This window comes from Streptomyces sp. CBMA291, assembly GCF_014596525.1.
Lineage (GTDB): Bacteria > Actinomycetota > Actinomycetes > Streptomycetales > Streptomycetaceae > Streptomyces.
In genome coordinates, this window is sequence record NZ_MSJP01000015.1 from 57,672 (window position 1) to 113,991 (window position 56,320).

50 protein-coding genes and 1 pseudogene (1 of these 51 running past the window's edge) are annotated in these 56,320 nt (G+C 73.3%); 20 read left to right on the forward strand and 31 right to left on the reverse strand.

Annotated features, from left to right (window positions below):
* The 4 genes from BU197_RS04550 to miaA form a co-directional block, all read right to left on the reverse strand.
* On the reverse strand, positions 1-1,850 hold the 5' portion of the coding sequence (locus BU197_RS04550) for an HD domain-containing protein (RefSeq protein WP_188266881.1). The gene continues 673 nt to the left of window position 1, outside the view; only the first 1,850 of its 2,523 coding nucleotides appear in the window; it begins with the start codon at positions 1,848-1,850; its stop codon lies beyond the left edge, outside the window.
* 215 nt (positions 1,851-2,065) lie between these two features.
* Positions 2,066-2,935, reverse strand: coding sequence for a diaminopimelate epimerase (gene dapF, locus BU197_RS04555; protein ID WP_188266882.1), 870 nt, complete (start codon positions 2,933-2,935; stop codon positions 2,066-2,068).
* A gap of 245 nt (positions 2,936-3,180) precedes the next feature.
* Entirely contained in the window at positions 3,181-3,699 is a 519-nt protein-coding gene (locus tag BU197_RS04560; RefSeq protein WP_188266936.1) for a hypothetical protein, read from the reverse strand.
* Positions 3,700-3,807: 108 nt separating this feature from the next.
* Positions 3,808-4,746, reverse strand: coding sequence for a tRNA (adenosine(37)-N6)-dimethylallyltransferase MiaA (miaA, locus tag BU197_RS04565; RefSeq protein WP_188266883.1), 939 nt, complete (start codon positions 4,744-4,746; stop codon positions 3,808-3,810).
* Between the two features lie 139 nt (positions 4,747-4,885).
* Between miaA and BU197_RS04570 the strand changes: the two genes are divergently transcribed.
* Both BU197_RS04570 and BU197_RS04575 read left to right on the forward strand, forming a co-directional pair.
* Entirely contained in the window at positions 4,886-5,137 is a 252-nt protein-coding gene (locus BU197_RS04570; protein WP_188266884.1) for a hypothetical protein, read from the forward strand.
* Between the two features lie 52 nt (positions 5,138-5,189).
* The gene (locus BU197_RS04575; RefSeq protein WP_188266885.1) at positions 5,190-5,444 is read left to right on the forward strand and encodes an antitoxin; all 255 of its coding nucleotides are present in this window, start codon (positions 5,190-5,192) and stop codon (positions 5,442-5,444) included.
* Positions 5,445-5,772: 328 nt separating this feature from the next.
* Here BU197_RS04575 and BU197_RS04580 read toward each other — a convergent pair whose 3' ends face one another.
* The 3 genes from BU197_RS04580 to BU197_RS04590 form a co-directional block, all read right to left on the reverse strand.
* A complete protein-coding gene (locus tag BU197_RS04580; RefSeq protein WP_188266886.1) occupies positions 5,773-6,486 on the reverse strand; it encodes a class III extradiol dioxygenase subunit B-like domain-containing protein in 714 nt (237 codons plus the stop codon).
* Positions 6,487-6,869: 383 nt separating this feature from the next.
* Positions 6,870-8,390 carry a tRNA (N6-isopentenyl adenosine(37)-C2)-methylthiotransferase MiaB gene (gene miaB / locus BU197_RS04585; protein WP_223183113.1) on the reverse strand — a complete coding sequence of 507 codons (1,521 nt, stop codon included), beginning with the start codon at positions 8,388-8,390 and terminating at the stop codon, positions 6,870-6,872.
* 85 nt (positions 8,391-8,475) lie between these two features.
* A complete protein-coding gene (locus BU197_RS04590; protein ID WP_188266887.1) occupies positions 8,476-9,597 on the reverse strand; it encodes a CaiB/BaiF CoA transferase family protein in 1,122 nt (373 codons plus the stop codon).
* A gap of 181 nt (positions 9,598-9,778) precedes the next feature.
* Here BU197_RS04590 and BU197_RS04595 point away from each other — a divergent pair, with 181 nt between their 5' ends.
* Complete coding sequence (locus BU197_RS04595) at positions 9,779-10,195, forward strand: organic hydroperoxide resistance protein (RefSeq protein ID WP_188266888.1); 417 nt, start codon at positions 9,779-9,781, stop codon at positions 10,193-10,195.
* Between the two features lie 121 nt (positions 10,196-10,316).
* Here the strand turns inward: BU197_RS04595 and hemL are convergent, their stop codons facing one another.
* The 13 genes from hemL to BU197_RS04660 form a co-directional block, all read right to left on the reverse strand.
* On the reverse strand, positions 10,317-11,621 hold the full coding sequence (gene hemL / locus BU197_RS04600; protein ID WP_188266889.1) for a glutamate-1-semialdehyde 2,1-aminomutase: 1,305 nt from the start codon (positions 11,619-11,621) through the stop codon (positions 10,317-10,319).
* On the reverse strand, positions 11,618-13,789 hold the full coding sequence (locus BU197_RS04605; RefSeq protein WP_223183112.1) for an acetate--CoA ligase family protein: 2,172 nt from the start codon (positions 13,787-13,789) through the stop codon (positions 11,618-11,620). The genes hemL and BU197_RS04605 overlap by 4 nt, the downstream gene beginning before the upstream one ends.
* Positions 13,786-15,297, reverse strand: a complete 1,512-nt coding sequence (hemA, locus tag BU197_RS04610; protein WP_188266890.1) for a glutamyl-tRNA reductase — start codon at positions 15,295-15,297, stop codon at positions 13,786-13,788. Before hemA ends, BU197_RS04605 begins: the two co-directional genes overlap by 4 nt.
* A gap of 4 nt (positions 15,298-15,301) precedes the next feature.
* A complete protein-coding gene (hemB, locus tag BU197_RS04615; RefSeq protein ID WP_188266891.1) occupies positions 15,302-16,321 on the reverse strand; it encodes a porphobilinogen synthase in 1,020 nt (339 codons plus the stop codon).
* Positions 16,322-16,427: 106 nt separating this feature from the next.
* A complete protein-coding gene (locus tag BU197_RS04620) occupies positions 16,428-17,228 on the reverse strand; it encodes an aspartate/glutamate racemase family protein (protein WP_188266892.1) in 801 nt (266 codons plus the stop codon).
* Positions 17,197-18,447, reverse strand: a complete 1,251-nt coding sequence (locus BU197_RS04625; RefSeq protein ID WP_188266893.1) for an FAD-dependent oxidoreductase — start codon at positions 18,445-18,447, stop codon at positions 17,197-17,199. Before BU197_RS04625 ends, BU197_RS04620 begins: the two co-directional genes overlap by 32 nt.
* Positions 18,444-19,211 (reverse strand): arylmalonate decarboxylase, encoded by a 768-nt coding sequence (locus BU197_RS04630; RefSeq protein ID WP_188266894.1) that lies wholly within the window; start codon positions 19,209-19,211, stop codon positions 18,444-18,446. Before BU197_RS04630 ends, BU197_RS04625 begins: the two co-directional genes overlap by 4 nt.
* 251 nt (positions 19,212-19,462) lie before the next feature.
* Positions 19,463-19,906 (reverse strand): hypothetical protein, encoded by a 444-nt coding sequence (locus BU197_RS04635; RefSeq protein WP_188266895.1) that lies wholly within the window; start codon positions 19,904-19,906, stop codon positions 19,463-19,465.
* A gap of 194 nt (positions 19,907-20,100) precedes the next feature.
* On the reverse strand, positions 20,101-20,697 hold the full coding sequence (locus tag BU197_RS04640; RefSeq protein ID WP_223183111.1) for a LuxR C-terminal-related transcriptional regulator: 597 nt from the start codon (positions 20,695-20,697) through the stop codon (positions 20,101-20,103).
* 176 nt (positions 20,698-20,873) lie between these two features.
* Positions 20,874-21,800, reverse strand: coding sequence for a DMT family transporter (locus BU197_RS04645; protein ID WP_188266897.1), 927 nt, complete (start codon positions 21,798-21,800; stop codon positions 20,874-20,876).
* A gap of 190 nt (positions 21,801-21,990) precedes the next feature.
* A complete protein-coding gene (locus tag BU197_RS04650; protein WP_188266898.1) occupies positions 21,991-22,923 on the reverse strand; it encodes a LysR family transcriptional regulator in 933 nt (310 codons plus the stop codon).
* Between the two features lie 25 nt (positions 22,924-22,948).
* Entirely contained in the window at positions 22,949-23,866 is a 918-nt protein-coding gene (locus BU197_RS04655; RefSeq protein WP_188266899.1) for a TIGR03619 family F420-dependent LLM class oxidoreductase, read from the reverse strand.
* Positions 23,863-25,101 carry an MFS transporter gene (locus BU197_RS04660; RefSeq protein WP_188266900.1) on the reverse strand — a complete coding sequence of 413 codons (1,239 nt, stop codon included), beginning with the start codon at positions 25,099-25,101 and terminating at the stop codon, positions 23,863-23,865. Before BU197_RS04660 ends, BU197_RS04655 begins: the two co-directional genes overlap by 4 nt.
* Positions 25,102-25,324: 223 nt before the next feature.
* Between BU197_RS04660 and BU197_RS04665 the strand changes: the two genes are divergently transcribed.
* On the forward strand, positions 25,325-26,974 hold the full coding sequence (locus BU197_RS04665) for a glutamate--tRNA ligase (RefSeq protein ID WP_188266901.1): 1,650 nt from the start codon (positions 25,325-25,327) through the stop codon (positions 26,972-26,974).
* Positions 26,975-27,305: 331 nt separating this feature from the next.
* Complete coding sequence (locus tag BU197_RS04670) at positions 27,306-28,304, forward strand: TAXI family TRAP transporter solute-binding subunit (protein WP_188266902.1); 999 nt, start codon at positions 27,306-27,308, stop codon at positions 28,302-28,304.
* Positions 28,305-28,343: 39 nt separating this feature from the next.
* Here BU197_RS04670 and BU197_RS04675 read toward each other — a convergent pair whose 3' ends face one another.
* Together BU197_RS04675 and BU197_RS04680 are read right to left on the reverse strand one after the other, a co-directional pair.
* Positions 28,344-29,750, reverse strand: a complete 1,407-nt coding sequence (locus BU197_RS04675) for an ATP-binding protein (protein WP_188266903.1) — start codon at positions 29,748-29,750, stop codon at positions 28,344-28,346.
* Positions 29,751-29,761: 11 nt separating this feature from the next.
* Positions 29,762-30,469, reverse strand: coding sequence for a response regulator transcription factor (locus BU197_RS04680; protein WP_188266904.1), 708 nt, complete (start codon positions 30,467-30,469; stop codon positions 29,762-29,764).
* Between the two features lie 273 nt (positions 30,470-30,742).
* Here BU197_RS04680 and BU197_RS04685 point away from each other — a divergent pair, with 273 nt between their 5' ends.
* The 8 genes and pseudogenes from BU197_RS04685 to BU197_RS04715 all read left to right on the forward strand — a co-directional run.
* On the forward strand, positions 30,743-31,528 hold the full coding sequence (locus BU197_RS04685) for an amino acid ABC transporter ATP-binding protein (protein WP_188266905.1): 786 nt from the start codon (positions 30,743-30,745) through the stop codon (positions 31,526-31,528).
* A 53-nt stretch (positions 31,529-31,581) separates the two neighbouring features.
* Positions 31,582-32,403, forward strand: a complete 822-nt coding sequence (locus BU197_RS04690) for a glutamate ABC transporter substrate-binding protein (protein ID WP_188266906.1) — start codon at positions 31,582-31,584, stop codon at positions 32,401-32,403.
* A gap of 240 nt (positions 32,404-32,643) precedes the next feature.
* A complete protein-coding gene (locus BU197_RS04695; protein ID WP_188266907.1) occupies positions 32,644-33,318 on the forward strand; it encodes an amino acid ABC transporter permease in 675 nt (224 codons plus the stop codon).
* Entirely contained in the window at positions 33,315-34,205 is an 891-nt protein-coding gene (locus BU197_RS04700; protein ID WP_188266908.1) for an amino acid ABC transporter permease, read from the forward strand. The genes BU197_RS04695 and BU197_RS04700 overlap by 4 nt, the downstream gene beginning before the upstream one ends.
* A 227-nt stretch (positions 34,206-34,432) precedes the next feature.
* Complete coding sequence (locus BU197_RS04705; RefSeq protein WP_188266909.1) at positions 34,433-36,127, forward strand: FAD-dependent monooxygenase; 1,695 nt, start codon at positions 34,433-34,435, stop codon at positions 36,125-36,127.
* A 32-nt stretch (positions 36,128-36,159) separates the two neighbouring features.
* Entirely contained in the window at positions 36,160-36,246 is an 87-nt protein-coding gene (locus BU197_RS31225) for a putative leader peptide (protein WP_317452156.1), read from the forward strand.
* A 100-nt stretch (positions 36,247-36,346) separates the two neighbouring features.
* Complete coding sequence (locus BU197_RS04710; RefSeq protein ID WP_223183110.1) at positions 36,347-37,039, forward strand: cysteine dioxygenase family protein; 693 nt, start codon at positions 36,347-36,349, stop codon at positions 37,037-37,039.
* Positions 37,036-37,422 (forward strand): annotated as a pseudogene (locus BU197_RS04715) (rhodanese-like domain-containing protein); the annotation flags it as partial. The gene BU197_RS04710 and the pseudogene BU197_RS04715, both read left to right, overlap by 4 nt.
* A 519-nt stretch (positions 37,423-37,941) precedes the next feature.
* Here the strand turns inward: BU197_RS04715 and recX are convergent.
* Positions 37,942-38,508 carry a recombination regulator RecX gene (gene recX, locus BU197_RS04720; RefSeq protein WP_188266910.1) on the reverse strand — a complete coding sequence of 189 codons (567 nt, stop codon included), beginning with the start codon at positions 38,506-38,508 and terminating at the stop codon, positions 37,942-37,944.
* Positions 38,509-38,512: 4 nt separating this feature from the next.
* Positions 38,513-39,640 carry a recombinase RecA gene (gene recA / locus BU197_RS04725; protein WP_188266911.1) on the reverse strand — a complete coding sequence of 376 codons (1,128 nt, stop codon included), beginning with the start codon at positions 39,638-39,640 and terminating at the stop codon, positions 38,513-38,515.
* 271 nt (positions 39,641-39,911) lie between these two features.
* On the opposite strand from recA, the gene BU197_RS04730 reads away from it, so the two are divergent.
* Together BU197_RS04730 and BU197_RS04735 are read left to right on the forward strand one after the other, a co-directional pair.
* Positions 39,912-40,574, forward strand: a complete 663-nt coding sequence (locus tag BU197_RS04730; protein WP_188266912.1) for a helix-turn-helix transcriptional regulator — start codon at positions 39,912-39,914, stop codon at positions 40,572-40,574.
* 32 nt (positions 40,575-40,606) lie between these two features.
* A complete protein-coding gene (locus BU197_RS04735; RefSeq protein ID WP_188266913.1) occupies positions 40,607-41,116 on the forward strand; it encodes a DUF3291 domain-containing protein in 510 nt (169 codons plus the stop codon).
* Between the two features lie 92 nt (positions 41,117-41,208).
* On the opposite strand, the gene BU197_RS04740 is transcribed toward BU197_RS04735, so the two are convergent.
* Positions 41,209-42,903, reverse strand: coding sequence for an IucA/IucC family siderophore biosynthesis protein (locus BU197_RS04740; protein WP_188266914.1), 1,695 nt, complete (start codon positions 42,901-42,903; stop codon positions 41,209-41,211).
* Between the two features lie 47 nt (positions 42,904-42,950).
* Here BU197_RS04740 and BU197_RS04745 point away from each other — a divergent pair, with 47 nt between their 5' ends.
* A complete protein-coding gene (locus tag BU197_RS04745; RefSeq protein ID WP_188266915.1) occupies positions 42,951-44,516 on the forward strand; it encodes an IucA/IucC family protein in 1,566 nt (521 codons plus the stop codon).
* A gap of 144 nt (positions 44,517-44,660) precedes the next feature.
* On the opposite strand, the gene BU197_RS04750 is transcribed toward BU197_RS04745, so the two are convergent.
* On the reverse strand, positions 44,661-45,788 hold the full coding sequence (locus BU197_RS04750) for an AI-2E family transporter (protein ID WP_188266939.1): 1,128 nt from the start codon (positions 45,786-45,788) through the stop codon (positions 44,661-44,663).
* 445 nt (positions 45,789-46,233) lie between these two features.
* The gene (locus tag BU197_RS04755; RefSeq protein WP_188266916.1) at positions 46,234-46,428 is read right to left on the reverse strand and encodes a DUF3046 domain-containing protein; all 195 of its coding nucleotides are present in this window, start codon (positions 46,426-46,428) and stop codon (positions 46,234-46,236) included.
* Positions 46,429-46,507: 79 nt separating this feature from the next.
* Here BU197_RS04755 and BU197_RS04760 point away from each other — a divergent pair, with 79 nt between their 5' ends.
* Positions 46,508-47,437, forward strand: coding sequence for a hypothetical protein (locus tag BU197_RS04760; protein WP_188266917.1), 930 nt, complete (start codon positions 46,508-46,510; stop codon positions 47,435-47,437).
* A 108-nt stretch (positions 47,438-47,545) separates the two neighbouring features.
* Here BU197_RS04760 and BU197_RS04765 read toward each other — a convergent pair whose 3' ends face one another.
* The 3 genes from BU197_RS04765 to BU197_RS04775 form a co-directional block, all read right to left on the reverse strand.
* Positions 47,546-47,854, reverse strand: coding sequence for an AzlD domain-containing protein (locus tag BU197_RS04765; protein WP_188266918.1), 309 nt, complete (start codon positions 47,852-47,854; stop codon positions 47,546-47,548).
* The gene (locus BU197_RS04770) at positions 47,851-48,591 is read right to left on the reverse strand and encodes an AzlC family ABC transporter permease (RefSeq protein ID WP_188266919.1); all 741 of its coding nucleotides are present in this window, start codon (positions 48,589-48,591) and stop codon (positions 47,851-47,853) included. The genes BU197_RS04765 and BU197_RS04770 overlap by 4 nt, the downstream gene beginning before the upstream one ends.
* 183 nt (positions 48,592-48,774) lie before the next feature.
* Positions 48,775-49,173: a hypothetical protein gene (locus BU197_RS04775; RefSeq protein WP_188266920.1), complete on the reverse strand. Its 399-nt coding sequence runs from the start codon at positions 49,171-49,173 to the stop codon at positions 48,775-48,777.
* Positions 49,174-49,401: 228 nt separating this feature from the next.
* Here BU197_RS04775 and BU197_RS04780 point away from each other — a divergent pair, with 228 nt between their 5' ends.
* The 3 genes from BU197_RS04780 to BU197_RS31230 all read left to right on the forward strand — a co-directional run bounded on the left by BU197_RS04780 (position 49,402) and on the right by BU197_RS31230 (position 55,674).
* Positions 49,402-54,051 carry a DEAD/DEAH box helicase gene (locus tag BU197_RS04780; RefSeq protein WP_188266921.1) on the forward strand — a complete coding sequence of 1,550 codons (4,650 nt, stop codon included), beginning with the start codon at positions 49,402-49,404 and terminating at the stop codon, positions 54,049-54,051.
* Between the two features lie 153 nt (positions 54,052-54,204).
* Positions 54,205-55,020, forward strand: coding sequence for an Fpg/Nei family DNA glycosylase (locus BU197_RS04785; protein ID WP_188266922.1), 816 nt, complete (start codon positions 54,205-54,207; stop codon positions 55,018-55,020).
* 528 nt (positions 55,021-55,548) lie between these two features.
* Positions 55,549-55,674, forward strand: a complete 126-nt coding sequence (locus BU197_RS31230) for a hypothetical protein (RefSeq protein ID WP_317452158.1) — start codon at positions 55,549-55,551, stop codon at positions 55,672-55,674.
* A gap of 201 nt (positions 55,675-55,875) precedes the next feature.
* Here BU197_RS31230 and BU197_RS04790 read toward each other — a convergent pair whose 3' ends face one another.
* On the reverse strand, positions 55,876-56,256 hold the full coding sequence (locus BU197_RS04790; protein WP_188266923.1) for a helix-turn-helix domain-containing protein: 381 nt from the start codon (positions 56,254-56,256) through the stop codon (positions 55,876-55,878).
* Positions 56,257-56,320: the final 64 nt, after the last annotated feature.

Below are 56,320 nucleotides of genomic sequence, written 5' to 3' on the forward strand. Positions count from 1 at the left end.
CCGAGGACGGTGCACAGGGGGGCGAGGCGGCCGTTGACCCGGGCGCCGAGGCAGGCGTGGGCCGTCTCGCCGTGCTGGGCGTAGGCGGCGTCGATGCAGCTGGCCCCGGCGGGCAGGCTGAGGGTGCCGGGGGCGCCGCCGTCGGCGCGGAAGACGGTGATCTCGTCGTCCTCGGCGAGGTCGGCGCGGAGCGAGGTCCAGAAGGTGTCCGGGTCGGGGGCCGACTGCTGCCAGGCGAGGAGGCGGGAGAGCCAGCCGGGGAGGGTGGGGTCGACGCGCTCGCCGTCCTCGGCGAGCCGGGCGGTCCGGTCCCGGGCGGTACGGTCCCGGCCGGGCCGGTCCTGGGCAGTACGGTCCCGGCCGGGCCGGGCGTCCTGGTCCTGGGGAGCGCGGGCGGCCGGGTCCCGGGGCGAGCGGGAGCCCTTGCCGCGACCGTCGCGACCGTCACGGGCGGCGGGGCGGCGACCGTCGGAGGCGGCCGGGCGTGGGCCGTCAGGGGCGGCCGAGCCATCGCCGGGGCGGGCATCGGGGTCCCGCCCGTCGTGTACGTCCGGCTCCCGCCCCTCACGGGCGGCAGGGCCGTGGCCGGGTCCGGCGGCCGGGTCCGGCGCGGTCCTGGCGGCCTGGTTCCGGGGCGGCGCGGGGGTCTCGGGGCCCGCTTGTCCCCCGGCGTCCCGGCCCGGGTAGGGGTTGCCGAGGGCGATCACGCCCGCCTCGGCGACGCGGTGCATCCGGTGGGTGCGGATGAGGACTTCCGCCACCGCGCCGTCGGGAGCGGCGATCGCGGTGTGCAGGGACTGGTACAGGTTGAACTTGGGGACCGCGATGAAGTCCTTGAACTCCGAGATCACCGGGGTGAAGCAGGTGTGCAGTTCGCCGAGCACCCCGTAGCAGTCGGCGTCCTCCGCCACCAGGACGAGGAGCCGTCCGAAGTCGCAGCCGCGCAGTTCGCCGCGCTTGAGGCGGACCCGGTGCACGGAGACGAAGTGCCGGGGCCGGACGTGGACTTCGGCGCCGATCCCGGAATCGCGGAGCACCGCCGTCACCTGTTCGGCGACGGCGCCGAGCGCCTCGTCCGCGCCGGGGGCGCCCGCGACGAGCGCGCGGGTGGTCTCGTACTCCTCGGGGTGGAGGATGGCGAAGACCAGGTCCTCCAGCTCCGTCTTGAGGGCCTGGACGCCGAGCCGTTCGGCCAGCGGGATGAGGACGTCCCGGGTGACCTTGGCGATCCTGACCTGTTTCTCGGGCCGCATCACGCCGAGGGTGCGCATGTTGTGGAGCCGGTCGGCGAGTTTGATCGACATGACCCGGACGTCGTCGCCGGTGGCGAGGAGCATCTTGCGGAAGGTCTCGGGTTCGGCCGCGGCGCCGTAGTCGATCTTCTCCACCTTGGTGACGCCGTCGACGAGGCGGGCGACCTCCTCGCCGAACTCCCGGCGCACTTGATCGAGCGTCACCTCGGTGTCCTCGACGGTGTCGTGGAGGAGGGAGGCCGTCAGGGTGGTGGTCTCCGCGCCCAGCTCGGCGAGGATCAGGGTGACGGCGAGCGGATGGGTGATGTACGGCTCGCCGCTCTTGCGGAACTGGCCCCGGTGCGAGGACTCGGCGAGCACGTACGCCCGGCGCAGCACCGACAGATCGGCCTCGGGGTGGTGGGCGCGGTGGGCTTCGGCGACATGGCCGATGGCGTCCGGCAGCCGGTCGCGGGGGGCGGGGCCCGCGGTGGCGCCGAGCAGGGCGGCGCGGCCCAGCCTGCGCAGATCGATCCGGGGGCGCCCTCGTCTGCGGGCGGGCACCTCGGGGACGGCGGGCTCCGCCGTGCTCGCGGGGTGGGCGGCCTCTGCGCTCATGGGGCACCTCCGGCAGCGTCGACCGGCGGGGGGCGGGCCAGGCGTGCCCGGGGGGCCGGTGCTTGATGTTACCGACCCCACCACGTGGCGCAGTCACGCTCTCGCTCAGCGTGAACCGGATCACCCATTCGAGCGACAAATCAGTCGTTGACGGTTTCGATTCCGTCGTCTCTCCGTTACGGACGGTCCGCGCCGTCCCGTGGGGACGGCGCCGCTCAGCCCAGCCACTCCGGGTCGACGGTGCCCTCGGCGACGATCACGGCGGGGCCGGTCATGTCGATCCGGCCGTCGGGGTGCTCGGTGATGACCAGGGTCCCGCCGAGCACGTCCACGGTGTACGTCACGGGGTTCCCGGTCTCGGCGGGGTCGGCGCCGTCCCTGCGGGCGGTGGCGACGGCGACGGCGCAGGCGCCGGTGCCGCAGGAGCGGGTCTCGGCGGCGCCGCGCTCGTGGACCCGCATGGCGACGTGGCGGGGGCCCCGGTCGACGACGAACTCGATGTTCACGCCCTCGGGGTAGACCCCGGCCGGCTCGTAGTGGGGCTCGGTGTGGAGGGTGCCCGCGTGGGCGAGGTCCTCGACGAAGGCGACCGCGTGCGGGTTGCCCATGTTGACGTTCCGGGCGGGCCAGCCCCGGCCGTCGACGCTGACGGTGACCCCGGCGTCGGGGAGGACCGCGCGGCCCATGGCGACGGTGACGGAGCCGTCCTCGGCGAGCCGGACGCGCTTGACCCCGCCCCGGGTGGCGACGGCGACCTCTCCGGTCGTGACGTGACCGGCGTGCTCCAGGTAGCGGGCGAAGACCCGGACGCCGTTCCCGCACATCTCGGCGACGGACCCGTCGGCGTTGCGGTAGTCCATGAACCACTCGGCCTCGTCGGCGAGGTGCCGCGCCTCGGGGTGGGCGGCGCTGCGCACGACGTGCAGGAGTCCGTCGCCGCCGATTCCGGCCCGGCGGTCGCAGAGCCGGGCGACGACGGCGGGCGGCAGGTCGACGGCGTTCTCCGCGTCGGGGACGATCACGAAGTCGTTCTCGGTGCCGTGGCCCTTGAGGAACGGGAGCGGCGGGATCTGCGCGTTGGTCACGCGATCAACTGTACGGGGTGCTCCCGGCCGGGCGCCGGGCCGTCCACGGTCCGGGCGGGACCGTTCCCCGGGGACTTCGCGGGACCGTTCCCCGGGGACTTCCGGGGCTTTCCTGAGGCTTCCGGGACCCTCGGGGGGCTTCCCGTACCTTCCCGCCCGTCCAGGACTTTCGCGCGGCGGACGGCGGTACTTCCGTGCGGCGGACGGCGGTGTGTCCAGGCGCGGGCGGCGGGCGGCGGTACGCGTCAGCGCAGTCGGGCCACGCGCCACACCGCGAGGGCCACCAGGACGGTGATCGTCACCGCGTACAGGAAGAGCACCCGCCAGTTCGGGCGCTCGCCGGAGCCGCGTCTCGGGAGGCCCGGCCAGGTGTAGCCGACCTTGCGGGCGGCCATCACACCCCAGCCCGCCGCACAGGAACTGATGAGCAGTCCGAGCATGGCGACGACCGCGCCGCCGTCCCCCGAGCCGAAGGCGAGCGGGAAGGCGAACATCAGCGAACCGAGGGCGGCGAGGCCCACGATGGGGGCGAGCTGCCAGATCCGCAGCCTGCGCTGGGGCCGCAGTTCGACCTCGACCTCGTCGGCGTCCACCTCGACGGCGGTGCCGAGCACGTCGTCGGGGCCGTCCGGGCTCAGGCCCGGGGCGTCGGCCGCGAGGCCGGACGTCGGCCCCTGGGCGTCGGTCCGGGCGCCGGGGACGCCCTCCGTCGGGTCGCCCACGGCCGCTCCGTGCTGTTCTCTGTCGCGAGGGCCGGCCTCCATCGCCACGCGCCCTCCCCACTCGGACTTCACTCGGTCGATCGTCGCTCGATGATGGCACGCTCGGGACCGCCGAAATGCCGGGCAGGGCGTCCCGATGCCATCACGTGATCAGGCTGTAACCGCTCGTTCGACCAACGACAGCGCCTCTCCCGGGAGTTCCCTCCGGTGGTCGGCCGCTCCACTGAGCCAGTGCACGCGCGGATCGCGCCGGAACCAGGAGTCCTGGCGGCGGGCGAAGCGCTTGGTGGCGCGTACGGTCTCGGCGCGGGCCTCCTCCTCGGTGCACTCCCCCGCGAGCGCCGTCAGCACCTGCTGGTAGCCGAGGGCGCGGGAGGCCGTGCGGCCCTCGCGCAGACCGCGCGCCTCCAGGGCCCGGACCTCGTCGACGAGGCCCGCCTCCCACATCCGGTCGACCCGGGTGGCGATCCGCTCGTCCAGTTCGGGGCGGGCCACGTCGACGCCGATCTGCACGGTGTCGTAGACGGAGTCGGGTCCCGGCAGGTTCGCGGTGAAGGGCTTCCCGGTGATCTCGATCACCTCAAGGGCGCGGACGATCCGGCGTCCGTTGCCGGGCAGGATCGCGCGGGCCGCCCCGGGGTCGGCCTCGGCCAGCCGGGCGTGCAGGACGCCGGAGCCGCGCTCCTCCAGTTCGGCTTCCAGACGGGCCCGGACGGCCGGGTCGGTGCCGGGGAACTCCAGGGCGTCGACGGCCCCGCGTACGTACAGACCGGAGCCGCCGACCAGGACGGGGGTGCGCCCGGCGGCGAGCAGCCGGTCGATCTCGGCGCGGGCGATGCGCTGGTACTCGGCGACGCTGGCGGCCTCGGTGACGTCCCAGATGTCGAGGAGGTGGTGGGGGACGCCGCCGCGCTCCTCAAGCGTCAGCTTGGCGGTGCCGATGTCCATCCCCCGGTAGAGCTGCATCGAGTCGGCGTTGACGACCTCCCCGCCGAGCTGCTGAGCGAGGAAGACACCCAGATCGGACTTTCCGGCCGCCGTGGGGCCGACGACGGCGATGACCCGCGGGGCGGGAGCTGCACTTCTCACCGCCCCAGTCTCGCAAACCTCCCGGGCTGTCCCCGAACGAGCTACGTGACGGACCTGTTCCGGGGCCCGTTGCGCGGGGCGGGGTTCCGGACCCGTTGATCACGGAACCCGTCCCGTCCGAGTACGCTATGGAGTGAGTATGGGCGTTTTTTCTGCGTTTCGCCGCAAGACGAGCAAGGTGACCGAGGCCGTTCCGGAGCAGGTCGCCGCCGTCCCGGCGGCCGAGGAGGAGGCGCGGGGAGGGGCCGGGGCTCCGGCCGGTTCCGGGAACGGAGCGGACGGTGTCGGCGAGGCGGGGAACTCCCCGGTGGCCGCGACCGTCGACATCCCCAGGCAGCAGTCGGTGGCGTCCGCCGCCGACAGCGCGACCGGCGACGACGCCGGCGCGTAGACGGCACACGGATGGACGGGCCCCCGGCGGGGTCCGCGGAGGGAAGGTTCCCATGAGTCTCCTGGACTCGCTGAAGGACAAGATCGGTCCGGCGAAGGACAAGGTCACCGAGCTCGCGCAGCAGCACGGGGACAAGATCGACCAGGGTCTCGACAAGGCCGCGCAGCTGGTCGACGAGAAGACCAAGGGCAAGTACAGCGACCAGATCCACACCGGCGCCGACAAGGCCAAGGAGGCGCTGGACCGGATCGGTCACAAGGACGACGGCGCGGGTGACGGCGGTACGACGCCGCCGTCGGCCGCCTGACGTCAGGGACGTCGGCGACACGCCCTCCACACGGCGGACGGCCGCGGAGCCTCACGCTCCGCGGCCGTCCGCCGTCGCGTTGGGGTCCTCGCACCGGGGAAGGCCCTCGCACCGAGGAGCGTCCTCGTGTCGGGGAGCGTCGTCTCGGCGGAGATCGTCGTCACGGCGGAGTTCATCGGAGGACGTCGCCGCGTCGGGGAGGCTCCCGCGCCAAGGACAGCTCCCGTCTCAGGAAGCTCCCCCCCTCAGGAAAACTCCCGTCTCAGGAAAGCCTCCCGGGTCGGGAAAGCCTCCCGGGTCGGGGTACGTCCGGCGCTCCCCCGTCCGCTCAGGACCAGGCCGCCACGAAGTAGCCCACTCCGTAGGGGGCGTCCTCGAAGAGCAGTCGTCCGTCGAGTCCGGCTCCCTCGGCCGCGCCCGCGAGGACCTGCCAGGGGGCGCGGCCTGCCGCCTTCAGTTCCTGGGCCAGCTCCGGATCGAGCGCCATGAGGGCGCCTGCGTCGGCCGTGCCGAGCGCGCGGGCGGCCTCCGCGTCGAAGCCCTCGGCCCGCTCGTCCAGATAGCCGGGTGCCTTCACGGTGCGGCAGGCGCTGCCGTCCCCGAGTACCAGGAGGGCGACCCGCTCGGCGGAATCGGCCAGGCTCCGGCCGAGCCCGGCGCAGACGTCCGGGGTCGCCGCGGTGTCGACGGCGAGACCCTCGACCGGGGCGCCGCCCCGGCCCGCCGCCTCCAGGAGCCAGGCGCCGACGGTGAGGGAGGCGGGCAGCGGCCGGTCGCCGTCCGGCGCCGCAGGATCTCCCAGGCGTACGGAGCTGTCGACGCCGAACCCGGCGAAGGAGCCCGTGGAACCGGCCGGGTAGATGCCGTGGGCGCCTTCTTCGACGGGCCCGACGACGTACAGCCGGTCCGGCCGGGCGGCGGCGAGCAGCCCGAGCGCATCGGCACAGGCCACCCGCGCGGCATCCAATTCGGCGGCGGCACCGGCCGCGACCTCGGGCACGAGAAGCGGAGGGCAGGGACAGACTGCGGCGGCGACAAGCATGATCCGCAGCCTACTGCGCACCGCTGGGGGAAGGGGTGCGATGCGGTGCGCATGGGCGAGTGGGGGCGACTGTGGGCTTGGGTCGGCCGGGCCGGGCGGGCCCGGCTCTGTCGGCCCCGACTCAGTCACGTCCGGCTCAGTCACGTCCGGCCCAGTCACGCCCCCGTGTTTCCGGCCGCCCCGCCCGGCCGCGTCGGCCAGGGCGCATACGGGCCCGGCCAGATCGCGTACCGGCCCGGCCAGATCACGTACTGGCCTGGTCAGATCACGTACGGGCCCGGCCAGGTCACGTACCGGCCTGGTCAGATCACGTACGGGCCCGGCCAGGTCACGTACCGGCCCGGCCGGATTCGCATACCGGCCCGGTCAGGTCACGTGCGGCCTCAGTGGCTTCCGCAGGCCGGGGGCTCGGTGGCCGGGAGGGGGGCCGGGACGCCGATCTTGGGGAGGCCCAGGAGGACGCCGGCCGGCTTCGGGGCGGTGGTGTTGCGCTTCTCCCAGGCGTCGCCCGCGCGGGTGCGGCGGACCGCCGTGGCCTGGCCCTCGGCGAGCAGGTGGTGGGGGGCCGCGTAGGTGATCTCCACGGTCACGACGTCACCGGGGCGCACCTCCTCGGCAGGCTTGGTGAAGTGGACGAGCCGGTTGTCGGGGGCGCGGCCCGAGAGGCGGTCGGTGGCGCCGTCCTTGCGGCCCTCGCCCTCGGCGACCATGACCTCCAGGGTGCGGCCGACCTGCTTCTTGTTCTCCTCCCAGGAGATCTCCTCCTGGAGGGCGACGAGGCGCAGATAGCGCTCCTGCACGACCTCCTTGGGGATCTGGTGGTCCATGTCGGCGGCCGGGGTGCCGGGGCGCTTGGAGTACTGGAAGGTGAACGCGTTCGCGAAGCGGGCCTCGCGGACGGTGTGCAGGGTCTGCTCGAAGTCCTCCTCGGTCTCGCCGGGGAAGCCCACGATGATGTCGGTGGAGATGGCGGCGTGCGGGATGGACGCGCGGACCTTCTCCAGGATGCCGAGGAAACGCTCCTGCCGGTACGAGCGGCGCATCGCGCGCAGGATGGTGTCCGAGCCGGACTGGAGCGGCATGTGCAGCTGCGGCATGACGTTGGGGGTCTCGGCCATCGCCGCGATCACGTCGTCGGTGAAGTCGCGGGGGTGCGGGGAGGTGAAGCGGACCCGCTCCAGGCCCTCGATCCGGCCGCAGGCGCGCAGCAGCTTGGAGAAGGCCTCGCGGTCGCCGAGGTCGGAGCCGTACGCGTTGACGTTCTGGCCGAGCAGGGTGATCTCGGAGACGCCCTCGGCGACCAGCGCCTCGATCTCGGCGAGGATGTCGCCGGGCCTGCGGTCCTCCTCCTTGCCGCGCAGGGCGGGGACGATGCAGAAGGTGCAGGTGTTGTTGCAGCCGACGGAGATCGAGACCCAGGCCGCGTACGCCGACTCGCGTCGGGTCGGCAGCGTGGAGGGGAAGGCTTCCAGGGACTCGGCGATCTCGATCTGCGCCTCCTCCTGGACGCGGGCGCGCTCCAGGAGGACGGGGAGCTTGCCGATGTTGTGCGTGCCGAAGACCACGTCGACCCAGGGCGCCTTGGAGACGATGGTCTCGCGGTCCTTCTGCGCGAGGCAGCCGCCGACGGCGATCTGCATGCCGGGGCGGGTGGTCTTCATGGGGGCGAGCCGGCCGAGGTTGCCGTACAGCTTGTTGTCGGCGTTCTCGCGGACCGCGCAGGTGTTGAAGACCACCACGTCGGCGTCGCCGTCGGCGCCCTTGGGGGCCCGGACGTACCCCGCTTCCTCCAGCAGACCGGAGAGCCGCTCGGAGTCGTGGACGTTCATCTGACACCCGTAGGTGCGGATCTCATAGGTCTTGGCTTCGCCCACGATGCTGCTCCGGTCGCTGCTGCTGGTCATGGCTCAAGGGTAGGCGGTCCCGGGCGGCTCTCCGCCCGGAAGCTCCCTCTCGGCCACCCGCCGCACGGGCCCGGCCCCCCGTGGGTCAGCCGCGCCACTCCCCGAGGACCTCGTCGGTGTGCTCGCCGGGCAGCGGCGCGGGGGTCGGGACGGCGGCGGGGGTACGGCTGAAGCGGGAGGCGGGGGCGGGCTGGAGGGTGTCGCCGACCCGGACGAAGGAGCCCCGGGCGGCGAGCTGGTGGTGGCGGGCGGACTCGTCGGCGGTGAGGACCGGGGCCACCCCGGCGTCCACGGTGTCGAAGACCTTCGTCCAGTGCTCGCGGTCGCGGCTCGCGAACCGCTCCGCGATCAGGGCGCGCAGGGCGGGCCAGACGGCCGGGTCGGAGCGGTCGGGCAGGTCTTCGTTCCCGCCGAGGCCCAGCTGGTCGAGGAGGTTCCGGTAGAGCCCGGGTTCGATGGCGGCGACGGCGAGGTGGTGTCCGTCGGCGGTGGGGTAGAGCGCGTAGTGCGGGGCGTCGGTGACGGTGTGGATGCCCGGGGCGGCCCGCCACTGGTGGACGAGGGTGGCGATGAGGGCGGCGCCGTCGGCGAGGGCGGTGTCGACGACCTGGCCGCGTCCCGAGCGCTCCCGCTCGTAGAGCGCGGCGAGCAGTCCCTGCACGTGCGCGTTGGCCCCGCCCGCGAAGCTGGAGAGGTACGCGGTGGGCGGCGGCACCGGGGCGCCGGTGGCCGGGTCGGTGTCCAGGGCGCCGGTCAGCGCGAGGACCGCGAGGTCGTGGGCGGCCCGCCCGGACCAGCCGCCTTCCTGGCCCCAGCCGCTGACTCGCCCGTACACCAGGCGCGGGTTGCGGGCGAGGACCGTCTCCGGGCCGATGCCGAGGCGTTCGGCGACGCCGGGGCGGAAGCCCTCGATCAGGATGTCGGCGTGCTCGGCGAGACCGAGGGCCCGCTCCACTCCCTCGGGGCTCTTGAGGTCGAGGGCGACCGAGCGGCGTCCCCGGGAGAACGGATTCTCCCCCGGGCGGGGGGCGGCGGGGGCGGGTGTGGCTCCGGACGCGGGCGTGGCGGTGGGGGCAGGTGTGGTGGCGGGGGCCCGGTCGATGCGTACGACGTCGGCGCCGAGACCGGAGAGGAGGGTGGCGACGTACGCGGTGGGCGCCGAGCCCGCGCATTCCAGTACGCGTACTCCGGTCAGCGGTCCGGCCATGGCCAACTCCCTTGAATTCTCGGTGCGGTGACGTGTTCCACGCTATTGCGGCGGGAGAGGGAAGGGACTGCGGAGATCCGTAGCGTCCGGAATTCGGCGGCGCCCGAGACTGGGGGAATCCATGGCTTTCCCTTCCCGGGGATTTCCTTTTCCGGGTTCCGCTCTTCAGAAAGGCACGCGCATGGCCGTCGTCTACACCGCCGAGGTCACCTCCACCGGAGACGGGCGCAATGGCGCCGTGCTCTCCTCCGACGGGCTTCTCGATCTGCCCCTGGCGAGCCCCAAGGCCGTCGGCGGGTCCGGTGGCGCCACCAACCCCGAGCAGCTCTTCGCCGCCGGGTACGCCGCCTGCTTCCACAGCGCGCTCCGGGTCTCCGCCCGCGCCTCGCGGACCCCGCTGGCGGACGACACGGTCACCGCCGAGGTGGCCCTGCACAAGGAGGAGTCCGGCTTCCGTCTGTCGGTGGTGCTCAGCGTGGTGCTGCCCGGTCTGGACGCGGCGGAGGCGCGGCGGCTCGCGGAGGAGGCGCATGGGCGCTGCCCGTACTCCAAGGCGATCCGGGGGAACGTCGAGGTGCGGGTGGACGTCACCGCCTGAGCCTCTCCCGGAAAGGAGGAAAGCCCCCGTGGTCCGGTCCACGGGGGCTTTCCTGTGCGCGTCCGCTTCACGAGCGGACCGCGCGTCACGGGCGACCTGTGCGTCACAGGCGACCCGCGCGTTACGGGCGGGCCGCCGCCGCTGCCGCCGCCGCGGCCTTCGGGAGGGCCTCGACGACCCGGGTGACGGCCCGGTCGTCGTGGGCCGCCGAGATGAACCAGGCCTCGAAGGGCGAGGGCGGCAGATAGACGCCCTGGCGGAGCAGCTCGTGGAAGAAGGGCGTGTAGCGGTGGGACTCGGTGGCGCGGACGTCCTCGAAGTCGATCACCTCGTCCTCGGTGAAGAAGACGGAGAACATGGTGCCGGAGTACTGCACCCGGTGGGCCACGCCCTCCTTCGTCAGGGCCGCCGACACCTCGCGGCCGAGGGTGCCGGAGACCTCGTCGAGGCGCGCGTAGACCTCGGGGGTGCTGTGCCGGAGGGTGGCGAGCCCGGCGGCGGTGGCGACCGGGTTCCCCGAGAGGGTGCCCGCCTGGTAGACGGGGCCCGCTGGCGCGAGGTGCGCCATGACGTCGGCGCGTCCGCCGAAGGCCGCCGCGGGGAAGCCGCCGCCCATGACCTTGCCGAAGGTGAGCAGGTCGGGGGCGACGCCGTCCCGGCCGTACCAGCCGGCGCGACTGGCGCGGAAGCCGGTCATGACCTCGTCGGAGATGAACAGCGCGCCATGGCGGGCGGTGATCTCCTTGAGTCCGGCGTTGAAGCCGGGCAGCGGTGGGACGGCGCCCATGTTGCCGGGGGCGGCCTCGGTGATCACGGCGGCGATCTCGTCGCCGATCTCGGCGAAGACCTTCTCGACGGAGGCCAGGTCGTTGTACGGCAGGACGATCGTGTCGCTCGCCTGGGCGCCGGTGACGCCGGGGGTGTCGGGCAGCGCGAAGGTGGCGAGCCCCGAGCCCGCCGAGGCGAGGAGGGCGTCCACGTGTCCGTGGTAGCAGCCCGCGAACTTGACGATCTTGCCGCGTCCGGTGAAGCCCCGGGCGAGCCTGATCGCCGACATGGTGGCCTCGGTGCCGGAGCTGACCAGGCGCACCTGTTCGACGGGGGCGACCCGGTCGACGATCTCCTCGGCGAGTTCGACCTCTCCGGTGGAGGGGGCGCCGAAGGAGGTGCCGTGGTCCAGGGCCCGGGTGACGGCCTCGACGACGGCCGGGTGCCGGTGGCCGAGGATCATGGGACCCCAGGAGCAGATCAGGTCGACGTACTCGTTGCCGTCGCTGTCCGTGAGGTAGGGGCCCTGGGCCGAGGCGATGAAGCGGGGGGTGCCGCCGACGGCGCCGAAGGCGCGGACCGGGGAGTTGACCCCGCCGGGGGTGACCCTGCGGGCGCGCTCGAACAGCGCCTTGCTCGCGTGCTCTCCGAGGCTCATCGGTCCTCCTCCTTCGCGGTCCCGGCGCCGTCCGTACCGGCAGTGCCGTCCGTGCCGACGGTGCCGTGGGTGGTCTCCGTACGGTCCGCGGCCTCCGTGCCGTCCTCCGTGCCGTCCGCCGTGCCGATGCTGAGCGCGGCGTCCAGGACGATCGCGCCGGTCGGCAGGACGCGGACCGGGTTGAGGTCGAGGGCGAAGCCGGGCGGCCAGTCCTGGACCAGTTCGCCGACCTTGTGGAGGAGGTCGGCCGCGGCGGTGACGTCCACCGGGGCCCGGCCCCTGGCACCGTCGAGGATCTTCGCGCCGCGCAGCCCGGCGAGGAGTCCGGCGCCCTCGCCGGGGACCAGCGGCAGGAGGCGGTGGCCGACGTCGTCGAGGACTTCGGTGAAGATGCCGCCGAGCCCGGCGGTGAGCACCGGTCCCAGGTCGGTGGTGTGGACGCCGACGATCAGCTCGACGCCCTCGTCACCGCCGTCGCCGTTCACGTACTCCTCGACGAGCACCTGTCCGCCGAGGGCGGCGAGCCGGGCGTAGGACTCGGGGGCGGTCTCGGCGGTGACGCCCAGTTCGACGCCGCCCGCCTCCGTCTTGTGGAGCAGCCCGGGGACGACCGCCTTGAGTACGGCGGTGCCGCCGACCTCGGTCACGGCGGCGGCCGCGTCCTCGGCGCCGGTGGCGGTCCTGCCCCGGGGGACGGTGATCCCGGCCTCGGCGAGGAGGGCCTTCAGCTCCGGCTCGGTGGCGCCCGCGCCGGGGCCCGGGACGGTGCCGGGGCGGGGGGCCTCGGGCAGTGTCCGGGGGCGGCTGACCTCCCAGAGGGCGGCGGCGGCGCGCAGGGCGCGGGCCGGGGTCGGGTACTCGGGCAGTCCGGCCTCGCGCAGGTCGCGCGGGGCGTCGGGGGCGAGGAAGTCGGCTCCGGTACGGGCGACGAGGATCGGCTTGCCGCCCTTCACGGCGGCCCGGGAGAGGGCGTTGACGGCCTTCTCCACGTCGGGGCCCGCCATCACGCAGAAGGCGGCGACGATGATGTCGACGGTCTCGTCGGCTATCAGGACGTCGAGGGAGCGGTCGAAGAGCGAGGGGTCGCTGAGGACGGTGGCCGTGATGTCGACGGGGTTGTCGATGGCGCCGAAGGCCGGGACGATCTCGGCGAGCGCCTCCTTGCTGCGCGGTTCCAGGGCGCTGAGTTCCAGGCCGTGGGCCTCGACGGCGTCGGCGGCGAGGATGCCGGAGCCGCCGGAGGTGGTGACCACGGCGACGCGGTTCCCGGCCGGGCGCCGCTCGGACTCGAAGACGCGGGCCACGTCGAGGAGTTCGTCGATGTCGTCGACGCGGACGATGCCGAGGCCGCGCAGGGCGGCGTCGAGGACCCGGTCGTCGGTGGCGAGGGCGCCGGTGTGGGAGGCGGCGGCACGGCCGCCGGCCTCGGTGCGGCCGGACTTGAGCAGGGCGACGGGCTTGCCGGAACCGGCGAGCGCGCGCAGGGTGCCGATGTCCGGGGTGTCCTCCAGATAGCCGAGGAGGCCGGTGACCTCGGGGACGGCGGAGAGTTCGCGGAGGACTTCGAGGGCGGTGACGTCGGCGTCGTTTCCGGTGCTGACCACCCAGCCGGGGCGCAGTCCCCGCTCCAGGGCGAGGCTGGCGGCGCCGAAGCCGAGGGCGCCGCTCTGGCTGACGAAGGCGAGGGTGCCGGGCTCGAAGGGCACGGACTCGGCGCCGAAGAGGGGGCTGAAGGTGGCGAGGACGCGGTTCTCGTAGGCGACGGCGCCGATGCAGTTGGGGCCGATGATCCGCAGGCCTCCGGCGCGGGCCTTGGCGACCACCTCGGCCTGGAGGCGGGCGCCCGCCTCGCCGGTCTCGGCGAAGCCGGAGGAGGCGATGACGGCGAGCTTGACCCCGGCGGCCACGCAGTCGTCGACGGCGCCGGGCACCCGCTCGGCGGAGACCATGATCAGGGCGAGGTCGACGGGGCCCGGGGCGTCCTTGACGCTGGGGTAGGCGGGGACGCCGAGGATCTCCGGGGAGCGCGGGTTCACCGGCAGGATGCGGCCCGGGTAGCCGTAGCGGAGCAGATAGTCGAGCGGCTTGCGGCCCAGGGCGCCGGGGCGCTCGCTGGCCCCGATGACGGCGATGGATTCGGCTTCCCAGAGGGCCGAGATGTCACTCATGCGATGGCCTCGATCTTCGTCTCGTTCGGGTCGTCGGTGCTGGTGGCGGGGGTGGTGGAGGAGATGCCGGCCGGGGTGGCCGCCAGGGTTCCGGCCGGGGTGCCCGCCGAGGATTCGGCCGAGGTGTCGGCCGGGGTGCCGCTCGGGGTGGTCACCGGGGCTCCGGTCGGGGTGTCGGCCGGGCCGCCGGTCCCGGTCGCCGCGAAGAGCCGGGTGAAGGCGGCGATGTGCCGGGCTCCGTCGGGGTCGGCGGCGAGTTCCCTGACCAGGACGGTGGGCTGGTGCAGGGCCTTGTCGACGATCCGCCGCACGCTGCGGTCGATCTCCCGCCGTACGGTGCCGTCGAGGCCTTCGAGGCGGCGGGAGAGCCGGTCGAGTTCGGCCTCCGCCGCCTCGGTGGCGGCGGTGCGCAGCGCGGTCAGTACGGGCTTGGCCCCGGCGAGCCGGAGGCCGGTGCGGAACTGTTCGACCTCCGCGTCGATCAGTTCGTGGGCGGCCTGCACGCTGGCGGCCGAGATCTCGTCCTCCTGGCCTTCCTCGGCGATCCGGCGCAGGTCGACGAAGGTGACGCCGGGCAGGTCGGCGGAGGCGGGCGCGATGTTGTGGGGCAGGGAGAGGTCGAGCAGGAACAGTTCCCGCCCGTCGCGGGCGGCGAGCGCCTCCTCCACGTCCCGGGCGGAGACGAGGTGGCCGGTGGCGGCGGTGGCGCCGACGATGACGTCGACCTCGGTGAGCAGCCGGGGCAGGTCCGTGAGGTCGTATCCCACTCCCCCGGTGGTCTCGGCGAGGCGCTGGGCCTTCTCGGGGGTGCGGTTGGCGACGTGCACCCGGTCGAGTCCGGAGCGGCGCAGGGCGGCGACGACGACTCCGGCGAAGGCTCCGGCGCCGATGACGAGGGCGGTCTTGCCGTGGAGGGAGCCGACCTCGCGTTCGAAGAAGCCGAGGCCCGCGGTGGCGAGGGAGCGTCCGGCCTCGTTGAGCCCGGTCTCGTTGCGGGCGCGTTTGCCGACCCGCAGGGCGGTCTGGACGGCCTTGGCGAGGACCCGCCCCGTGCTGTCGAGCCGCTGGGACCGTTCGAGGCCCAGCTTGACCTGGCCGAGGATCTGGTCCTCGCCGACGACGACGGATTCGAGTCCCGAGGCGACGGCGAAGAGGTGGCGGACGGCTCCGTCGGCGTGGTGGCTGTAGAGGTGGGGGGCGATCTCGTCGTGGTCGACTCCGGTGTGCTGGGCGAAGAGCGCGCCGAGGCCGCTGAGTCCTGCCGGGTCGCCGGGGCCGGTGGCACCGGCCGGGTCGCCGGGGCTCGCGGGGACGGCGCGGGTCTCGGCGTAGATCTCCAGGCGGTTGCAGGTGGAGACGACGACGGCGGCGTCGATGCCGTCGACGGAGGTCGCGTCGGAGACGAGGTCCTCGGCGGGCCGTTCGGTGCCGGCGAGTCTCTCCAGGAGGTCGAGCGGGGCGCTGGCGTGGCTGATGCCGAGGACCAGCATGGTGGAGGACGGGGTCACCGGGTCACCGGTCCAGGGTCTGGGCGAACTCGGAGGCCCAGTAGGTGATGATCTGGGTGGCGCCCGCGCGGTGGATGGAGGCGAGGCTCTCCCGGACGACCTGGTCGCGGTCGATCCAGCCCTTGGCGGCGGCCGCCTCGACCATCGAGTACTCGCCGGAGACCTGGTAGGCGGAGACGGGCACCTGGACGTGGTCGGCGATGAGCCGGACGATGTCGAGGTAGGCGAGGGCGGGCTTGACCATGACGAGGTCGGCGCCCTCGGCGACGTCCAGCGAGACTTCCAGGAGGGATTCCCGGATGTTGCCGGGGAACTGCTGGTAGCCCTTGCGGTCGCCGCGCAGGGTGGACTCGACGGCGTCCCGGAAGGGGCCGTAGAAGTGCGAGGCGTACTTGGCGGAGTAGCCGAGGATGGCGACGGACTGGTGTCCGGCCTGGTCGAGGGCTTCGCGGATACGGCGGACCTGGCCGTCCATCATGCCGCTGGGGGCGACGATCTGGGCGCCCGCGTCGGCCTGGACGACGGCGGCGCGGGCGTACAGCTCGATGCTGGCGTCGTTGTCGACGTCGCCGTTCGCGTCGAGGACGCCGGTGTGGCCGTGGTCGGTGTACTCGTCGAGGTTGATGTCGCCGATGACCACGGTGGAGTCGCCGACTTCGGCGGTGACGTCGCGCAGGGCGACCTGGAGGATGCCGTCGGGGTCGACGGCGCCGGTGCCGGTGGGGTCCTTGTGCTCGGGGATGCCGAAGAGGATGAGTCCGCCGACGCCGTTGGCGACCGCTTCGGTGGCGGCCTTGCGGAGGGAGTCGCGGGTGTGCTGGAAGACGCCCGGCATGGAGGGGATCTCGCGCGGCTCGGCGAGGCCCTCGCGGAGGAAGAGGGGCTGGACGAGGTTGGCGGGGCCGACCCGGGTCTCGGCGGCGAACCGGCGGAGGGCGGGGGTGCGGCGCAGTCGGCGGGGTCGGTAGTAGGGGGCGGCGGGGTCGGTGGCCGCGGTGTTGCGGCCGTAGGCGTCGTACGTCATGGACGGGGCTCCTTGGAAGGCGTGGCGGCGCGGGCGGGGTGCGGGTGTGCGGGGGCGTCGTACGGGTCCCGTGTCGTGCGGGGATGTCGTGTCGTACGGGCGGGTGTCAGAGGACCGCGCCGAGGAAGACCTGCTCCAGGTGCTTGGCGACGGGCTCGTCGGGGCGGCTGAACCAGTAGCCGTGGCCGCTGCGCTGGAAGAGCTTGAGTTCGCCGAGGTGGACGAGGGTCTCGGCGAGCTTGACGGCGAGTCCGGCCGGGTCGATGACGGGCAGACCGTGCAGTTCGTGGATGCCGAGGTGCCAGAGGATCTCGTTGGGGATGCCCTCGGCGGGGATGACGACCTCGGCTCCGGCCTTGGCGGCGCGCAGGGCGGCGGCCGAGTACACCTCGACGAACTGGTCGAAGTCCCCTTCGAGGGAGCGGTGTACGGAGTCCCAGCCGCCGGGGACGACCTCGTAGGAGCTGAGCGAGGACTCCAGGCGGTACTGCCGGATGTTGGCCCTGATCGGCTCTTCGAGCGGCGGCATGAAGCCGAGGACGCCGAAGCGCTGGCCGGTGAGGGCGGAGAGGAAGAAGGCGGTCTCGCCGTAGCCGAGGGTCGGGATGGAGGCGAGGTGGCGGGCGTCGCGCAGGCCCGGGTCCTGGCCTGCGGCGATCACCCAGGCGTCGTAGCCCTCGCGTTCGGCGACGAGCGCGGACTCGGAGAAGTGCCGGCTGAAGAGGACCTGTGCGGAGTGGTGGCCGACCAGTCCGAAGGGGGTGCGGTCGGGGTAGGTGTCGGCCGGCAGGGTCTTGATGTCGACGGTGGTGCCGGGTGCGGCGATCGCGTCGAGGTGGTCGCGGTACCACTGGTCGAGCAGCGGGAGGCGGCCCTCAACGGTGTGCTTGTGAAACCAGATCCGCATGTGCGTCACCTTTCAGTGGTCGTGGTGCGACGTCGAGAAGTGAGGCCTTGTACAGGTAGTCGGCGGCCGACCGGGGGTCGGCGGCGGTCCGCTTCAGGGCGGCGATGCGGGCGGGAAGTTCGGCGGCGCTGTCGATACCGGCCGTGCGGGCCTCGCTGCGGGGGATGACGGCCGTCTCGACGACGCTTCGGCGCCGTTCGAGGGCGGCGTCGAGCGCGCTCTCCCCTGCCGGGTCGCCCCGCAGGACGGCGGCGAGGGCGCGGCCGGTCTCCACGGCGTCGTGCAGCCCGCAGTTCATGTTCAGGCCGCCCGCGGTGGAGGTGAGATGGGCCGCGTCCCCGGCGAAGAGCACCCGCCCGGCCCGGTAGCGGGGCAGCAGGAACCGGGCGAGCCGGTAGGTGTGCGCGTCCTCGACACGCACGGCCCGTCCGGCGGCGCCGGGCAGGGCCCGCTCGATCCTGGCCCGTACGGCGTCGGGCGCGAGGACCTCGTCGCGGTCCGTTCCGCGCGGGATGCGGAAGATCAGCCGCCAGTGGTCGGGCATCCCGAGCGCGCTGTACGAGGCCCGGGGGTCGCGGATGTAGCTGAGCGCGGCGAGTCCGGGCAGGAGGGTGTCGAGCGGGGTGGTGGTGACCACGCGGAGCGCGTAGTCGGGGTAGACCTCGGCGGTGCCGGGAAGTCCGGCGAGATCGCGCAGCCCGCTGCGGCTGCCGTCGGCCGCGAGGACGTACGGGTGGCGGGTGACGGTGGTCCGGCCCGCCGGGTCCTCGGCGCGCAGCAGGACTCCGTCGCCGGTGTCCTCGGCGCCCGTGACGGTGGCCCCGAAGCGGATGTCGGCGAGGCCCGTCGCGGCGAGTTCGGCGAGCAGCAGCGGGGTGAGCCGGGCCTGTTCGACATGGAGCCGGTACGGGTGGCCGGTGGCTCCGGCGAGCAGCGCGTAGTCCAGTTCGGCGAGGACGGTGCCGTCCAGGTCGCGCCACTGGACGCGGTCGACGGTCCGGCCCTGGCGGAGCAGCGGGGCGGCGACGCCGAGTTCGTCGAGGAGGTCGAGGGTGGAGGGGTGGAAGGTGGAGGCGCGGGACTCGGTGGCCAGCTCCGTACGGGCCTCAAGGAGGGTGACGGGGACGCCGGACCGGGCGAGGACGAGCGCGGCGGCGAGTCCGACGGGCCCGGCGCCGACGACGGCGACCGGTTCGCGCCGGGCGGCGGGACCGCTCACGAGACGGGGGCCGGGGCGAGGCCGGTCGTGCCGGTCTTCTCGGCGAGCCTGCGGAGCAGCGGGTGGGCGTCGGGGCCGTCGGCCGGGAGGCCGAGGGTGTCCCTGGCCCACCAGGCGCTCGCCAGGTTGGAGGTGAGGAGGGTCCGCCCGCTGTCCCGGCCGAGTTCGGCGAGGGCGTCGAAGGTGAACATGCCGGTGCCGGTGAACAACAGGGTCGCGTCCTCGGGGAGTTCGGCCTCCCGTACCTGGGCGACCAGTTCCTCGGTGGTGACGTCGTACGGGGAGAAGCGGGCGCCGGCGCGGATCTTGACGACCCGGTCGACGGCGAGCCCGGCCGACTCCCAGTAGGCGTGGCTCAGTTCGGTGAGCCAGGGCTCGTAGGGGGAGATCAGGACGAGCCGCTCGGAGCCCACCGCCCGCGCGGTGTCGAGGATGGCGAGGGCTGCGGAGCGGACGGGCGCGCCGGTCCGCTCGGAGAGTTCCGCGCAGAGGGCGCGGTCGCCGTCCGGTCCGAGGAGGTAGTGGGAGCCGGTGCAGGAGACGACGGTGGCGTCGAGGCGCAGTCCGCCGAAATTCCCCAGTACGTCGGGGAGTACGTCGTTGTACTTCTCCAGACGACCGCGCAGGTCATTTCCGGGAAGTACCGGGAATCGCGAGGTGTGGACATTCAGTGCGGGGCTTGTGAGGCTGCCGATCTCGGGTTCGGCTGCGGCGTTTCCGGAAGGAACCACCACACCGAGTCGCGGCGCCGAATGCAGAGCCATGAGTGAGTCTCTCCGATCCGTCGGTGCCATGGGGATCACCGTACGAGGGAATTGCGGGGCACATCGATACGGGATTCCGCACCCGTGGCCGAATATGGTCGCGGGCATGCGAACGGCGCCGCACCGTGAATACGATGCGGCGCCGTGGCGTGTCCGGAATTCGAGACGGTCCGGATTGCGGGATGCCGGGAAGGGGCGGCCGTCCGGGATGCGAGACGCCCGGACGGGCTATCCGGAAATCGGAAACGGAATTACCCGGCCCGGGTGGCGGTGGCTTCGGCTTCGGCTTCGGCTTCGGCGATGAATTCGTCGATCCTCGCCCGTCGGGTGAGGGCGTCGTTGACGGCCCAGTTGCCCTCCGGGATCTCGTTCACGATCAGCCAGACGACGGTGTCGGTCCCGGTCGCCTCCCGTACGTGCCGGGTCAGCTCGGCGCCCAGCACCTCGTTGCGCTCGGGGGTGACGAAGCCTTCGAGGGGGGTGAGCACGACCACGGCACCGGGGGCGGCGCCGGTCCCGGTGACCGCGAGCCCCTTGGCCGCCTCGCGGAGGTAGACCCAGGTGGCGGAGGTGAAGAAGTCGGTGCGGGGCAGCTCCATGGCCGTGAGCACGGAGGTGACGACCCGCTGTTGCAGGACCTCCACGGCGGCTCCGGTGACACTGCCCTCGGGGACGGTGATCTCGACCAGCGGCATGACGACTCCCAAGGTGTGGGTACGGGAAAACGGGCACGGCTGTGCCCGGACGCGGGCATGAGGAAAGGCGCACGCGGGCATGCGGAGACGCGCATACGGACGCGGCGCGGGAAGGTGCGCGGACGGGTGTCCGTATACGGGTGGGACCGGCGCGTACGGGTGGGACCGACGCGTCGGGTGGGACCGGCGCGGGATCAGCAGGCCAACGCGGCTTCGAACCGGTCGATGGCGGCGGCCAGCTGGGCTCGGCGGCGGATGTCGAGCTTGCGGTAGATGCGGGTGATGTGCAGTTCCACGGCCCGGGTGGACACCGTGAAGGACTCGGCGATCTGCTTGTTGGTCAGTCCGTCGAGCATCATCGTGGCGATGCGCCGTTCGTGGGCGGTCAGCTCCTCACGGACGGCGGTCTCCTCACGGGCGGCCGGCGGGACGGGCGTCGGGACGCCCCCGCGTATTCGCTCGTGGGTCCCGGCGCCTCCGGTGGACCGCTCCAGACCGGCGAGGACGACGTGTCCCATGACCGCGTTCCATTCCCGGACCCGTAGCTCGCCGACGACCTGGGCCTGGGCGTACGGGTCGGCGTACAGGACCCGCAGGAGCGACCCCCGGTCGCGGGCCTCGCAGACGAGGAGTTCCCCGCTGCCGTCCCGCCAGGGACCGCCGCCGAGCAGGATGCCGCGGGCGGCCATCCTTTTCCAGTAGGCCCGGTGGGCCTCCCCGAAACTCAGCCGGTCCGTCTCTCTTCCACGGAAAACGAGTTCGACCACAAAAGCCACGTACGACTCCCCCATAAAGGCCGGGTGTTTCCACTTGCGACGCTACCATCCACCACCCGCCCCATTAATGAACACAATGTTGCGTTCGTCGGCCCGGGTATTCTTGAGGGAATGGCGTGTGCCCGGCCGCCGGAAACGGCCGGGCGCGCCTTGTGGTGCCGCGCCCCGGACGGCCCCCGGAGCGGTTCCCGCTAGTCGGCGGCGGGCGTCGCCACGGCTGCGGCCCCGGGGGCGGGCTCGGGCGCGGGGCGGGGCTTGCGCCGGAGCAGTCCGGTGGCGACGAGCACGGCGACCGCGCCGGCCCATACGGTCCAGCCCAGCGGTTCCTGGAGCACGGCGGCGCCCAGGACGACGGCGACGGCGGTCATGAGATAGGTGACGGTCGAGGCGACCGTGGGACCGTCCTTGATGATCAGCTCGAAGTTGAGCAGGGCGGCGAAGCCGGTGCAGACCACGCCGAGGACGAGGACGGAGACCACCGAGTCGGTGCGCCAGGTGATGCTCTGCAATCCGAGGAAGGGGAAGGCGATCAGGAGCAGCACGGTGGCGACGCTGAGCTGGCCGCCCGCGAGCATCAGCGGCGGAATGCCCTTGCCCACGAGGAACTTGCCCATGTACGCGAAGCTGGCGCCGAAGCTGATGGAGCCGAGGACGAAGCAGAGGATGCTCCAGCCGGTGCCCGAGGAGGAGGCGTTCCAGGGGGAGGCGATGAGCGCGGTGCCGCCGAGTCCGAGCAGGACGCCGCCCGCCTTGAAGGCGGAGACCCGCTTCTCCTGGCCGAGCAGCAGGGCGGCGGCCAGGGTCCAGATCGGCGCGCTGCCGTTGACGACGGCGGCGACGCTGCTGGAGCCGTCGATCTCGCCTTCGGCGTAGAGGGTCCAGGGGACGGCGTTGCCGAGCAGGGCGGCGACCGTCAGATGACCCCAGGTGGCGGCTTCCCTCGGAAGCCGGAGCCCCTTGGCGTAGCCGATCGCGAGGATGACGACGGCGCCGAGGGCGAGCCGGATCAGGACCATCTGCACGGGCGAGAAGCCGTACCCGGCGATCTTGATCCAGAGGAAGACGGAGCCCCAGATGAGGCTCAGCGCGGCCAGCCGCGTGTACGTGGCTTTGGACATGGGTGTTTCCGCTCTCCGGAGGAGTCAGGGAAGGGAAGGGGAACGCGCGGTACGGTCCGCGGTACGCCCCCGAGCCTGACATCGGCCGCCGGAGGGGTCCAGCAACGGCTGCTGGACGGTACCTTCCAACAGACGTGGCGAATCGGACGGGGAGCGGGCCGCGTCCGACGGGACCCGGGACCGGGCTCCTTCAGCCCGCCACCGCCGCGCGTGCCACCGTGCGCAGCGCGTCCAGGACGGCGGCGATCTCCGGGGAGGTCTGGCTGCCCTCGCGAACGGCGGCGAAGACCGTCCGCGAGGGCGCCTCCTCGCTGAACGCGCGGATCGTCACCTCGGGCCGGGGCCCCGGTTTGGCGAGGCGCGGCACGAGGGCGACCCCGAGGCCGAGCCGTACCGCCGCCAGGGTGGCGTCCCAGTCGCCGATGGCGTGCGAGGCCTGCGGGGTGAACCCGGCGGCCGTGCAGGCGGCGACGCCGATGTCGTGGCACATGCCGGTGGTGGCGAAGATCCAGGTCTCGTCGGCGAGATCGGCGAGGACGAGCCGCTCCCGGTCCAGGAGCCGGTGCCCCTGCGGCAGGGCGATGTCGAAGGGGTCGTCGCAGAGCGCGACCCGGTGGAACCGGCCGTCGGAGCGGCCCTCCTCCGCCGCCGGGCCGGGGGTCCGGGCGGTGTCGGCGGAGATGACGACATCCGTCTCCCCCCGGTGCAGCAGGGAGAAGCTCTCCGGCGGATCGACCTCGGCGAGCGAGGTCCGCAGCAGCGGCCGGGTCTCCCGCAGCCGGGCCACGGCGGGCAGGATGAGGGCCGAGAGGGTGGTGGAGAAACCGGCGACCGCGACCTGTCCGCGCTCGCCGCTCGCGTGCCCGGCGAGTTCCGCGCGCATCTGCTCCATCTGCGCGAAGACGGCCTCCGCGTGCCGCAGGACGATCCGCGCCGCCCCGGTGAGCCGCAGTCTGCGCCCGGCGGGCTCGGTGAGGGGTACGCCCAACTCGCGTCCGAGGGCGCTGAGTTGCTGGGACACGGCCTGCGGGGTGAGGTGCAGGGCCTGCGCGGCGGCGCTGACCGTGCCGCGCTCGCTGAGTTCCCTCAGCACCCGCAGCTTCCGCAGGTCCGGATCGACCATCTCGCGCACCCCCCTCACCGCCGGGTCATCGTACGCAGCCGGCGTCCACGTCGACGACCTCCTCGACCAGGGTCTCCAGGATGTCCAGGTCGCGTGCGGTGCGGCCGGGCTCCCGCCGGTCGCCCGGGTAGGTCGGGTCGAGGACCACGGCCCGCGCGCCGAGGTCCTGGAGGAGTCCGAGGTCGTCGGCGATCTGCCCCAGGGTGCCCTCCCCCAGGAGGCGCCCGGGGCCCAACGGCCTGCGGGTGACGCGGAGTTTGATGCGCGGGCAGAGGTCGGGGACGGGCCGCTGCTGCTCCTCGGCGACCTGTCGGAGCGTGGGCAGTCCCACGCCGAGGAGCCAGTCGCCGGAGACGGAGGTGGGGTGCCAGGCGTCGCCGAGGCGTACGGCCCGGCGCAGCGCCCCGTAGCTGTGTCCGCCGACCCAGACCGGCGGTCCCGGCCGCTGCACGGGCAGCGGGCCGGTGTAGATCTCGCGGAAGGAGACGTGGGCGCCGTCGAAGGAGGCGACCTCGTTCGCCCAGCACGCCTTGATCGCGGCCAGGTACTCGTCGCTGATCGCGCCGCGCTTGCGGTACGGGACGTCGAGGACGGCGAACTCCCGGGCGGCCCATCCGGCGGCGGCGCCGAAGACCAGCCGTCCGCCGCTGAACCGGTCGATGTTGGCGGCGACCCGGGCGGTGTGCACGGGGTGCCGGTACGGAAGGATCGTGACGGTCGTGCCCAGACCCACGGTCCTGGTGATCCCGGCGAGCCAGGCGAGGGTCGCGAAGGGGTCGTAGAACGGGGCGGGGAAGAGGTGCTGCACGTCCGGGGTGAGCGCCACGTGGTCGGAGACCATGGCGTAGTGGTAGCCCATCGACTCGACCCGCAGCGCCCAGTCGGCGAGGGCGTCGGGGGCGGCCTCCGGGCCGTAGTTGGGCAGATTGACGCCGAACTTCATGGGGCGTTCCTTTCCGGGTGGCCGGTCGCGTCCGCGGCGGCGGTCCCGTTGGCGTGGTCCGTGGTGCCGCGGCCGGTCCTGGCGGCGCGCCGGGCGAGGGCCCGGACCGTGACGAGGTGACAGAGGACTCCCGCGCACGCGACCCCGGCGGCGGGGAGCGGGAGCCAGCGGGCGTCGAGCCCGTGGGCGAGGGCGAGGCCGCCGAGCGCGGAGCCGACGGCGCCGCCGAGGTAGGTGGCGGAGCTGTTGAGGCCGACGGCGGCCGCTCCCCCGGCGCCCTCCCGGCCGAGCAGCCGGTGCTGCTGGGGGACGACGAAGGCCCAGCCGGCCGCGCCCCACAGAAGCAGCGGGAGCAGGACGAGGCCGGGCACGGCGCCCGCCCAGGGCAGCGGGAGCAGGGCGGCGGCGAGGGTGCCGAGCAGGGCGACGGAGAGCAGCGCGGGCTTGCCCGTACGGTCGACGAGCGTGCCCGCGAGGAGGCTGCCGCAGACGCCGCCGATGCCCCAGACCCACAGGTAGGGCACGGCGCTGCCGATGCCCGCGGCCTGCCGGAGGACCGGCTGGAGGTAGGTGTAGAGGCCGAGGCTGGCGACGGTCTGGGTGAAGGTGACGGCGACGACGGCGGCCACCCCGGGCCGGGCGAGGGCGCCGAGCCGGGCCCGCAGGGAGGGGGCGGCGGCTCCGGTGACGGCCGGGAGCCGGGTGGCGACGCCGAGCAGGGCGAGCACGCCGAGCCCGGTGACCAGCCAGAGCGCGGTGCGCCAGCCGGAGTGGGCGGCGACGAGCAGTCCGAGCGGGACGCCGAGGACGGTGCCCGCGCTCATCCCGCCGAGGACGAGCCCGAGGGCCCGGCCGCGCCGTTCGGCCGGGACGAGGGCCCCGGCGGCGGTGGCGGCGGCCGGGGTGAACAGTCCGGCGCCCGCGCCCGCGAGGGCCCGGGTGCCGAGGAGTCCGGCGTACGAACCGGCCAGTGCCGTACCGGCGTTGGCGAGGACGAAGACGACGAGGGCGGTGATCAGGACGGTCCGGGTGCCCCGGCGGGCGAGGACGGCCGAGAACAGCGGGGCCGCCAGGGCGTAGCAGAGGGTGAAGGCCGTGACGGACTGGCCCGCGAGGGAGACGGAGACGTCCAGGTCGGCGCCGATGTCCGGGAGGAGTCCGGCCATCGCGTAGGCGTCGGTCCCCATGGCGAAGGAGCCGAGCGCGAGCAGGGCCACCGCGCGCGTGCCGCCCATCACACCCCCTCTGTGTACGTGTTCGTGTCCGTGGTGCGTACGGGTACGGGCGGGTACGTCGTACGGAATGGCCCTGGGGACGCTACTGACCGGGCACCCCGCTCGGGGCCCGGAAGGCCGAAGTGGGTTCGGAGTTCCGCAGCCTCGCGCGGCCATCCGGCTCGAATCGGCCGGTCACCGGCCTACGGTGGATCGATCGAGGAACCCCAGGAGGGAGTCCACCGTGCTCGACCTGTCCGTCATCAACGCGATGTTCCCGCCCGATCTCCCCGAACCGGCCGACTGGGAGCGGCGGTTCCGGCCGCGCGCCCTGCCGGAGGGCGCCGAGGTGACGCGCTTCGCCCCCAGCCCCACCGGGCACCTGCACATCGGCGGCCTGTACACGGCGGCGGTGTCGCGTGCCCTGGCCCGTCAGAGCGGCGGCGTGCACGTGCTGCGCGTCGAGGACACCGATCGCTCGCGCCGGGTGGCGGGCGCCGCCGAGGACTTCTCCCGGCTGCTCGACGCCTTCGGGCTCGCACCCGACGAGGGCGGGGTCGCCGGGGACGGCGACTGGGGCCCGTACCTCCAGTCGGAGCGCCGGGACGTCTATCTCGGCCATCTGCGCGAACTGCTGCGCCGGGACCGCGCCTATCCATGCTTCTGCGACCGGGACCGGCTGGCCCGCAGCGCCGAGGAGCAGCGGGCGGGCCGCTCCCCGCTGGGCTACTACGGCCGGTGGGCGCCCTGCCGGACCCTGGACCCGGCGGAGGCGGCGCGCCGGATCGGGGCGGGCGAGCCGTATGTGCTGCGGTTCCGCTGCCCGTACGAGTTTCCCGGCCGGGTCCGGTTCGCCGACCGCATCCGGTCCTCCGTCACGATGCAGGACAACGGCAACGACATCGTCCTGCTGAAGTCCTCGCAGGACGAACTGCCGCTTCCCACCTACCACTTCGCACACGTGGTGGACGACCATCTGATGCGGGTCTCGCTGGTGGTGCGCGGCGAGGAGTGGCTGTCGTCGACTCCGGTCCATCTCCAGCTGCACACGGCACTCGGCTTCGAGCCGCCCGCGTACGCGCATCTGGCGCCGCTGATGAAGGCCGAGGGCCCCTCGCGCCGCAAGCTCAGCAAGCGCAAGGACCCCGAGGCGTCGGTGGACTACTACCTGACCGCCGGATATCCGCCCGCCGCCGTCCAGCACTATCTGCGGGGGCTCGCCAACATACGTCTGATGGACGTGCCCACCGCCGAGGCGCTCGCCGCGCCCGTCCGGCTCGACGGCATGCGCCCCTCGGGGCCGCTGCTCGATCTGCCCAAACTGCACTCGCTGAGCCGCGAGTTCATCGCCTCGCTGCCGCCGGACGAGCTGTACGCGCAGTTGCTCGCCTGGGCCCGGGACCACGATCCCGAGCTGGCCTCGGTCCTGGCCCGGCACCGGGCGACGGCGCTGGCGGCGGTGGCCGCCGGACGGCCGGAGGGCGCGCCCGCCCGCAAGGACCTGGACCGCTGGTCCCGCTTCCGGGACCGGTACGGCTTCTTCTTCGCGGAGCTGTCCGGTCCGCCGCCCGCGCCGGGCGACGACCGTTACGGAGAGCTGTCGCCTGACCTGGTCAGGGCCGTGGCCGCCGGTTTCGCCCGGGACACGGAGGGCGTGGTCACCGCCGGGGAGTGGTACGGGCGGCTGCGCGCGCTCGCGGTCCGGCACGGGTACGCCCCGGACACGGCGTCCTGGCGCCGGGAGCCGGAGCGCTGGGCGGGCCCGCCGAGAACGATCGCGAACGTGATCAGGGTCGCCCTCACGGGCGCCACCCGCAGCCCGGACCTGTTCGCGGTGGCCCACGCCCTCGGCCGGGACGAGGTGGTACGGCGCCTGGGCGCGGTGTCGGGGTGAGGGGGCCGCGCCGGGTACGGGCGGGGCGGGCACGGCCTGCTTCCGCGAGGCGGCTCGTACGGCGTGGGACGGAGGTGCGGCGGGCCGGCAGGCGTCTTGCCCATGCGTGTCTTGCCCATGCGTGTCTTGCCGTGCGTGTCGGCCCGCACGTGTCTTGCCCGCACGTGTCGGCCGTACGCGTGAGGCGGCGCGTCCCTCGCGCGTACGGGCGGCCCCGTACCGTGCACCGGCGGCTCCGTACCGTGTGCGGGGTGTGCCGTCGTGACCGCGCCGGGCGAGCGGACCGGGACGAATCTGGCCAGAGGCGGCGACAGGCTGGCAGTATCGCGGGATGACCCCCACCCTCTCCCGCGCCGTCCGCCGCCGCGCCCTGCTGCTCGCGGCCGTGCTGCTCGTGCTGTGCGGGGTCCTGGTGTGGCGGCCCTGGCCCTTCGGTTCCCCGGAGCCGAGCGGCACGGTCACCTTCAGCACCGGGGTGCCCACCGGGGTCTACCAGCGGTACGGGGAGCTGCTCCAGCACGCCTTGGCCAAGGATCTTCCCCGGGTGTCGATACGGCTCACCGACAGCGAGGGTTCCCAGCAGAACCTGGCCCGGGTGGCGTCCGGCGAGGCCGATTTCACGGTGGCGACCGCCGACGCGGTGGCCCAGTACCAGCGGGAGCGCAGGCCCGGCTTCGAGCGGCTGCGCGGCTGCGCCCGGCTCTACGACGACTATGTGCAGCTCGTGGTGCCCAAGGGTTCCCGGGTGCGTTCGGTGCGGGATCTGCGCGGTCTGCGGGTGGGCGTCGGCCAGGACGGTTCGGGGGTGCGGCTGATCGCCGATCGGGTCCTCGCGGCGGCGGGTCTGGCGCCCGTACGCGATGTCACACCGGTCCCTGCGGGCATCGACACCATGCCGGTCCGCCTTGAGCACGGTGAGATCGAAGCCTTCTTCTGGTCGGGCGGGCTGCCGACGCAGGCGGTGCAGGCGCTGTCCGAGCGCTACCCGGTCCGGCTCGTGCCGCTGGACGCGGGGCTCGTCGACCGGCTCCACGACGTGGGCGGGTCCACCCGTCACTACCGGTCGGCGGTGATCCCGGCCGACGCGTACGCCAGGGCGCAGGACGGGCTGCCGGTGGAGACCCTGGCGGTGGCGAACCTCCTGGTCACCACGGCGGAGGCGGACGAGGGCCTGGTGGAGGGCTTCACCCGGACGGTGATCGGCAGCAGGGACGGCATCGGCCGACAGGTCCATCCGGCCCAGCTGGTGGATCTTCGGACCGCCGTCTACACCGAGCCCCTGCCCCTGCACGCGGGCGCCCGCCGCTACTACCGCTCGGTGAAGCCCTGAGCCCCGCCGTCCCGCCCGCCTCCCGGTGAGGCCCTGACGCTACGCGGTCCCGGTGTCGGTCGGGGGGTGGCGCGGGACGGTGACCGTGACCTTCAGGCCGTGCGGTTCGTTCGGGGCGAACGCGATGCCGCCGCCGCCCGCCGTGAGCAGCACGCGGGTGATGGAGAGCCCGAGCCCCGAGCCCTTGACGTTCTGGTGGCGGCCCGCGCGCCAGAAGCGGTCGCCGACCCGGCCCAGCTCCTCCTCGGTGAGGCCGGGGCCGTGGTCGGCGACGACGACGGAGACCTCGGTGCGGCCCGGGGTGACGCCGACCGTGACCGTCTCCCCCGCCGGGGTGAACTTCAGCGCGTTGTCGATCACCGCGTCGAGGGCGCTGGAGAGGGCCACCGGGTCCGCCCAGGCGGTGGCCGCCCCGCACTCCCCGGTGAGCGTGACGCCCTTGTCGTCGGCGACCGGGCGCCAGGAGGCGAGCCGTTCCGCGGTGAGCGCGCCGACGTCGGTGAGCCGCAGCTCGGCGGAGGCGTGCTCGGCGAGCGCCAGATCGAGGAGGTCGTCGAGGACTCGTGCGAGGCGCTTGCCCTCGGTGCGCACGGAGGCGATCTCCTCGTTTCCCTCGGGCAGTTCGAGGGCGAGGAGTTCGATCCGCAGGAGCAGTGCGGCCAGCGGGTTGCGCAGTTGGTGGGAGGCGTCGGCGACGAAGGCCCGTTGCTGTTCGAGGGCTTCCTCGACGTTGTCGGCCATCTCGTTGAAGGAGCGGGCCAGGCGCCGTAGTTCGGGAGGTCCGCTGGTCTCGGCGACCCGGGAGTTCATGCGTCCGGTGGCGATGTCGTGGGTGACGGAGTCGAGGACGCGGACCGGGCGAAGGACCCAGCCGGTGAGCCGGACGGCGGCGCCGACGGCGACGAGCATGGCGGCGGACTCGCCGACGAAGATCAGCAGCCAGCCGCGCAGGATGCGCAGGCGGAGCGGTCCGGTGGGCGAGTCGGTGACGACGACGGCGACGACGTCCCCGTCCCGGACGACCGGGGAGGCGATGGTGAGCCGGGCGCCCCGCTGCCAGGGCCAGACCTGGGAGGGGTCGTGGCTGCGGCGGCCGAGAAGCGCCTCGTTGAAGGCGCGTCTGCCCTCCCCTTCGTAGGGGACGACCCAGCCCTCGGGGGCGGCGGCCATGGAGCGGTTGTCGCGGTAGAAGATGCCGGTCCGGATGCCGTACACGTCGTGGTAGCTGGCGAGTTCGCCGCCGAGGGTGGCGCGCCGCTCGTCGGTGCCGGGCCCCGTCTCGTTGACGAACTGGGCGAGGGCGGCGAAGCGGGCGGCGTCGTCGAGCCGGTCGACGACGACCCGTTGCTGTTCGGCGGCGGCGAGGCTGGCGGCGAGCGGGAAGCCGAGGGCGAGCAGGACTCCGGCCATCAGGACGATGAGCAGCGGAAGGAGACGGGCGCGCACGAAGGGGGCCGTCAGGCGGCGGGGACGACCAGGCGGTAGCCGACGCCCCGCACGGTCTCGATGAGGGCGGGCATCCGCAGTTTGGAGCGCAGGGAGGCGACGTGCACCTCCAGGGTGCGGCCGGTCCCCTCCCAACTGGTGTGCCAGACCTCGCTGATGATCTGTTCGCGGCGGAAGACGACACCGGGCCGCTGGGCGAGCAGGGCGAGAAGGTCGAATTCCTTGCGGGTGAGGGGGATGCTCTCGCCGTCGACGCTGACCCGCCGGGTGGGCAGTTCGACGGTGACGGGGCCGAGCCGCAGCCGGGTCCCGTCGGCGGAGGCGCCGGGGGTGTCCTCGGGGGCGGAGTTGCGCCGGCTGACGGCGTGGATACGGGCCAGCAGCTCGCCGGGGTCGTAGGGCTTGACCACGTAGTCGTCGGCGCCGAGGTTGAGCCCGTGGATCCGGGAGCGCACGTCGCCGCGCGCGGTCACCATGATCACCGGGGTGCTGGTGAGCTTCCGGATCCGGCCGCAGACCTGGTAGCCGTCCTGGTCGGGAAGGCCGAGGTCGAGCAGGATCACCCCGAACGAGGGACGCTCGCCCTGGTCCGTGGGGAGGACCGCCTGAAGCGCCTCCTCGCCGTTGCGGGCGTGGGTGACGGCGAAGCCGTGCTTGGCGAGGATCGCGGAGAGGGCGGCGGCCACATGGTCGTCGTCCTCGACGAGCAGCAGTCGCATGCGTACCTCCTCCGTGAAGATGTGCTGATGGCGGCTCTCTGTGTATCAGGTGGAACCAGGACGTGAACACCGAACACCGGTGCCACCGTCAAGTGTCCCCTGATGAGGATGGTGCTCGTGTCGTCTATCCGGTACGCCCCCGGCCGTCCCCTTCACACAGAGTGTCCGGTTGCGGCCCGATCGTTATCCTCAATTTCCGCTCAGATGTGATGACGGTCCTCACATGGTGTCTCTAGTGTCCTCCCCAACCGAGGAGGACGGAGCAAGAGGCCGATGAGCGGAGAGTCTGTGTCCAAGGGTCCGGAGGACACCCCGCGTGCCGCGGACGACCTGGTCGTACTGTCCGGCGTGAACAAGCACTTCGGCGCGTTGCATGTCCTCCAGGACATCGATCTGACGATCGGCCGCGGTGAGGTCGTGGTCGTCATCGGGCCTTCCGGGTCGGGCAAGTCGACGCTGTGCCGCACGATCAACCGGCTGGAGAGCGTCGACTCCGGCACGATCACCATCGACGGCAAGCCGCTGCCCGCGGAGGGCAGGGAGCTGGCCCGGCTGCGGTCCGATGTGGGCATGGTCTTCCAGTCGTTCAATCTCTTCGCGCACAAGACGGTGCTGGAGAACGTGATGCTGGGGCAGATCAAGGTCCGCAGGACGGAGAAGAAGGCCGCCGAGACCAAGGCGCGTGCCCTGCTCGACCGGGTCGGCGTCGGCACCCAGGCGGAGAAGTACCCGGCGCAGCTCTCCGGCGGTCAGCAGCAGCGTGTGGCGATCGCCCGCGCGCTCGCGATGGACCCGAAGGTCATGCTCTTCGACGAGCCGACCTCGGCGCTGGACCCCGAGATGATCAACGAGGTCCTGGAGGTCATGCAGCAGCTGGCCCGGGACGGCATGACGATGGTGGTCGTGACCCACGAGATGGGATTCGCGCGCTCCGCCGCCAACCGGGTGGTCTTCATGGCCGACGGACGCGTCGTCGAACAGGCCTCGCCCGAGGACTTCTTCAGCAGCCCGCGCAGCGACCGGGCCAAGGACTTCCTCTCCAAGATCCTTCACCACTGAGCGGGTTCGGGCCCATCATTCCCGACCCACTTCTAGAAAAGGGACATTCCTCGATGAAGCTTCGCCGTACCTCCGCCGCCGCCACGGCCGCCGTCGTCCTCGCCCTGACCGCTTCCGCGTGCGGCGGCGGCTCGGACTCCGGCAGCAACGGCGACAAGATCACCATCGGCATCAAGTTCGACCAGCCGGGCCTGGGCCTGAAGACCCCGGACGGCACGTACGCCGGTTTCGACGTGGACGTGGCCCGTTACGTGGCCAAGGAGCTGGGCTACAGCGAAGACAAGATCAACTTCAAGCAGGCGCCCAGCGCCGAGCGCGAGAACCTGATCAAGAACGGCGACGTCAAGTTCATCGTCGCCAGCTACTCGATCAACGACAAGCGCAAGAAGGAGGTCGACTTCGCCGGTCCGTACCTCCTGGCCCACCAGGACCTGCTGGTGCGCGCCGACGACAGCTCGATCACCAAGGTCGAGGACCTCAACTCCAAGAAGCTCTGCTCCGTCTCCGGCTCGACGTCCGCGCAGAACGTCAAGGAGAAGCTGGCCCCGAAGGCCGACCTCCAGCAGCTCGGCGGCTACTCCGAGTGTCTGACCGGTCTGGAGAACAAGGCCGTCGACGCCCTGACCACCGACGACTCCATCCTCGCGGGCTACGCCTCACAGAAGGAGCACCAGGGCAAGTTCAAGCTCGCCGGTCTCCGGATGAGCGACGAGAACTACGGCATCGGCCTCAAGAAGGGCGACGAGGACCTGCGCGGCAAGATCAACAAGGCGCTGGAGAAGATGGTCTCCGACGGCACCTGGGACAAGCTCGTCAAGCAGAACTTCGGCCCCTCCGGCTACAAGAACGAGCCCGCGCCGAAGATCCAGAACTGACCCGGCCCGCCTCGGCCGTGTCTCCCTGACCGATCCCGGCTCGGTCCGGTTCGGTCCTGACCGATCTGGTCCAATTCGGTTCGATCCTGACCGATCCCGACCGGTCCCGGTCCGACTCGGGAGATACGGCCCCGGGCCCGTCGGCCGCCCCCTCCCGGGGCGGCCGGCGCACCGGCACCGGCCGTTGCCTCCGCAGCGGCTTCCACACCCGACCGACCACCAGGGGAGAGCGCGGGCACCGTGTTCGACTTTCTTGATTCCGGGCAGTACGACCTGCTCGGCGCCTTCTGGGTGACGGCACAGCTCGCCCTCTACTCGGCCGTCGGCTCGCTGGTCTGGGGCACCGCCCTGGTCGCCATGCGGGTCAGCCCGGTCCCGCTGATGCGTGCCTTCGGCACCGCCTACGTGAACATCGTCCGCAACACCCCGCTGACGGTGGTCCTCGTCGCGTGCCTCCTCGGCCTCAACCAGACCCTGCTGATCACCCTCGGCGGGGAGCGCTCGGAGGGCATCGGCTTCCGTCTCGCCGTCCTCGGACTGGTCGCCTACACCGGCACCTTCGTCTGCGAGGCACTCCGCGCGGGCATCAACACCGTCCCGCCGGGGCAGGCCGAGGCCGCCCGCGCGCTCGGCCTGAGCTTCTTCCAGGTCCTGACCGTGATCGTCCTCCCGCAGGCCTTCCGCGCGGCGGTCACCCCGCTCGCCAACGTCCTCATCGCCCTCACCAAGAACACCACCGTGGCCGCCGCGATCGGCGCCGCCGACTCGGCGTTCCTGATGAAGGTGATGATCGAGAACGAGGCCGACGCGCTCTTCGCCGTCTTCGCCATCTTCGCCTTCGGGTTCATCGTTCTCACCCTTCCCACCGGCCTCATCCTGGGCTGGGCGGCCAAGCGACTGGCGGTGAAGCGATGAGTTCCGTCCTGTACGACACCCCGGGACCGCGCGCCAAGCGGCGCAACCTCCTCTACACGGGCGTCTTCCTGGTCGCCCTCGCCCTGGTGGCCTGGTGGGTGCTGGCCGCACTGGACGCCAAGCACCAGCTGGACGCGGCGAAGTGGAGCCCGTTCGTCAGCGACTCCGAGGTCTGGACGACGTATCTGCTGCCCGGCATCGCCGAGACCCTCAAGGCCGCCGCGCTCTCCATCCTGATCGCGCTGCCCCTCGGCGCCGCCCTCGGCATCGGCCGGCTCTCCGACCACCGCTGGGTCCGGGTGCCCGTCGGCGTGATCGTGGAGTTCTTCCGCGCCATCCCCGTACTCCTCCTGATGGTCTTCGCCAACCAGGCGTACCGGGAGTTCTCCGGCGTCAGCTCCGACTTCCGCCCGCTGTACGCGGTCGTCACCGGCCTCGTCCTCTACAACGCCTCGGTGATCGCCGAGATCGTCCGGGCCGGAGTGCTCACGCTGCCCCGGGGCCAGCAGGACGCGGCCGTGGCCCTCGGCATGCGCAAGGGCCAGACCATGCTGTCCGTCCTGCTCCCGCAGGCCGTGACCGTGATGCTGCCCGCCCTGGTCAGCCAGATCGTCGTGATCGTCAAGGACACCGCGCTCGGCGGCGCCCTCCTCGGCTTCGCCGAACTCCTCAGCCAGAACCGGCAGATCACGGCCAACTACGGCGCCAACACCATCGCCACCCTCACCGTCATCGCCCTGATCTACATCGCGATCAACTCCCTCATCACCGCCCTCGCCGGGCGCCTGGAGAAGCGCCTGCGCACCGGCCGCAGGTCCGGCGCGGTGGCCCTCCCCGCCCAGGCGGGCGCGCCCGAGGCGAAGTCCGAAGCCGTCAGCGGCGCCTGAGCCGGCCGCCCCGCCGGACCACGGAGGCCGACGGCGGGGCGGCCGCCCCCACAGACGACAGGGGTGGGCCGGAGCCGTCCCGACCCGAGGTCGACGGCACCGTGCCCACCCCGTCACTTGACGCAAGCACCATCAGTGGGTTGCATACGGTCTGTGATCAAGCACCGGACTCGTGCCACACTCGACTGTGCTGCCCCCATGACCGTCCGGCCTTCAGGAGCCGCGCCGTGGACCCGGTGATCATCGTGGGCGCGGGCCCCGTCGGCCTCGCGCTCTCCCTCGCCCTCGCCGCACAGGGCGTGCCCAGCGTCGTCCTCGACGAGGGCGAAGGCAAGGACGAGCCCCGCCCCGCCCGCAGCGTCGTCCTGCGCGCCGACACGGCCGCCATGGTCGAACGCCTCGGCTGCACCACCCTCCGTGACGAGGGTCTGCGCTGGGTCGGCTGGCGCGGGATGCGCCGCCGCCAGGTCGTCCGCCATCTCACCCTCGACCTGGGCCTCGGCGGTACGGAGGAGTGGTCGGAGAATCCCGACGCGCCCTCCGCACCAGCCGCGCCGCTGCACATCCCGCAGCACGCCCTCGCCCGGGGGCTGCGCGACGCCCTCTCCCGGCAGGACCTCGTCACGCTCGTCACCGGTGCCCGCCTCGACGGCATCGAGCAGGACCGCGACGGCGTGATCGCCCACACCAGGGGGCCGGACGGCACCTGGTGGCGCGGCAGCCACCTCGTCGGCTGCGACGGCGCCCGCTCGACCGTACGCAAACTGCTCGGCATCCGCTTCCCCGGCCGGACGGCCGTCGAGCGGCACGCCGTCGCCGCCCTGCGCACCGAACTCCCCTGGCCGGGCGAGGCCCTGTCGCACCGTCAGCCCCCGTGGCGCGGGGCTCCGGACGAGATCACCGCCCGGCCGCTGCCCGACGGCGTCTGGCGGATCGACTGGCTGCTGCCGCCGCGCGGCGACCTCGTCACCCCCGACGCCCTGGTGGCCCGCATCCGCGAGACCCTGGCCGGCTGGTGTGACGGGGTGACACCGCCGTACGAACTCATCGACACCGGTGTGCACACCCTCCACCACCGGCTCGCCCGCCGCTGGCGTGTCGACCGGGTCTTCCTCGCCGGGGACGCGGCCCATCTGCTCGGCGCGGTCGGCACCCAGAGCCTCGACGAGGGGTTCCGCGACGTCGACAACCTGGCCTGGAAGCTCGCCCACACCTGGCACCACGGGGCCTCGGAGCGGCTCCTCGACAGCTACCAGAGCGAGCGCCGACCGGCCGTCGCCCACCGGCTGCGGGCGGCGGACCAGTCGCTGCCCGTGCTGCGTGGCGGCGGCGGGCTGCGGACCTACCTCCCCGGGGCCGCCCGGGGCCACGACGCCCTCCTCACCGACGGGCACGTGGGGCGCGGGCCGCTCGGCGCGCCGCCCGCCTACCCCCACTCCCTTCTCGCCCCGGAGCCCACCGAGGGCTGGATCCCGGTCGGCACCCCCGCCGGCGCCCCGGTCGAGGACGTCCGGGTGACCGCCCCCGACGGCACGACCGTACGGCTCAGGGACCGGCTCGGCCAGGGGCGCCTCCTGGTCCTCCTGGTCGCCCCCGGCACCGGCGTCTGGGACCGGCGCCACTGGCGGGGCGCGGGTGTGATGCCCCGTCTGGAGGAGGCGGTACGCGCCCTCCCGGCGCGGGCGGAGGTCCTCGTCACCGAGGCGTATCCCGGCGCACCGGCCCACGCCGTCCTGCTCGTCAGGCCCGACGGGCATCTCGTCGCCGCGTTCTCCGGGGTCCGCCCGGAGGAGCTGTACGCGGCGGCGGACGCGGTCCGGGGCGGCGATCCGTACGCGGAAGAGGAGGCGGGCGACCAGGCCGGGGCAGCGGCCGGGGCCACCGCGCCCTCCGGGCGCGACCGTACGGCGGACACACGTTGATTCCCGAGGGCTCGCATGGTGTACTCCGGAGCGTGACCGACACCTATGCGCGCCTGTGGCGGAGGGTCCATATGGACCTCGTCCGCTACGCGGGCTGCGTGTGTCGCCCGTCCCGCTGATCCCGCCCCCTTCCCCGCGCGCGCCCCGCCGCCGACGTGACCGCCCTCCGTCGGCGTGCCGTGCCGCCGCGCGTCCTCAGCGAACCCAGGACGGTCCTCCATGCCTCCCACCGCGCCTCCGCACACCCTGAACCCTCCGAACCCCCTGAACGCCCCTGATTCCTCGGCCGGTTCCCCTCTCGGTTCCGCCCCTAGCTCCTCCCCCGACGCCTCGGCCGGTTCCTCGCCGTTGCCGCCGGGCTCCCCGGCTTCCACCGCCGCCACGTCACCGGCCGGACCGGGCGCGCCAGTCGCCCCGACCGCCCCGACCGAAGCCGAACTCCTCGATTTCGTACGGCGTACGGCGGCCGACCGGGCACTGGTCGACTCCCTGCCGCTCGACCCCGAGGACCGTACGTGGGTACGGCTCGACGGGCCCGGTGGCAGCGAGGCGTGGCTCATCGGCTGGCCGCCCGGCACCGGCACGGGCTGGCACGACCACGCCGAGTCGCTGGGCGCCTTCACCACCGCGCGCGGCACCCTGACCGAGCACGCGCTCGCCGTCCGCCTCCCGGCGGGCGGCTGGAAGACCCTGGAGCTGGCCGACGGCGTGGACCGCTCCCGGCTGCTGCCGGAGGGCCGGGGCCGGGCCTTCGGCCGCCACCACGTCCACGAGGTGCTCAACGCCTCGCCGGACGCCCACGCGGTCTCGGTGCACGCCTACTATCCGCCGCTCCCACTGATCCGGCGGTTCAGCCGGACCGGCGCCGTCCTCCGCCTTGAGCAGGTCGAGCGTGCGAAGGAGTGGCAGTGAGCACCGGACGCGTGGGCATCGACGAACTCCTGGAACAGGTCAGGGCGGGCATCGACCGGATCGAGCCCCGGGCCGCCCACGCGGCGTACGAGGCGGGCGACGCGCTCCTCGTGGACATCCGCTACGCGGCCCTGCGCGAACGGGACGGGCTGATCCCGGGCGCCCTCGTCGTGGAGCGCAACGAGCTGGAGTGGCGGCTCGATCCCCTGGGCAGCCACCGCGCGGCGGAGGCGGACAGCCACGACCTGCGGGTGGTGGTCCTGTGCAACGAGGGCTACGCCTCCTCCCTGGCGACGGAGTCCCTGCGCCGTCTGGGCCTGCACCGGGCGACGGACCTGACCGGCGGCTTCCAGGCCTGGAAGGCGGCGGGCCTCCCGGTCCTCCTCCCGAAACCGGACCCCTCCCCGCAGTCCGGCCCCGTCCCGGATACGGGCCTCGATACGGGCCTCGATCCGAAGCCGGGCCCTTCCCCGAAGCCCGAACTCCCTCCGAAACCGGGCCATGATCCGAAGCCGGGTCTCTCCGCGAAACCGGGCCCCTCCCCGAGGACCGGCCTCCGCCTGGAGTCTGGCGCCGCCCCGGAACCGGGCCCCTTCCCGAGGACCGGCCTCCGCCCGGAGTCTGGCGCCCTCCGTGGAACCGGGCCCCTTCCCGAAGGGGGGTCTCCGCCCGGAGACTGACGCCGTCCCGGAGTCCGGCCCCGTCCGGGATCCGGGCTCCCTCCCGGACCTGGACGTCACTTCGGACCCGACCGTCACCCCGGACCTGGCCGCCACCCCGAATTCGGCCATCACCCCGGACCTGGACGTCCCCTCGGGCCCGACCTTCGCCCCGGACCCGACCGTCACCCTGGGCCCGACCGTCACCCCCGAAGCCAGTCCCTGCCGGACGGCCCCCCGTAATCAGAAGGGCTCGTCAAGCCCGTCCGTGTCCTCGCCCTCCGCCTCCAGCGCTTGGCGGACGACTCTGAGCGCCATGCCCTCCGGGTAGCCCTTGCGGGCGAGCATCCCGGCGAGTCTGCGCAGTCTGCGGTCTCGGTCGAGGCCACGGGTGGCGCGCAGCTTGCGGTCGACCAGCTCGCGTGCCGTGGCCTCCTCCCGCTCGGAGTCCAGCCGCTCCACCGCCTCCTGGATGAGGGTCTGCTCGACACCCTTGGTCCGCAGCTCACGGGCGAGGGCGCGGCGGGCGAGGCCCCGGCCGTGGTGGCGGGACTCCACCCAGGCTCCCGCGAAGGCGGCGTCGTCGATGAGCCCGACGTCCTCGAAGCGGGAGAGGACCTCCTCGGCCACCTCGTCGGGGATCTCCTTCTTGCGCAACGCGTCGGCGAGCTGTTTTCGGGTGCGCGGGCTCCCGGTGAGCAGGCGCAGGCAGATCGCCCGCGCCCGCTCAGCCGGTTCCTGGGGTGGCGGCGCCTTCTCGGCCCTCGACGAGTCGGGACCGTCACCCGGCCATTCGGTGCGCCCGGTCACTGGTTCAGCTCTTGACCGCGGTGGCCTTGGTCGCCTTCGCGGTCTTGCTCGCGGCTGCCGGGGCGGCCTTGGCCGCCTCGTCCGGGGTGGTCGCGCCGTCGGCGGCGGCCGCCGTGTCGCCGCTTCCGGTCTCGGGACGGACGCCGACGCCGAGCTTCTCCTTGATCTTCCTCTCGATCTCGTCGGCGAGGTCGGGGTTGTCCTTGAGGAAGTTGCGGGCGTTCTCCTTGCCCTGGCCCAGCTGGTCGCCCTCGTACGTGTACCAGGCACCGGCCTTGCGGACGAAGCCGTGCTCCACGCCCATGTCGATCAGGCCGCCCTCGCGGCTGATGCCCTGGCCGTAGAGGATGTCGAACTCGGCCTGCTTGAACGGGGGCGCGACCTTGTTCTTGACGACCTTGACGCGGGTGCGGTTGCCGACCGCGTCCGTGCCGTCCTTGAGGGTCTCGATGCGGCGGATGTCGAGGCGCACGGAGGCGTAGAACTTCAGGGCTCGGCCACCGGTCGTGGTCTCCGGCGAGCCGAACATCACACCGATCTTCTCGCGGAGCTGGTTGATGAAGATCGCGGTGGTCTTGGACTGGTTGAGCGCGCTGGTGATCTTCCGGAGCGCCTGGCTCATCAGCCGGGCCTGGAGACCGACGTGGGAGTCGCCCATCTCGCCCTCGATCTCCGCGCGCGGGACGAGCGCGGCGACGGAGTCGATGACGATCAGGTCGAGGGCGCCGGAGCGGACCAGCATGTCGACGATCTCAAGGGCCTGCTCGCCGTTGTCCGGCTGGGACAGGATGAGGTTGTCGATGTCGACGCCGAGCTTCTTGGCGTACTCGGGGTCGAGGGCGTGCTCGGCGTCCACGAAGGCCACCTGGCCGCCGGCCTTCTGGGCGTTGGCCACCGCGTGCAGGGTCAGGGTCGTCTTGCCGGAGGACTCCGGTCCGTAGATCTCGACGACACGGCCGCGCGGCAGGCCACCGACGCCGAGGGCGATGTCGAGGGCGGTCGAACCGGTGGAGATCACCTCGATCGGCTCCTGGGTGCGGTCGCCCATGCGCATCACGGCGCCCTTGCCGAATTGGCGTTCAATCTGTGCGAGCGCGGCGTCGAGCGCCTTCTCGCGGTCGGTTCCTGCCATGGGTTCCACCCGGTTTGCTTGAGTCGATCGCTTCATGGGAAAGACGCTAACCCCTGCCACTGACAACGGGCTCCGACGTCCCCTCCGGCCTGTGGACAACCCGCCGACAAACCCGCGTTCCCTGGGCCGGACCTTCATAAGAATAGATGTTCGATTTCACTGTCAAGCGTGCCACGCGAGCCCCGACGTCCCGGTATCGACCGAATCGCCCCGCCCGCGACCGCACCCCCACCCTTCTATCGCCAATCCCCGTTGTTCCTAGAATGGCCGAATGAAGGACATCGACGCCATCGCGGCGCTCCAGGACCCGGTACGGCGCCGCCTGTACGAGTACGTGACGGCCCAGGGCCGCGAGGTCGGCCGCAACGAGGCCGCCGAGGCGACCGGGGTGACGCGCACCCTCGCCGCGCACCACCTGGACAAGCTGACCGAGGCGGGACTCCTGGAGAGCGGCAGCCGACGCCTGACGGGGCGCTCGGGACCGGGGGCCGGCCGCCCCGCGAAGGTCTACACCCGGGCGCGGGCCGAGCACACGGTGTCGCTGCCCTCCCGCGACTACCGCACCGCCGCCGAACTGCTCGCCGAGGCGGCCGAGCAGGCCGGTCTGGACGCGGGCCTCTGCGCCGTCGCGCGGAGCCGCGGCGAGGCCCTGCGCGGCGCCGCCGAACCCTGCGGCGACCTGACGGACGTCATGGAGACACTGACCGCCCGAGGCTACGAACCGCACCTCGAAGAGGCCGTCGTCCGGATGCGCAACTGCCCCTTCCACTCCGTCGCCGAGCGCTTCCCACCCCTCGTCTGCGGCATGAACCTCGCCCTCCTGGAAGGGCTGATCGGCACGGAGGGGCCCGTCCGCGCCCGGATGGACTCCCGGCCCGGGGAGTGCTGCGTCGTGGTCGAACCCGCCGAGCCCTCTAAAACCAATGCAGATTGACATAGAAATCGCCGCCGTGCTGGGATGAGCCCATGACCGCTACTCCGCCTGCCTGCCAGCTCGCCCAGCTCAACGTCGCCACCCTGCTCCACCCGCTCGACCACCCGCTCATCGCGCCCTTCGTCGAGCTGCTCGAACCGGTCAACGCCTCCGCCGAGGCCTCCCCCGGCTTCGTGTGGCGGCTCGTGGGCGACGGGGACACCGACGCCACCGGTCTGCGTCCGGCAGGCGAGAACGTCATCGTCAACATGTCGGTGTGGGAGTCCCAGGAGGCCCTGTGGGACTTCACCTACCGCAGCGGACACCTGGAGGTCGTACGGCAGCGGCGCGACTGGTTCGAGCGGCACGTGTCGGCGCATCTGGTGCTCTGGTGGGTCCCCGCCGGCCACGTCCCGACCATCACGGAAGCCCTGGAGCGGCTGGCGGACCTGCGGGAGAACGGCCCGTCCCCGCGCGCGTTCACCTTCGCCTCCACCTACAGTGCCGACGAAGCCGCCGAGCACGCGCGCGTAGTGCCCGCCGAAGGCCGGTCGGGCGCCTGAGAAACCGGGGCGGGGTCCTGTGGAACCGGGGGCGGGACCCTTCGGAACCGGGGGCGGGGTGCTGCGGAACGGTGGGTGCCCGAGAGACCCGCTCAGGGCCCGACGCGGGTGTCAGGGAAGCCCGCCCGGCCCTCCCCCGCCGCCAGCGGGTTCGGGAGCCCCGTCCAGAGTTCCGCGCCCGCCGGGTCCAGCCGCATCAGGGTGAGCGCCTTGGCCGGAAGCGGCCGTGTGCGCAGGGCGTGCAGGTCGGGGGTCGGAGCCAGCTCCGGGATGGCCTTCTCCAGGATCGCGCCGAGCGTCGGCGCGTCCCCCGCCAGCGGGCCGAGCGCCCCGGTGACCAGACTGCCCAGGACCTTGCGGCGCAGGGTGCCCGGGTCGTCGTTCAGGAGGCGGCCGTTGAGCGGCGGGGCCGCGATGCCGTGCCGGGCGAGCCGCGCGGGGCTGATCCGGATGTCGGCGAGGTCCCGGTAGACCAGGCGCAGCGGCCGGCACTCGGCGTCGACCACCACGAGCAGGTTCTGTCCGTGCGCCTCCAGCGCCACCCCGAGGTCGAGCAGCTCCAGGCAGACACCGAGGGCCAGCCGCGCGAAGGCGGCCACCCGGTCGAGCCGTTCGCCCGGCGTACGGGAGGCCAGCAGCGCGGGCAGGACGGCCACCGGCACGACGCTCTCCCCGGCCTCCCCGCGCGCGTGGACCTGCGGCGCCTCCCGGAGCAGCACCGCCAGATCGGCGGTGCCCGCACCGGCCGCGGCGAGGGTACGGGCGATGTGCAGGCGGCCCTCGAACCGTTCGGCGATGCCCTCGGCGAACACCGAGGTGGCGACGGCGTGGGTGACCGTGTACGCCGAGATGTCCCGGACGGTCGAGGTCAGCCGGGTACTCAGCGAGGTCTTGACATGCGTGTCCCCGGACCCGCCCACGCGCGCGTACGCCCCTGCCGCGTGTACGTGCGCGTGCTCCCCGGCCCCGTACTCGCCCGACCGGCCCACGCGCGCGTACTCCCCTCCCGGGGCCCACGAAGCCCCTCCGGCCGCCATCAGGGCCTCCCCCTCGTCCCCCAGGGCCAGGGTGCGCAGGGAGAGCAGCGGGTGCGCGTCCGGTCCCGGGCGCAGCCGTAGCCCGGACAGCACGTGGGCTGCCTGCCAGGGGTGGACGGGGATCAGCACGGAGGAGCCGTCGCGCAGTGCGGCGGGCCAGGCGCCCGACACGGCGGCGTCCTCGACCTCGGCGAGCCGCAGCGGGACGACCGGCCGGTGCTCGGGCGCGTACGCCAGCTGCTCGACGGCCGAGAAGCCCGGCCTGGAGCGGCAGCAGGGGTGGTACGGGTGCCCGTCGGTCTCCGCCTGCTCCCACGCCCACGAGGTGGCCCCCGGGACCGCGAGGGGCCGCCGGGGCGTCGTACGCGACAGGGCCATCGACGCCACGCTGTGGTCGAGTTCGGCGGCCAGCCGGCCGCCCTCCGGGACTCCCAGGGCCGCCACCAGTTCGGCCGGATGGTCGAACGGGCGCCCGTCCAGCTCAAGCTCGGTCACGGACGCGCCCGTCGCCCACGGGTCCGCGTGCGGGCCGCGCAGTCGCCGCCCGTCGGCGAGCCGCAGGGTGACGCCCTCACGGCCCGTCGAGCGTCCTGTGACCCAGGGGAACGGCTCATGGACGAGACCGCGCCACAACCGGGTCAGGACCGCGCTCCGCGCCCCCTGGAGACCTGCGGCGTACGCGGTGGCCGAATCGGGCCGTACGGCGTCCAGCTCGGCGGCGAGAGCCCGTTCCGCAGTGGTTCGGCACATGGGGTTGTTCTATCGCGGTCGAACACGATCCACACATACTGAGAACGATGAACACACTGACGCGGGCCGCCGACGCGCTGGCGGTGACGCCCTTGCTCAACTGTCTGCTCCGTGAGGCGGCGGAGCCCGCTTCGGCGGTCCCGGACACCGGCCGGGAGGAGCCGTCCGACCGCTCCGTCCACCGGCTCCGGGCCAGCGGCCGTCTCCTCAGGGTGCGCCCCGGCCACCGTCCCTCGTCCCCCGAGCTGTGGAACGGGCGGTCCTGGCGGGCCCTGGACCACGCCGCTCTGGTCGACCTCGCCGTCCAGGAGATGAGCGCCACCACGGGCCGCTCCAATCCGGCCCTCGCCGCCGAGATGGCCGCCAGCCGCAGCGCCGTACGGGCCGTCCTCGCCGCCCGTGCCCGCACGACGCCGCCCGAGGACCCCTGGCTCCGCTCCGAGCAGGCCCTCGTCATGGGCCACCCGTACCATCCGGCCCCCAAGGCCCGTACCTCCGGCGGGTCCCCCACCGCGTGGCTGCGCTACGCGCCGGAGGCGTACGCCCGGTTCCCGCTGGTGCTGCTCGGCGTCCGGGAGGACGCGGTGGTCGAGGACGGGGACACCCGGGCCCTCGACGCCCTCGGCGAGGCCCCGCCGGGCTACCGGCTGCTCCCCGCCCATCCCTGGCAGCTCGAACTGTCGGACCGTGTCCCCCGGCTGCGGGCCGCCTTCGCCGAGGGGCGGCTCATCCGGCTCGGCACCACCCGCGAGGCCGCCCGGCCGACCTCTTCGGTGCGCACCCTGTACGTCCCCGGCGGCGGCTCCGGTACGGGCGACGGCCTGTTCCTGAAGTTCAGCCTCGACGTGCGGATCACCAACGACATCCGCCGGATGCGCCGCCACGAACTGCTCCACGTACGCCGGACCGACCCGCTGGTCAGCGCCGCCTTCACCGCCATGGGCGGACCCGCGACCTGGCTCAGCGACCGGGGGTACCGCACGGTGGACGGGCTCTTCGAGACCTGCGCCGTCCTCGTCCGGGACGGTCTGGACCGGCATCTGGCGCCCGGCACGACGGCGGTGCTCGCGGCGGCGCTCGTCGAGGGCTTCCCCGGCAATCCCCTCGACCGGGTCACCGATCCCCGGGTCTGGTGGTCGGCGTATCTGCGCCAGGTCGTGCCGCCGGTCCTGGAGGCGTTCGCCCGTTTCGGCGTCGTCGTGGAGTGCCACCTACAGAACACGTTGATAGCCGTGGACGCCCAGGGCCTTCCCGTCCAGTCGGTCTTCCGTGACGCGGAGGGCGCCAAGACCGTGCCCGAGATGCCCCGTGAGGCGGCCTGGCGGCGCCTCGCCTACTGTCTGGTGGTCAACAACCTCTCCGAGGTCGCCGGAGCCCTCGCGGACCGTTTCCCCGGCTCCACCGCCGCCCTGTGGGCGCTGGCCCGCGCCGAGTTCGAGCGCGGCGGCCGGCTGCCCGCACTCCCCGGTCTCGCCGGTCTGCTCGACGAGCCCACCCTGCCGGGCAAGGCGAACCTGCTCTCCCGCTGGATCAGGGCGGAGGGAACCGCCCCCCGCTACCTCCCGGTCCCGAATCCACTCGTACGCGACACGGTGGGCAGCACGCGCGCGTAGGAAGGCCGATCCCACGCACCGGGGACCCGCCCTCCGTACCCACCAGGGTCCGCCCCCCCGTACGCACCAGGGTCCGCCCCCTCGTACGCCCCGGGGTCCTCCTTCGTGCGTCCCCGCCCGGGACCCGCCTCCGTACGCCCCCTGTCACTCCTTCGCCCCGGCCTCCTTCTTGTGCTGGAGGGCCTTCTGGAGCCGGGCGACCACGGCCTCTCCGTACCGTCGGTGCCCGTGGACGCGGGGGTCGTCCGTGACGTCGTACCGCTTCACGTACGCGCCCAGGAAGGCCTGGAGGGTCGCGACGGCGGGGATGGCGATCAGGGCGCCGACGGCGCCGAGCAGCGCGGTGCCCGCGATGACCGAGCCGAACGCCACCGCCGGGTGGATGTCCACGGTCTTCGCGGTGAGCTTCGGCTGGAGGACGTAGTTCTCGAACTGCTGGTAGATCACCACGAAGCCGAGCACCCACAGCGCGTACCAGGGGTTGACGGTGAACGCGATCAGCATCGGCAGGGCGCCTGCCAGATAGGTGCCGATGGTCGGGATGAACTGCGAGACCAGACCGACCCACACGGCGAGCGCGGGCGCGTACGGCACGGCGAGGATCTCGAAGACGACGAAGTGCGCGATGCCCGAGACGAGGGCCATCAGCCCGCGCGAGTACAGATAGCCGCCGGTCTTGTCGACGGCGATCTCCCAGGCGCGCAGCACCTCGGTCTGGCGGGCGGGCGGCAGGACGGAGCAGAGCGCCCGCCGCAGCCGGGGCCCGTCGGCCGCGAAGTAGAACGAGAACAGGAAGATCGTCAGGAGCCGGAAGAGGCCTCCCAGCACGGTGGTGGAGACGTCGAGGACGCCGGACGCGCTGTTCTGCACGTACTTCTGGAGCCAGTCGGATTTCAGGACGCTGTCCTGGACCTCGACCCGCGAGAGGTCCGTGTGGAACTTCTGGTTGATCCAGTTGATCAACGAGTCGAGATAGCCGGGGAAGTTCTCGACCATGTCCACGATCTGGCCGGCGAGCATCGAACCCAGCAGGACGACGAAGCCGACGCCGCAGACGAGGACGGCGAAGAAGACGAGGAAGGTGGCGGGTCCCCGCCGCATCCCGCGCGCCGCCATGCGCCCGACCGCCGGTTCGATGGCGAGGGCGAGGAAGAAGGCGAGCAGGATGTTGACGAGCAGGCCGACGAGCTGGTGGAAGGCCCACTCGCCGAGCTGGAAGCAGGCGTAGAGGGCGAGGGCGAGGACGAGCGCGCGGGGCAGCCAGCGCGGCATCCGCGCCGTCTGCCCGGCGGGCACCCCCCGCACGTCTTCCGGACCGGTGGGGGCCCCGGCGCCGACGGGTACGGGGGCCTCGCCGCCACCGTCCCCGCTCCCCGGGGTCACGGAAACAGGCGCTCCGAAGGATGCGCCTGTTCCGGCTGCTGTGTTCGCTTGTGTCGCGTCGGTTTCGTCAGTCGGAGCCACCCCGCCAGTCTCGCGCATCGCACGGACATTCCACCCGGGACCCCTCACATCACCGCCAGTCACCCCAAGGTTCGCCGTCCGGTCACCGCCTCGGAGGGCGTCCGTGGGCCGACCGTTCCCCGGAGGACCGCCGTCAAACCGGTCGGCTGGACTGCGGCGGGCTCGGCGGGGTCCGTGATCCGCCCACCGAGCGGCACGGACCCCCGGCGCCCGACACCGCTTGTCGGTCCGTGTCGGTGCGTGTCAGTGCGTGTCAGCGCTTGTCGGCCGGTACGTCCACGGCCGCGCAGACGGCCCGCCACACGTCCTTCGCCTCCCAGCCCGCGTCCAGCGCCTCCCGTACCGTCCGTCCGCCCAGCTCCGCCATCACGTGATCCCGGGCGAAGGACTCCGCGTACGCCCCACCGAAGTGGTCGGCCATCCGCTCCCAGAAAATCGTCAACCGCATGACCTCAGTATCGCGCTCCCAAGAGTGCAGCCCGCTCCGCGGGCCTTGTCAGCGCCGTGTTCCGCCCTACGGTCGGAGCATGGCCGAAACCCCCCACTCCGCCCCGCCCGCGACTCCCCTGGCCCGCGCCGAGCGCTTCGTCTGGCTGACGGCCCGCGTCCTCGAACAGCGCCGGTTCTCGTACCACTTCCTGCGCGGAGGCGCGGATCAGGTCGAGACGGCCCTGGCGTCGTACCTCGCCGAGGACGGCGGCTACGGACACGCCCTCGAACCGGATCTCCGCGGGCCCGTCAGCCAGCCCCTGCACACCGCGCACGCGCTGCGCGTCCTCGACTCGATCGGCCGCTGCGGCGGGCTGCGCGTGGAGCGGATCTGCCGCTATCTCACCGCCGTCTCCACCCACGACGGCGCGCTCCCCGCCGTCCACCCCTCCCAGCGCCGCTATCCGTCGGCGCCGTTCGTCCCGGTCGTCGACGCCCCGCCGAGCGCGCTGCTCACCACCGGCCCCGTGGTCGGTCTGCTGCACCGCAATCAGGTCTGGCACGCGTGGCTGTTCCGCGCCACCGAGTACTGCTGGGCGGTCGTGGAGTCGCTTGAGACGTCGCACCCGTACGAGATCGAGGCCGCGGTCGCCTTCCTGGACGGGGCACCGGACCACGCGCGCGCGGAGGCGGCGGCCGACCGGCTGGGACGGCTCGTGCGGGAGCAGCGGCTGGCCGTCCTGGAGCCGGACCGGGAGGACGCCTATCCGCTCCCCGACGGGTACGCGCCCGGGGAGCGGCGTTTCCCGCACGACTACGCGCGCGTGCCGGACTCGCTCGCGGCGCGCTGGTTCACCGACGCGGAGCTTTCCCGCTCGCTCGACCGGCTCGCGGCCGACCAGCGGCCGGACGGGGGCTGGTCGATCCGTCGGCGGGTCTGGGCCCCCGGCTCCGCCCTGGAGTGGCGTCCGATCGTCACGATCGAGGCGCTGCGCACCCTGCGGGCGCACAGCCGGGCCATCGGCTGACGGGCCCGGAGCAGACTCCCGGGGGGGGCGGGCGGCCACAGGAACCACCCGCCCCTCGGTTCAACCGCTCCTCGGTTCAACCGCCCCCCGGTTCACCCGCCCCCCGGTTCACCCGCCGAGGGCGCGTACCCCGGCCGTGACGAGCACGGCGGCGCCCACGACGACCAGGAAGGGGGCCCGCAGGACGAGCGCGACGGCCGCGGCGGCGACTCCGGCGGCGCGGGCGTCGAGGACCAGGCCGTGGCCCGCTCCGAAGGTCTGCTGGGCGGTGAGCGCGGCGAGCAGGGCGACGGGGAGGAGGGCGGCGAGCCGTCGCACGAGCGGCCGTTCCAGCGCTCCGGCCGGGACGAGCAGGCCGATCAGCTTGACCAGGTAGCACCCGGCGGCGGTCAGGACGATCGCGATCCAGACGTTCATCGGGCATCCTCCGCGGGGGTGTCCCGGCCGGTGCGGCGGCCGTGGAGCCAGAGCACCAGGGGCGCGGCGAGCGCCGCCACGAGGACCGGGACACCGGCGGGCAGGACGGGCAGCAGCCCGAGGCCGAGGAGGACGGCGATCCCGGCGGTGGTCCGCTCGGTCGCGGTCTTCAGCATGGGGGCGAGCAGGGCGAGGAAGACTGCGGGACCGGCCGCGTCGAGGCCCCAGGCGTCGGTGTCGCCGATCGCCTCGGCACCGAGGACGCCGAGCAGCGTGGTCGCGTTCCACAGCACGTACAGGGTGAGGCCGGTGGCGGTGAAGCCGATCCGGGCGGCCCTGCGGGAGGGCTGCGCGAGCGCGACGGCCGTGGTCTCGTCGATCACCCAGTGCGCGGCGAACGGCCTGACCGCCTTGGGCAGCGCGAGGAGCTGGGAGAGCCGCAGCCCGTAGAAGGCGTTGCGGGTGCCGAGGAAGAAGGCGCCTGCGGCGGCCGTGAAGGGGTTGCCGCCCCCGGCGAGGGCGCCCACCAGGGCGAACTGCGAGGCGCCGGTGAAGACGAGGAGGCTGAGGACACAGGTCTGGAGGACGCTGAGACCGGAGCCCGCCGAGGTCACGCCGAAGGCGAACCCGGAGAGCCCGACGGCGACACCGACGCCGAGGGCGTCGCGGATGACGGCCGCGTCGGGCTTGCCGGGCGCGCCGTCGCGTATGACGGGGGTTGCGTTCTGTTCTGCCACACCAGGGAAGGTACGGCAGGGCGGGGAGTGGAAGCTCGTACGTTTCGACGGGGGCGTCCGGGGCAAGCGGGTGCGCCCGGGACAAGCCGGTGGGGGCTCGGCGATCGGCCGGGGGCCTTGGTGGTCAGCCGGGGGGCCTTGATGGTCGGCCGAGGGCTCGGTGGTCAGGAGAAGAAGCGGTGGTCAGGAGGGCCACAGCAGTCGCTGGACGTCCTCCATGTCCCACGGCATGAAGCCGATCGAGAGGTCACCGGCCGAGGAGCGGCACTCGATGACGACGGCGCCCGGATTCACGACCCACGTCTCGGTCCCGCGCGGGCTGCGCTGACTCATGGGGTGCAGGTCCGGGGGAAGCGTCAGGGTGGGGCCGATCCGCAGCCACGGCTGCCATGTCACGGCCCCTTCGACCCTCCGCACCCTGCCGTTCCGCCAACGCTGCTTCCCCTCCAGGCCCTTGACCGCCACCGTCAGGACGTTCCGCTGCCTGACCGCTGTCGAGGCTGCGGCACGATACGTCTTCACCTGGAACACCAGGAATCCCCCCAGCCCGCTCAGCAGGCCCCACACCAGCACTTGGATCATGCGCGTACTCCATCAGAAGTCGCCCGGTAGGGCTACTGAACCGGCACTGAACCGGCACTGAACCGGTTTCGCCCCCGAGGAAAACCCTGAAACTCGAAAGCGTCGCCGTAGGACGGGCAGCCAGTCCGACGAGCCGATCCGCTCGCCCTCTTCCCGGCCCATGCCCCTCGCACGACGGGATTTCCCCAGGTCCAGCCGTTTGTCAGTGCCCCGGTGCACGATGGGGGCATGGTCAGGTCCGCGCTCGATTCGTTCTCCCCCGCGACCCGTGGTTGGTTCACCGGGGCCTTCACCGCGCCCACGGCGGCGCAGGAGGGGGCCTGGACCGCCATCGGCGCGGGTTCCGACGTCCTCGTCGTCGCGCCCACCGGGTCGGGCAAGACGCTGGCCGCCTTTCTCGCCTCCCTGGACCGGCTGGCCTCCGAGCCCCTGCCCGCCGAGCCGGTGAAGCGCTGCCGGGTGCTGTACGTGTCTCCGATGAAGGCGCTGGCCGTGGACGTCGAGCGGAATCTGCGCTCGCCGCTGACCGGCATCCGTCAGGAGTCAGTCCGGCTCGGTCTGCCCGAGCCGGACATCCGGGTCGGCATCCGTTCCGGCGACACCCCGGCCACCGAGCGGCGGGCGCTCGCGACCCGGCCCCCGGACATCCTGATCACCACCCCCGAGTCGCTGTTCCTGATGCTGACCTCCGCCGCCCGTGAGGCCCTCTCCGGGGTGGAGACCGTCATCCTCGACGAGGTGCACGCCGTCGCGGGCACCAAGCGGGGCGCCCATCTGGCCCTCTCCCTGGAGCGGCTGGACGAGCTGCTGCCCCGCCCGGCGCGCCGGATCGGCCTCTCCGCGACGGTCCGCCCGGTGGACGAGGTGGCGCGCTATCTGTCACCGGGGCGCGCCGTGGAGATCGTCCAGCCGCCGTCGGGGAAGGAGTTCGACCTGTCGGTCGTCGTCCCCGTCGACGACATGGGCGAGCTGGGCGGCTCGCCCGCCTCCGAAGGCAAGGACGGCGGCGACAAGCCGTCGATCTGGCCGCATGTCGAGGAACGGATCGCGGACCTCGTCCAGGCCCACCGCTCCACCATCGTCTTCGCCAACTCCCGACGCCTCGCCGAGCGCCTGTGCAACCGGCTCAACGAGATCGCGTACGAGCGGGCCACCGGCGAGCCGCTGCCCGAGGGGGCCGCCCCTGCCGAGATCATGGCCCAGTCGGGGTCCGCCCTCGGCGCCCCTCCGCTGCTCGCCCGCGCTCACCACGGTTCGGTCTCCAAGGAGCAGCGGGCCCAGGTCGAGGAGGATCTCAAGGCGGGCCGGCTGCCCGCCGTGGTGGCCACCTCCAGTCTGGAGCTGGGCATCGACATGGGCGCGGTAGACCTGGTCGTGCAGGTCGAGTCGCCGCCTTCGGTGGCCTCCGGGCTCCAGCGGGTGGGCCGCGCGGGGCACCAGGTCGGCGCGGTGTCGACGGGCGTGGTCTTCCCCAAGTACCGGGGGGACCTGGTGCAGGCGGCGGTGGTCACCGAGCGGATGCGCGCGGGGGCGATCGAGTCGCTGCGGATCCCGGCCAACCCGCTGGACGTCCTGGCCCAGCAGCTGGTCGCGACCGTCGCGCTGGACACCTGGCAGGTGGACGACCTGCTCGCCCTGGTGCGCCGGGCGGCGCCGTTCGCCTCGCTGCCCGACTCGGCGTTCACGGGCGTGCTCGACATGCTCGCCGGGCGCTATCCCTCGGACGCCTTCGCCGAGCTGCGCCCGCGCGTGGTCTGGGACCGGGTCGCCGGGACGGTGACCGGCCGGCCGGGCGCCCAGCGGCTCGCCGTCACCTCGGGCGGCACGATCCCGGACCGGGGCCTGTTCGGAGTCTTCCTCGTCGGCACGGACCCCAGGAAGGGCGGGGGCCGGGTCGGGGAGCTGGACGAGGAGATGGTGTACGAGTCCCGGGTCGGCGACGTGTTCACGCTCGGCACCACCTCCTGGCGGATCGAGGACATCACCCGTGATCGGGTCCTCGTCTCCCCCGCGCCCGGAGCGCCGGGCAGGCTGCCGTTCTGGAAGGGCGACCAGCTGGGCCGTCCGCTCGAACTGGGCCGGGCGGTCGGCGCGTTCCTCCGCGAGGTCGGCGCCCTCCCGGCGGAGGGGGCGCGGCTGCGGCTGCGGGCGGCGGGGCTCGACGAGCGGGCGGCGGACAACGTCCTGGCCTACCTCCGGGAGCAGCGCGAGGCCTGCGGTCATGTGCCGGACGACCGGACGATCCTGGTCGAGCGGTTCCGGGACGAGCTGGGGGACTGGCGGGTCGTCGTCCACTCCCCCTTCGGGGCGCAGGTGCACGCCCCCTGGGCGCTGGCCCTCGGCGCGCGGCTCGCCGAGCGGTACGGGATGGACGCGCAGGTGATGCACGCGGACGACGGCATCGTGCTGCGGCTGCCAGACGCCGACCTGCTGAGCCTGGACATGGGCCTCGATCTCCTCGACCACGAGCCGGTCGACCCCGGACGGCACCTCGACACGACGTACGACGCCGACAAGGCGCCCGTGGGCGCGGCCGACACCCTTTTCGACCAGGACGAGATCGGGCGGATCGTCACCGACCAGGTGGGCGGATCGGCCCTGTTCGCGTCCCGGTTCCGCGAGTGCGCGGCCCGCGCCCTGCTGCTGCCCCGGCGCAACCCCGGCAAGCGCACTCCGCTCTGGCAGCAGCGGCAGAAGGCTTCCCAACTGCTCCAGGTGGCGAGCGAGTTCGGCTCGTTCCCGATCGTCCTCGAAGCCGTCCGCGAGTGTCTCCAAGACGTCTTCGACCTGCCCGGACTCACGGAGCTGATGGGCGACATCGAGGCCCGCCGGGTCCGGCTGGTCGAGGTGACCACCCCCGAGCCCTCCCCCTTCGCCCGCTCACTGCTCTTCGGCTATGTGGCGCAGTTCCTGTACGAGGGCGATTCCCCGCTCGCCGAGCGCCGCGCGGCCGCCCTTTCCCTGGACTCCCGGCTGCTCGCGGAGCTGCTGGGCCAGGCGGAGCTGCGGGAACTGCTCGACCCCGAGGTGCTGACCGAGCTGGAGCGGGAGCTCCAGTGGCTGACGGAGGACCGGCGGATCAAGGACGTGGAGGGCGTCGCCGACCTGCTGCGGGTGCTCGGCCCGCTCACCGGCGAGGAACTGGCCGAGCGCGGCGCGGACCCGGAGTGGGCGCCCCGGCTCGGCGCGGCGCGGCGGGCGATCCCGGTGCGGATCGGGGGCCGGGAGCACTGGGCGGCGATCGAGGACGCGGGGCGGCTGCGGGACGCCCTGGGCACGGCCCTGCCCGTAGGGGTGCCGGAGGCTTTCACCGAGCCCGTGAAAGACCCGCTGGGCGATCTCCTCGCCCGGTTCGCTCGGACCCACGGCCCGTTCACCTCTTCGACCGCCGCCGCCCGTTTCGGTCTCGGCGCGGCCGTCACCGACGGCGCGCTTCAGCGGCTCGCCGCGACCGGCCGGGTCGTCCAGGGTGAGTTCCACCCCTCCGGCATCGGCCAGGAGTGGTGCGACGCCACGGTGCTGCGGCGGCTGCGGCGGCGCTCCCTCGCGGCCCTGCGCCACGAGCTGGAGCCGGTGCCTCCGGCGGCGCTCGCCACGTTCCTGCCGCAGTGGCAGCACCTGGGGAGCGGCGGGCTGCGCGGGATCGACGGGCTCGCCCGCGCCATCGAGCAGCTCCAGGGCGCGCCGGTCCCCGCCTCCGCCCTGGAGAAGCTGATCCTTCCGTCCCGGGTGCGGGACTACGCCCCGGGGCTCCTCGACGAGCTGACGACCACCGGGGAGGTGCTCTGGGCCGGGGCGGGCGCGCTGCCCGGCAAGGACGGCTGGGTCTCGCTGTACCTCGCGGACGCGGCTCCGCTGCTCCTTCCGCCGTCGCGTCCGCTGGAGGTGTCGGCGCTGCACGAGTCGGTGCTGACCGCCCTGTCCGGCGGGTACGGCCTGTTCTTCCGGCAGATCGCCGACCAGATCAGGGCCACCACCCATCCGGACGCGACCGATCCGCAGCTCGCCGACGCCGTCTGGGAGCTGGCCTGGTCGGGGCGGCTCACCAACGACACCCTGGCCCCGCTGCGCTCGCTCCTCGGCTCGGGGCGTACGGCGGGGGCGACCGCCCACCGGGCGCGCCGGACGGTTCCGCGCGGGCGGTACGGCTCGCTGACGGGCGCCGCCCGGCCGGTGTCCCGGACGGGCCCGCCGACGGTCTCCGGCCGCTGGTCGCTGCTGCCCCCGGCGGTGCCGGAGCCGACGCACCGGGCGCACGCCCTGGCCAGGACATTGCTGGACCGGCACGGGGTGGTCACCCGGGGCGCGGTGGCCGCCGAGGGGGTGGAGGGCGGTTTCTCCGCCGTGTACCGGGTCCTGTCGGCCTTCGAGGACAGCGGGCAGGCCCGGCGCGGCTATGTGGTGGAGGGGCTCGGCGCGGCCCAGTTCGCGATGGACGGGGCGGTGGACCGGCTGCGGGCGGCGGCGACCGCGCGGGACCGGGGAGTGGAGGCGGCGGCGGGTCCGCGCGCGCTGGTCCTGGCGGCGGCCGATCCGGCGAACGCGTACGGGGCGGCCCTGTCCTGGCCGGAGCCGCCGACCGGCGCCGGTCACAAGCCGGGGCGCAAGGCGGGCGCGCTGGTGGTCCTGGTCGACGGCGAGCTGACGCTCTACATGGAGCGCGGCGGCAAGACACTCCTGTCCTGGCCGGCGGAGCCCGACGACCCGGCGCTGACGGTGGCGGCCGAGGCCCTGGCGGAGGCGGCACGGGCGGGCACGCTGGGCACGGTCACGGTGGAGCGGATCAACGGAGCGGCCTCCCTGACCTCTCCCCTGGCCCGCCCCCTGGAATCCGCGGGCTTCGTGGCCACGCCGAGAGGCCTGCGCCTGCGCGCGTAGCGGCCACGGGGCCCGCCTTCCCACAACCGCTCCGCGCGCGACCCCTCACCCGGGCATCCCCAGCCCCTCGTCCGGCATCCGGCATCCGCAGCCCCTCCCCCGTCGTCCGCGCACCGCACCCGCACCCGCACCCGCACCCGGCATCATGGAACCGTGCCCGAAGGAGACACCGTCTGGCAGGCCGCGCGGCGCCTGCACAGTGCGCTCGCCGGGCGGGTGCTGACCCGCTCGGACCTCCGGGTGCCCCGGTTCGCCACCGCCGACCTCACCGGCCGCGTGCTGCTGGACGTCACCCCGCGCGGCAAGCATCTGCTCGCCCGGATCGAGGGCGGTCTGACGCTCCACTCCCATCTGCGGATGGACGGTGCCTGGCGGGTGTACGCCACCGGGGAGCGCCCCCGTGGCGGCCCCGAGCACCAGATCCGGGCGGTGCTCGGAAACGCGGAGTCCACCGCGTACGGCTATCGGCTTCCCGTACTGGAGCTGATCCGTACGGCCGAGGAGTCCCGGGTGGTGGGGCATCTCGGCCCGGGCCCGCTGGGCCCCGACTGGGACGCGGCGGAGGCCGCGCGCCGACTGGGCGCCGACCCCGGCCGACCGCTCGGCGAGGCACTCCTCGACCAGCGGAACCTGGCGGGCATCGGCAATGTGTACAAGTCGGAGCTGGCGTTCCTGGCCGGTGTCACCCCCTGGCTCCCGGTGGGCGAGCTGGCCCCCGATGTCCCCGCCCGGCTGGCCGCCACCGCCCACCGGCTCCTGGAGGCGAACAAGGACCGTCCCGACCGTCGCACCACCACGACGCGCCGTCCGGGCGTCCCCCTGCACGTCTACGGCCGGGCGGGGCGCCCCTGCCTCCGCTGCGGCACCCCGATCCGCCGGGCGGAACTGGGCGACCGGGTGACGTACTGGTGCCCCGGCTGCCAGCGAGGCCCCGACACCGAAGGCCTCCCGCCCACCCCGCCCAATTGACCCCCCGTCACATACGGTCGCACGGCCCCGCCATGGCATCCCACCCCACGCACCCCTCACCGGGCGAACCTCAGGCGTCACAAATCCCGCCGGGGCGAACCTCAGGCTTCACGACCCCCACCGGTCACATCGCATACGCCACGCCCCCCACCGGGTCACGCCCCATACGCCACGCCCCCCACCGAGTCACACCCCATACGTCACAGACCTCACTACTCGCCCCGCTCCCCGCCCCGTCGGCCGGACCCCATCCCCCGGCGAAACCACGACCGCGCCCTGGCCACCCCTCGCCCGCACGCTCGCCCGCACACTCGCCGCAGCCTGCCGCCCCCCGTCGGGAACCCACCCCGGCCCAGCCCCCGGAGCCACCCCGTCCCCTCCGTACCGTCCTCTCCGCCCAGACCGTCCCGGCGGCCCCCCGGCCCCCGGCCCCGCCGTCCCGACCCGGCCGCCGCGTGGACCGGCAGCAGGCTCAGCCCCCAGCCGCCCGCCGCCACCGTGCTCTCGACCGGCCCGGTCTCCCCCGGCGTGAGCAGCAGGCGCAGCACGGCCCACCACCAGAGCCCCCCGGCCACCAGCCCGATCGCGATCAGCGCGAGCGTCACCGGCGGCACCCGTCGCCGTACCATCGCCGCCTCCTGCCGTCGACGCTAGACCGGCGGGATCACCCTGCGGGAGGGCGCACCGGAGGCACGCCCGGCGCGCACGGCCCAGTCGCGTGTTCCCCCCACCATGGCACGCGATACCGGAACCCGGCATCTCATGCCATATGCCACGAATCCACCCCCGGAAAGAGAGAAACCCCGGCCGATGCCTCACGAAGAGGCACCGACCGGGGTTCCGTCCCGTTTCGGTTCAGGCAGCGACGACGTCGACCGCTTCCGCGGGCGCCTTGATGGTCACCCGCTCGGTGGGCACACCCACCGACGTCACCGACACCGAGTTGAGCATCGGGCGGACCGGCACCGGGACCGGTTCGCTCGCCGCTGCCGACTCGGCCAGTTCGGCCAGCGACAGCTCGTCGCTCACTTCACGCATCAGCTCGGACATCCGTACGTCCAGCGCGTCGCAGATCGCGGAGAGCAGCTCGGAGGATGCCTCCTTCTGCCCCCGCTCCACCTCGGAGAGATAGCCGAGCGAGACTCGGGCGGACGAGGAGACTTCGCGCAGAGTACGGCCCTGGCGCTGGCGCTGCCGACGCAGCACGTCACCCAGCAGGCGACGGAGCAGAATCATCGGTGGCTCCCTCCTCGGACCGCGTAGCCGCATCCTTCACGCCCCACCGTACCGCCTTGCGCCG

Bases quoted from the DNA above. Each gene is read 5' to 3' on its own strand.
- BU197_RS04590 (WP_188266887.1), bottom strand. From the start codon at position 9,597: ATGGCCGGACCGCTGACCGGAGTACGCGTACTGGAATGCGCGGGCTCG.
- BU197_RS04580 (WP_188266886.1), bottom strand. From the start codon at position 6,486: ATGCTTGTCGCCGCCGCAGTCTGTCCCTGCCCTCCGCTTCTCGTGCCC.
- BU197_RS04765 (WP_188266918.1), bottom strand. From the start codon at position 47,854: ATGAACGTCTGGATCGCGATCGTCCTGACCGCCGCCGGGTGCTACCTG.
- BU197_RS04655 (WP_188266899.1), bottom strand. From the start codon at position 23,866: ATGAAGTTCGGCGTCAATCTGCCCAACTACGGCCCGGAGGCCGCCCCC.
- BU197_RS04595 (WP_188266888.1), top strand. From the start codon at position 9,779: ATGGCCGTCGTCTACACCGCCGAGGTCACCTCCACCGGAGACGGGCGC.
- BU197_RS04760 (WP_188266917.1), top strand. From the start codon at position 46,508: ATGGCCGAAACCCCCCACTCCGCCCCGCCCGCGACTCCCCTGGCCCGC.
- BU197_RS04575 (WP_188266885.1), top strand. From the start codon at position 5,190: ATGAGTCTCCTGGACTCGCTGAAGGACAAGATCGGTCCGGCGAAGGAC.
- BU197_RS04730 (WP_188266912.1), top strand. From the start codon at position 39,912: ATGAAGGACATCGACGCCATCGCGGCGCTCCAGGACCCGGTACGGCGC.
- BU197_RS04620 (WP_188266892.1), bottom strand. From the start codon at position 17,228: ATGCGGATCTGGTTTCACAAGCACACCGTTGAGGGCCGCCTCCCGCTG.
- BU197_RS04700 (WP_188266908.1), top strand. From the start codon at position 33,315: ATGAGTTCCGTCCTGTACGACACCCCGGGACCGCGCGCCAAGCGGCGC.
- BU197_RS04750 (WP_188266939.1), bottom strand. From the start codon at position 45,788: ATGCCGCGCTGGCTGCCCCGCGCGCTCGTCCTCGCCCTCGCCCTCTAC.
- BU197_RS04740 (WP_188266914.1), bottom strand. From the start codon at position 42,903: ATGTGCCGAACCACTGCGGAACGGGCTCTCGCCGCCGAGCTGGACGCC.
- BU197_RS04635 (WP_188266895.1), bottom strand. From the start codon at position 19,906: ATGCCGCTGGTCGAGATCACCGTCCCCGAGGGCAGTGTCACCGGAGCC.
- miaB (WP_223183113.1), bottom strand. From the start codon at position 8,390: ATGACCAGCAGCAGCGACCGGAGCAGCATCGTGGGCGAAGCCAAGACC.
- BU197_RS04685 (WP_188266905.1), top strand. From the start codon at position 30,743: ATGAGCGGAGAGTCTGTGTCCAAGGGTCCGGAGGACACCCCGCGTGCC.
- recA (WP_188266911.1), bottom strand. From the start codon at position 39,640: ATGGCAGGAACCGACCGCGAGAAGGCGCTCGACGCCGCGCTCGCACAG.
- BU197_RS04680 (WP_188266904.1), bottom strand. From the start codon at position 30,469: ATGCGACTGCTGCTCGTCGAGGACGACGACCATGTGGCCGCCGCCCTC.
- BU197_RS04775 (WP_188266920.1), bottom strand. From the start codon at position 49,173: ATGATCCAAGTGCTGGTGTGGGGCCTGCTGAGCGGGCTGGGGGGATTC.
- hemB (WP_188266891.1), bottom strand. From the start codon at position 16,321: ATGACGTACGACGCCTACGGCCGCAACACCGCGGCCACCGACCCCGCC.
- BU197_RS04790 (WP_188266923.1), bottom strand. From the start codon at position 56,256: ATGATTCTGCTCCGTCGCCTGCTGGGTGACGTGCTGCGTCGGCAGCGC.
- BU197_RS04570 (WP_188266884.1), top strand. From the start codon at position 4,886: ATGGGCGTTTTTTCTGCGTTTCGCCGCAAGACGAGCAAGGTGACCGAG.
- BU197_RS04780 (WP_188266921.1), top strand. From the start codon at position 49,402: ATGGTCAGGTCCGCGCTCGATTCGTTCTCCCCCGCGACCCGTGGTTGG.
- BU197_RS04630 (WP_188266894.1), bottom strand. From the start codon at position 19,211: ATGGCTCTGCATTCGGCGCCGCGACTCGGTGTGGTGGTTCCTTCCGGA.
- hemL (WP_188266889.1), bottom strand. From the start codon at position 11,621: ATGAGCCTCGGAGAGCACGCGAGCAAGGCGCTGTTCGAGCGCGCCCGC.
- BU197_RS04745 (WP_188266915.1), top strand. From the start codon at position 42,951: ATGAACACACTGACGCGGGCCGCCGACGCGCTGGCGGTGACGCCCTTG.
- BU197_RS04660 (WP_188266900.1), bottom strand. From the start codon at position 25,101: ATGGGCGGCACGCGCGCGGTGGCCCTGCTCGCGCTCGGCTCCTTCGCC.
- BU197_RS04735 (WP_188266913.1), top strand. From the start codon at position 40,607: ATGACCGCTACTCCGCCTGCCTGCCAGCTCGCCCAGCTCAACGTCGCC.
- BU197_RS04755 (WP_188266916.1), bottom strand. From the start codon at position 46,428: ATGCGGTTGACGATTTTCTGGGAGCGGATGGCCGACCACTTCGGTGGG.
- BU197_RS04650 (WP_188266898.1), bottom strand. From the start codon at position 22,923: ATGGTCGATCCGGACCTGCGGAAGCTGCGGGTGCTGAGGGAACTCAGC.
- BU197_RS04690 (WP_188266906.1), top strand. From the start codon at position 31,582: ATGAAGCTTCGCCGTACCTCCGCCGCCGCCACGGCCGCCGTCGTCCTC.
- BU197_RS04710 (WP_223183110.1), top strand. From the start codon at position 36,347: ATGCCTCCCACCGCGCCTCCGCACACCCTGAACCCTCCGAACCCCCTG.
- BU197_RS04645 (WP_188266897.1), bottom strand. From the start codon at position 21,800: ATGTCCAAAGCCACGTACACGCGGCTGGCCGCGCTGAGCCTCATCTGG.
- BU197_RS04640 (WP_223183111.1), bottom strand. From the start codon at position 20,697: ATGGGGGAGTCGTACGTGGCTTTTGTGGTCGAACTCGTTTTCCGTGGA.
- BU197_RS04605 (WP_223183112.1), bottom strand. From the start codon at position 13,789: ATGAGTGACATCTCGGCCCTCTGGGAAGCCGAATCCATCGCCGTCATC.
- BU197_RS04670 (WP_188266902.1), top strand. From the start codon at position 27,306: ATGACCCCCACCCTCTCCCGCGCCGTCCGCCGCCGCGCCCTGCTGCTC.
- BU197_RS04560 (WP_188266936.1), bottom strand. From the start codon at position 3,699: ATGGAGGCCGGCCCTCGCGACAGAGAACAGCACGGAGCGGCCGTGGGC.